The sequence below is a fragment of the Streptomyces sp. YKOK-I1 genome, from assembly GCF_054660435.1.
In genome coordinates, this window is record NZ_BAAGDR010000001.1 from 4,698,458 (window position 1) to 4,755,079 (window position 56,622).

The 56,622-nt window shown below is 73.0% G+C and carries 48 protein-coding genes (2 of these 48 only partly in view); 15 read left to right on the forward strand and 33 right to left on the reverse strand.

Annotation, left to right across the window (positions count from 1 at the left end; translation table 11 throughout):
- Positions 1-482 carry the 5' end (the start) of an MFS transporter gene (locus ACYQ8Q_RS20555; protein ID WP_460066862.1) on the reverse strand. 826 nt of this gene lie to the left of the window's left edge, so 482 of the gene's 1,308 nt are visible here — the first part of the coding sequence; its start codon is at positions 480-482; its stop codon lies beyond the left edge, outside the window.
- A gap of 71 nt (positions 483-553) precedes the next feature.
- Here ACYQ8Q_RS20555 and ACYQ8Q_RS20560 point away from each other — a divergent pair, with 71 nt between their 5' ends.
- A complete protein-coding gene (locus tag ACYQ8Q_RS20560; RefSeq protein WP_460066863.1) occupies positions 554-1,585 on the forward strand; it encodes a GlxA family transcriptional regulator in 1,032 nt (343 codons plus the stop codon).
- Here ACYQ8Q_RS20560 and ACYQ8Q_RS20565 read toward each other — a convergent pair.
- Positions 1,472-2,755 (reverse strand): MFS transporter, encoded by a 1,284-nt coding sequence (locus tag ACYQ8Q_RS20565; protein WP_460066865.1) that lies wholly within the window; start codon positions 2,753-2,755, stop codon positions 1,472-1,474. The two genes, ACYQ8Q_RS20560 and ACYQ8Q_RS20565, sit on opposite strands and share 114 nt — an antisense overlap.
- Positions 2,756-2,930: 175 nt before the next feature.
- Between ACYQ8Q_RS20565 and ACYQ8Q_RS20570 the strand changes: the two genes are divergently transcribed.
- Both ACYQ8Q_RS20570 and ACYQ8Q_RS20575 read left to right on the forward strand, forming a co-directional pair.
- Complete coding sequence (locus tag ACYQ8Q_RS20570) at positions 2,931-4,883, forward strand: sensor histidine kinase (protein WP_460066868.1); 1,953 nt, start codon at positions 2,931-2,933, stop codon at positions 4,881-4,883.
- Positions 4,884-4,965: 82 nt separating this feature from the next.
- Positions 4,966-5,235, forward strand: coding sequence for a hypothetical protein (locus tag ACYQ8Q_RS20575; RefSeq protein ID WP_460066869.1), 270 nt, complete (start codon positions 4,966-4,968; stop codon positions 5,233-5,235).
- Between the two features lie 18 nt (positions 5,236-5,253).
- Here the strand turns inward: ACYQ8Q_RS20575 and ACYQ8Q_RS20580 are convergent, their stop codons facing one another.
- From ACYQ8Q_RS20580 to ACYQ8Q_RS20590, 3 genes are all read right to left on the reverse strand, one after another.
- On the reverse strand, positions 5,254-6,303 hold the full coding sequence (locus tag ACYQ8Q_RS20580; RefSeq protein WP_460066871.1) for a Zn-dependent alcohol dehydrogenase: 1,050 nt from the start codon (positions 6,301-6,303) through the stop codon (positions 5,254-5,256).
- Entirely contained in the window at positions 6,303-7,451 is a 1,149-nt protein-coding gene (locus tag ACYQ8Q_RS20585; RefSeq protein WP_460066874.1) for an acyl-CoA dehydrogenase family protein, read from the reverse strand. The genes ACYQ8Q_RS20580 and ACYQ8Q_RS20585 overlap by 1 nt, the downstream gene beginning before the upstream one ends.
- 122 nt (positions 7,452-7,573) lie before the next feature.
- Positions 7,574-8,488, reverse strand: a complete 915-nt coding sequence (locus ACYQ8Q_RS20590) for an SDR family oxidoreductase (protein ID WP_460066876.1) — start codon at positions 8,486-8,488, stop codon at positions 7,574-7,576.
- A 120-nt stretch (positions 8,489-8,608) separates the two neighbouring features.
- On the opposite strand from ACYQ8Q_RS20590, the gene ACYQ8Q_RS20595 reads away from it, so the two are divergent.
- A complete protein-coding gene (locus ACYQ8Q_RS20595) occupies positions 8,609-9,535 on the forward strand; it encodes a cyclase family protein (protein ID WP_460066878.1) in 927 nt (308 codons plus the stop codon).
- Positions 9,536-10,052: 517 nt separating this feature from the next.
- Here ACYQ8Q_RS20595 and ACYQ8Q_RS20600 read toward each other — a convergent pair.
- From ACYQ8Q_RS20600 to ACYQ8Q_RS20615, 4 genes are all read right to left on the reverse strand, one after another.
- Entirely contained in the window at positions 10,053-10,625 is a 573-nt protein-coding gene (locus tag ACYQ8Q_RS20600; RefSeq protein WP_460066880.1) for an ATP-binding protein, read from the reverse strand.
- Positions 10,626-11,175: 550 nt separating this feature from the next.
- Entirely contained in the window at positions 11,176-12,129 is a 954-nt protein-coding gene (locus ACYQ8Q_RS20605; protein ID WP_460066883.1) for an acyl-CoA dehydrogenase family protein, read from the reverse strand.
- A gap of 9 nt (positions 12,130-12,138) precedes the next feature.
- Entirely contained in the window at positions 12,139-13,269 is a 1,131-nt protein-coding gene (locus ACYQ8Q_RS20610; RefSeq protein ID WP_460066885.1) for an acyl-CoA dehydrogenase family protein, read from the reverse strand.
- Positions 13,269-14,465 carry an amidohydrolase family protein gene (locus ACYQ8Q_RS20615; RefSeq protein ID WP_460066887.1) on the reverse strand — a complete coding sequence of 399 codons (1,197 nt, stop codon included), beginning with the start codon at positions 14,463-14,465 and terminating at the stop codon, positions 13,269-13,271. Before ACYQ8Q_RS20615 ends, ACYQ8Q_RS20610 begins: the two co-directional genes overlap by 1 nt.
- Before the next feature lie 87 nt (positions 14,466-14,552).
- Here ACYQ8Q_RS20615 and ACYQ8Q_RS20620 point away from each other — a divergent pair, with 87 nt between their 5' ends.
- Positions 14,553-16,073, forward strand: coding sequence for a class I adenylate-forming enzyme family protein (locus tag ACYQ8Q_RS20620; protein ID WP_460066890.1), 1,521 nt, complete (start codon positions 14,553-14,555; stop codon positions 16,071-16,073).
- On the opposite strand, the gene ACYQ8Q_RS20625 is transcribed toward ACYQ8Q_RS20620, so the two are convergent.
- Positions 16,057-16,569, reverse strand: a complete 513-nt coding sequence (locus tag ACYQ8Q_RS20625) for an EF-hand domain-containing protein (RefSeq protein ID WP_460066891.1) — start codon at positions 16,567-16,569, stop codon at positions 16,057-16,059. The two genes, ACYQ8Q_RS20620 and ACYQ8Q_RS20625, sit on opposite strands and share 17 nt — an antisense overlap.
- Positions 16,570-16,715: 146 nt before the next feature.
- Positions 16,716-17,099, reverse strand: a complete 384-nt coding sequence (locus tag ACYQ8Q_RS20630) for an STAS domain-containing protein (protein WP_358985617.1) — start codon at positions 17,097-17,099, stop codon at positions 16,716-16,718.
- A gap of 330 nt (positions 17,100-17,429) precedes the next feature.
- Between ACYQ8Q_RS20630 and ACYQ8Q_RS20635 the strand changes: the two genes are divergently transcribed.
- Together ACYQ8Q_RS20635 and ACYQ8Q_RS20640 are read left to right on the forward strand one after the other, a co-directional pair.
- A complete protein-coding gene (locus tag ACYQ8Q_RS20635; RefSeq protein WP_460066894.1) occupies positions 17,430-18,011 on the forward strand; it encodes a sigma-70 family RNA polymerase sigma factor in 582 nt (193 codons plus the stop codon).
- Entirely contained in the window at positions 18,008-19,387 is a 1,380-nt protein-coding gene (locus tag ACYQ8Q_RS20640) for a maleylpyruvate isomerase N-terminal domain-containing protein (protein ID WP_460066896.1), read from the forward strand. Before ACYQ8Q_RS20635 ends, ACYQ8Q_RS20640 begins: the two co-directional genes overlap by 4 nt.
- 103 nt (positions 19,388-19,490) lie before the next feature.
- Here ACYQ8Q_RS20640 and purU read toward each other — a convergent pair whose 3' ends face one another.
- Positions 19,491-20,375: a formyltetrahydrofolate deformylase gene (gene purU / locus ACYQ8Q_RS20645; RefSeq protein WP_460066898.1), complete on the reverse strand. Its 885-nt coding sequence runs from the start codon at positions 20,373-20,375 to the stop codon at positions 19,491-19,493.
- 47 nt (positions 20,376-20,422) lie between these two features.
- Positions 20,423-20,923 carry an SCO4402 family protein gene (locus tag ACYQ8Q_RS20650; protein ID WP_460066899.1) on the reverse strand — a complete coding sequence of 167 codons (501 nt, stop codon included), beginning with the start codon at positions 20,921-20,923 and terminating at the stop codon, positions 20,423-20,425.
- Between the two features lie 118 nt (positions 20,924-21,041).
- On the opposite strand from ACYQ8Q_RS20650, the gene ACYQ8Q_RS20655 reads away from it, so the two are divergent.
- Positions 21,042-22,418 (forward strand): ABC transporter substrate-binding protein, encoded by a 1,377-nt coding sequence (locus ACYQ8Q_RS20655; RefSeq protein ID WP_460066901.1) that lies wholly within the window; start codon positions 21,042-21,044, stop codon positions 22,416-22,418.
- A 45-nt stretch (positions 22,419-22,463) separates the two neighbouring features.
- Here ACYQ8Q_RS20655 and ACYQ8Q_RS20660 read toward each other — a convergent pair whose 3' ends face one another.
- Both ACYQ8Q_RS20660 and ACYQ8Q_RS20665 read right to left on the reverse strand, forming a co-directional pair.
- A complete protein-coding gene (locus ACYQ8Q_RS20660; RefSeq protein ID WP_460066904.1) occupies positions 22,464-24,212 on the reverse strand; it encodes a hypothetical protein in 1,749 nt (582 codons plus the stop codon).
- Between the two features lie 201 nt (positions 24,213-24,413).
- The gene (locus ACYQ8Q_RS20665; protein ID WP_460066906.1) at positions 24,414-25,799 is read right to left on the reverse strand and encodes a transcriptional regulator; all 1,386 of its coding nucleotides are present in this window, start codon (positions 25,797-25,799) and stop codon (positions 24,414-24,416) included.
- A 266-nt stretch (positions 25,800-26,065) separates the two neighbouring features.
- Between ACYQ8Q_RS20665 and ACYQ8Q_RS20670 the strand changes: the two genes are divergently transcribed.
- From ACYQ8Q_RS20670 to ACYQ8Q_RS20680, 3 genes are all read left to right on the forward strand, one after another.
- Positions 26,066-26,728, forward strand: a complete 663-nt coding sequence (locus tag ACYQ8Q_RS20670) for a bifunctional DNA primase/polymerase (protein WP_460066908.1) — start codon at positions 26,066-26,068, stop codon at positions 26,726-26,728.
- A gap of 123 nt (positions 26,729-26,851) precedes the next feature.
- On the forward strand, positions 26,852-27,625 hold the full coding sequence (locus ACYQ8Q_RS20675; protein ID WP_460066909.1) for an ABC transporter ATP-binding protein: 774 nt from the start codon (positions 26,852-26,854) through the stop codon (positions 27,623-27,625).
- Entirely contained in the window at positions 27,622-29,211 is a 1,590-nt protein-coding gene (locus ACYQ8Q_RS20680) for a transporter (RefSeq protein WP_460066910.1), read from the forward strand. Before ACYQ8Q_RS20675 ends, ACYQ8Q_RS20680 begins: the two co-directional genes overlap by 4 nt.
- Positions 29,212-29,236: 25 nt before the next feature.
- Here the strand turns inward: ACYQ8Q_RS20680 and ACYQ8Q_RS20685 are convergent, their stop codons facing one another.
- Positions 29,237-30,199 (reverse strand): alpha/beta fold hydrolase, encoded by a 963-nt coding sequence (locus ACYQ8Q_RS20685; protein ID WP_460066911.1) that lies wholly within the window; start codon positions 30,197-30,199, stop codon positions 29,237-29,239.
- A gap of 509 nt (positions 30,200-30,708) precedes the next feature.
- The gene (locus ACYQ8Q_RS20690) at positions 30,709-31,401 is read right to left on the reverse strand and encodes a metal-dependent transcriptional regulator (protein WP_355877414.1); all 693 of its coding nucleotides are present in this window, start codon (positions 31,399-31,401) and stop codon (positions 30,709-30,711) included.
- A gap of 225 nt (positions 31,402-31,626) precedes the next feature.
- Between ACYQ8Q_RS20690 and ACYQ8Q_RS20695 the strand changes: the two genes are divergently transcribed.
- On the forward strand, positions 31,627-32,403 hold the full coding sequence (locus tag ACYQ8Q_RS20695; protein ID WP_460066914.1) for an SIS domain-containing protein: 777 nt from the start codon (positions 31,627-31,629) through the stop codon (positions 32,401-32,403).
- Positions 32,404-32,450: 47 nt separating this feature from the next.
- Here ACYQ8Q_RS20695 and ACYQ8Q_RS20700 read toward each other — a convergent pair whose 3' ends face one another.
- Both ACYQ8Q_RS20700 and ACYQ8Q_RS20705 read right to left on the reverse strand, forming a co-directional pair.
- Positions 32,451-33,893, reverse strand: a complete 1,443-nt coding sequence (locus tag ACYQ8Q_RS20700) for a PAS domain-containing protein (RefSeq protein ID WP_460066916.1) — start codon at positions 33,891-33,893, stop codon at positions 32,451-32,453.
- A gap of 114 nt (positions 33,894-34,007) precedes the next feature.
- Complete coding sequence (locus ACYQ8Q_RS20705; protein ID WP_460066917.1) at positions 34,008-34,457, reverse strand: GNAT family N-acetyltransferase; 450 nt, start codon at positions 34,455-34,457, stop codon at positions 34,008-34,010.
- A gap of 567 nt (positions 34,458-35,024) precedes the next feature.
- On the opposite strand from ACYQ8Q_RS20705, the gene ACYQ8Q_RS20710 reads away from it, so the two are divergent.
- Positions 35,025-36,053: an isopenicillin N synthase family dioxygenase gene (locus ACYQ8Q_RS20710; protein ID WP_460066918.1), complete on the forward strand. Its 1,029-nt coding sequence runs from the start codon at positions 35,025-35,027 to the stop codon at positions 36,051-36,053.
- A gap of 37 nt (positions 36,054-36,090) precedes the next feature.
- Here the strand turns inward: ACYQ8Q_RS20710 and ACYQ8Q_RS20715 are convergent, their stop codons facing one another.
- Positions 36,091-37,191: a citrate synthase 2 gene (locus ACYQ8Q_RS20715; RefSeq protein ID WP_460066919.1), complete on the reverse strand. Its 1,101-nt coding sequence runs from the start codon at positions 37,189-37,191 to the stop codon at positions 36,091-36,093.
- A 172-nt stretch (positions 37,192-37,363) separates the two neighbouring features.
- Here ACYQ8Q_RS20715 and pdxH point away from each other — a divergent pair, with 172 nt between their 5' ends.
- Entirely contained in the window at positions 37,364-38,044 is a 681-nt protein-coding gene (gene pdxH, locus ACYQ8Q_RS20720) for a pyridoxamine 5'-phosphate oxidase (RefSeq protein ID WP_460066921.1), read from the forward strand.
- Between the two features lie 31 nt (positions 38,045-38,075).
- On the opposite strand, the gene ACYQ8Q_RS20725 is transcribed toward pdxH, so the two are convergent.
- The 13 genes from ACYQ8Q_RS20725 to ACYQ8Q_RS20785 all read right to left on the reverse strand — a co-directional run bounded on the left by ACYQ8Q_RS20725 (position 38,076) and on the right by ACYQ8Q_RS20785 (position 55,413).
- A complete protein-coding gene (locus ACYQ8Q_RS20725; RefSeq protein WP_460066923.1) occupies positions 38,076-38,636 on the reverse strand; it encodes a hypothetical protein in 561 nt (186 codons plus the stop codon).
- Positions 38,636-39,277: a TetR/AcrR family transcriptional regulator gene (locus ACYQ8Q_RS20730; RefSeq protein WP_460066925.1), complete on the reverse strand. Its 642-nt coding sequence runs from the start codon at positions 39,275-39,277 to the stop codon at positions 38,636-38,638. Before ACYQ8Q_RS20730 ends, ACYQ8Q_RS20725 begins: the two co-directional genes overlap by 1 nt.
- Positions 39,265-39,999, reverse strand: a complete 735-nt coding sequence (locus ACYQ8Q_RS20735) for an enoyl-CoA hydratase family protein (RefSeq protein ID WP_460066926.1) — start codon at positions 39,997-39,999, stop codon at positions 39,265-39,267. The genes ACYQ8Q_RS20730 and ACYQ8Q_RS20735 overlap by 13 nt, the downstream gene beginning before the upstream one ends.
- On the reverse strand, positions 39,996-41,564 hold the full coding sequence (locus tag ACYQ8Q_RS20740) for a 4-coumarate--CoA ligase family protein (RefSeq protein ID WP_460066928.1): 1,569 nt from the start codon (positions 41,562-41,564) through the stop codon (positions 39,996-39,998). The genes ACYQ8Q_RS20735 and ACYQ8Q_RS20740 overlap by 4 nt, the downstream gene beginning before the upstream one ends.
- Positions 41,565-41,594: 30 nt before the next feature.
- Complete coding sequence (locus tag ACYQ8Q_RS20745) at positions 41,595-42,749, reverse strand: acyl-CoA dehydrogenase family protein (RefSeq protein ID WP_460066930.1); 1,155 nt, start codon at positions 42,747-42,749, stop codon at positions 41,595-41,597.
- Positions 42,750-42,804: 55 nt separating this feature from the next.
- Positions 42,805-44,691: an acetyl/propionyl/methylcrotonyl-CoA carboxylase subunit alpha gene (locus ACYQ8Q_RS20750; protein WP_460066932.1), complete on the reverse strand. Its 1,887-nt coding sequence runs from the start codon at positions 44,689-44,691 to the stop codon at positions 42,805-42,807.
- A gap of 5 nt (positions 44,692-44,696) precedes the next feature.
- Entirely contained in the window at positions 44,697-46,295 is a 1,599-nt protein-coding gene (locus ACYQ8Q_RS20755; protein ID WP_460066935.1) for an acyl-CoA carboxylase subunit beta, read from the reverse strand.
- Positions 46,296-46,512: 217 nt separating this feature from the next.
- Positions 46,513-48,207, reverse strand: coding sequence for an acyclic terpene utilization AtuA family protein (locus ACYQ8Q_RS20760; RefSeq protein WP_460066937.1), 1,695 nt, complete (start codon positions 48,205-48,207; stop codon positions 46,513-46,515).
- Complete coding sequence (locus tag ACYQ8Q_RS20765; protein ID WP_460066938.1) at positions 48,204-48,998, reverse strand: TIGR03084 family metal-binding protein; 795 nt, start codon at positions 48,996-48,998, stop codon at positions 48,204-48,206. Before ACYQ8Q_RS20765 ends, ACYQ8Q_RS20760 begins: the two co-directional genes overlap by 4 nt.
- 79 nt (positions 48,999-49,077) lie before the next feature.
- On the reverse strand, positions 49,078-50,034 hold the full coding sequence (locus ACYQ8Q_RS20770; protein WP_460066940.1) for an EamA family transporter: 957 nt from the start codon (positions 50,032-50,034) through the stop codon (positions 49,078-49,080).
- An 82-nt stretch (positions 50,035-50,116) separates the two neighbouring features.
- Positions 50,117-52,105, reverse strand: coding sequence for an ABC transporter ATP-binding protein (locus tag ACYQ8Q_RS20775; RefSeq protein WP_460066941.1), 1,989 nt, complete (start codon positions 52,103-52,105; stop codon positions 50,117-50,119).
- 102 nt (positions 52,106-52,207) lie between these two features.
- Positions 52,208-52,333: a hypothetical protein gene (locus tag ACYQ8Q_RS20780; protein WP_397803794.1), complete on the reverse strand. Its 126-nt coding sequence runs from the start codon at positions 52,331-52,333 to the stop codon at positions 52,208-52,210.
- A 173-nt stretch (positions 52,334-52,506) separates the two neighbouring features.
- Positions 52,507-55,413 (reverse strand): FAD-linked oxidase C-terminal domain-containing protein, encoded by a 2,907-nt coding sequence (locus ACYQ8Q_RS20785; protein WP_460066942.1) that lies wholly within the window; start codon positions 55,411-55,413, stop codon positions 52,507-52,509.
- 94 nt (positions 55,414-55,507) lie between these two features.
- Here ACYQ8Q_RS20785 and serC point away from each other — a divergent pair, with 94 nt between their 5' ends.
- Positions 55,508-56,622, forward strand: the 5' portion of a protein-coding gene (gene serC / locus ACYQ8Q_RS20790; RefSeq protein WP_460066943.1) for a phosphoserine transaminase. The gene runs 4 nt beyond the window's last position; only the first 1,115 of its 1,119 coding nucleotides appear in the window; its start codon is at positions 55,508-55,510; its stop codon lies beyond the right edge, outside the window.

The window sequence follows — 56,622 nt, forward strand, 5'->3', positions numbered from 1 at the left end:
GAGGCGGCGGTGAGGATGCCGCTGACCAGGCCGCGGCGCTCGGTGAACCAGCGGTTGGTGACCGTCGCGGCGAAGGCCAGCGCCATCGAGCCGGAGCCCAGGCCGACCAGCAGACCCCAGCACAGCAGCAGCTGCCAGGCCGCCGTCATCCACACCGTGAGGCCGGAGCCGAGCGCGATCACGGTCAGCGCGACGGCCACCACCCGGCGGATGCCGAAGCGGTCCATCAGCGCGGCGGCGAACGGCGCGGTGAGCCCGTAGAGGGCGAGGTTGATCGAGACCGCCGCGCCGATCGTGCCGCGCGACCAGCCGAACTCCTGGTGCAGCGGGTCGATGAGCAGACCGGGCAGCGAGCGGAAGGCGGCCGCGCCGATGATCGTGACGAAGGTGACGGCGGCGACGAACCAGGCGCGGTGGACACGGAAACGGACGGGCGGCTTCTGTTCCTGTATGGCTGCGGGAGCCTCGCTTGTCTGGGTCACGGCATAAAGGATCCGTTTTTCTCCCGCCCTCAACGAGTGGCCCGAGGGACAGCATTGGCTAGGATCGGGCCATGAGTGCTCGGACTCCCCATCGTGTCGTCGTCCTCGCCCTGGACGGCCTGCTCCCCTTCGAGCTGGGCATTCCGCACCGCATCTTCGGCCGCCCCAGGGACGCCGAGGGGCGTCGCCTGTACGAGGTCGTGACCTGCTCGATCCGGCCGCCGGGCCCGGTCCTGACCGACGCCGACTTCGCGATCATGGTGGAGCACGGGCCGGAGACCCTCGCCACCGCCGACACCGTCGTCGTCCCCGCCTCCTACGAGCTCGGCCCGGTCTTCGAGGAGGGCGTCCTCACCGACGAACTCGCCGCCGCCCTCGCCCACATCCGCCCCGGCACCCGCCTCGCGTCCATCTGCACGGGCGTCTACGTCCTCGCCGCCGCCGGCTACCTCGACGGCCGCCCCGCGACCACGCACTGGGCCGACGCCGAGCACCTCCAGCAGCTCTTTCCGCACATCGACGTCGACCCGGACGTCCTCTTCGTCGACGACGGCGACGTCCTCACCTCCGCCGGGGTCGCCGCCGGCATCGACCTGTGCCTGCACATGGTCCGCCGCGACCACGGCACCGCGGTCGCCAACGACGTCGCCCGCCGCACCGTCGTACCCCCGCACCGCGACGGCGGTCAGGCGCAGTACATCGAGCGGCCCGTGCCCGATCCGCGGCAGGCCGGCACCACCACCGCGCGCGCCTGGGCGCTCGGGCGGCTGCACGAGCCGATCCAGCTGCGGGACATGGCCGCGCAGGAGTCCCTGTCCGTACGGACGTTCACCCGCCGCTTCCGCGAGGAGACCGGCGTCAGCCCGGGCCAGTGGCTCACCCGGCAGCGCGTCGAACGGGCCCGGCAGCTGCTGGAGTCCAGCGACCGGTCCGTCGACCAGGTCGCCCGGGACTCCGGGTTCGGCACCGCCCAGTCGATGCGGCAGCACCTACAGGCCGCCCTCGGGGTCACCCCCACCGCGTACCGTCGCACCTTCCGCACCGGCGGCCGGCCGGGCGTCGGCGAGCGCGAGCGGCACGGCGGTGTCGGCGCCCCGAGCTGAACGGGCGGCGTGCCGGGCCTCGCCCCACCAGCCGATCCCGGTCAGCGCCAGCGTCAGCGCCACCCCGGCCAGCACCGCCGTGGACGGCGCCGCCACCCGCAGCAGCGCGCCAGCCAGCGATCCCGTCGCCGCGTACCCCGCCCCCGCCGCCGCGTACATGACGGAGTAGCCCGCGGCCAGCGCGCCCGGCGGGAGCGCCTCGCGCAGCGACAGATTGCGGGTCAGCATGGCGCCCGACTGGAGCATGCCGCCCAGGGTCAGCGCCACCGCGATCCCCGCCGCGTGCGGGATCAGCGCGGCGGCCGTCACACACACCGAGGTGCCGGCCATCAGGAGCACACTGCGCTCGCGCAGCGGCCCCGGCCAGGTGCGCAGCCCGTAGACGAACGCGCCGAGCCCGCCGCCCACGGCCATCCCGGTCAGCAGCGGCCCCGACCAGCCGACGGCGACGCCCCGCTGTTCGAGCAGGGCCGGCAGGACCAGTTCGGACAGACCGAGCAGGGTCAGGCTGGCCGCGCCCGTCACGTACACCGGCCAGGCGCCCGCCAGGACACGCGGCAGCGACGCCCCGGGGCGGTCCGCGCCGGTGCCGCCGTCCGTGCCCCAGGCGCCGGGCAACAGCACCAGGCAACCGACCGAGGAGGCCATCAGCGCGGCGGCGAGGAGCAGCGGGACGCGCGGCGCGACGCCGAGCGCCAGTCCCGCGACGGCGGCCGGGGAGGCCGCCCACACACCGGCCGTCAGGACCGACTCGGCGGACAGCGCCTGCGCCGCCGCCCGCTCCGGGACCAGTTCGGTGAGCAGGGTGCGCAGACCGCCGGTGGTGGCGCCGGGCGCGGCACCGGCCAGGAACGCGAACCCGCCGAGTACGACCGGATGCGCGCCCGGCAGGACACCGAGCCCGGCGAAGCCGACGGCCCCGAACCCGAGGCCGACGGCCAGATGGGCGCGGGCCCGGTCGTGGCGCAGCCGCATCCCGAGGACGGGGGCGCCCAGGATCTCGCCGAGGACGTAGGCCGCCGCGAGGATCGCCCCCAGGGAGTATCCGCCGGGGCGCTCACGCACCAGGAACACCAGCGCGAGCGGCGCCATCGCGACCGGCATCCGCGCGCCGACGGCCGTACAGGCCCAGGCCAGAACCTGCCGGGAGGCGAGATCGCGGTAGCTCATGCCACGACGGTAGGACGTGCGCCCGACAACGTCCCAAGGGTTTTCGGCCGGTCGCGGAGGCCGCCGGTCGCGGAGGCCGCCGACCGAGGGCCCGGCCCCGGCCCGGCCTCAGGTGGGCATGTCAAGATGCTGGGATACCGGGGTGGTTGCCCGGACTGGGAGCGCGAGCAGAGGCATGCCTGAGACAGAGACGGTCCGCCGGTGGCTGCTCCCCGCGCTGCTGGCGGCGGCCCAGCTGGCCTGGCTGGCGATCGCGGGGCCCTGGCGCGACGGCGATCCGCGCGGAGCGGTCGCGGCCGGGGCCGTCGCGTGCGCTCTCGCGGTGGAGACGGCGGCCCTCGGGCGGCGCCGGCAGGCCCCGGTGAGCGCCCTGGCCTGGTCGGTCGGCGCCATGGCGGTCGGGCTGGCCGCCTGGCAGGACGGCTACTTCGCGCTGGGCGCCCCCGTGTCCCTGTACTCGGTCGCGGTGCGCTGCCCCCTTCCCGTGACGCTGCGGGCCGTCGCCGCGGTCGTCGGCGCCGAATGGCTCCTGTCGTTCGCGCGGGCGGGCTTCCGTACGGTGCCGCTGGCGGAATGGGCGGTCGCGGCCCTGGTGTACGTGCTCTGCGCGGGCCTGGGCGAGGCGCGCCGCCAGTGGCGTGCGAGACGTCTGACCGCGGCCCGTCGGCTGGCGGGGGCCGAGGAGGACAGGCGGCACGCCGCCGAGAACGAACGCCAGCGCCTCGCGCGCGAGTTGCACGATGTGAGCGCACACCATCTGACCTCGGTGGTCGTGACCGTGGACACGGCGATCCGGCTCGGCGGAACCCGGCCGGAGCTGACCGCCGAGGCCCTGGAGTTCGCGGAACGCACCGGCCTGGAGACACAGGCCTCGCTCCAGCGGCTGGTGGGACTGATGCGGGACCCGGAACCGCGCGAGGCCGTGTCGCTGACCGGCCCCATCCAGCAACTGGTCGCGGGGTTCGGCCGGTTGGGCCGCCCCATCGCCACGGAGCTTCCCCCCGACCTGACCGGCCCGGTCGGCGAGGCCGTCCACGGGATCGTGCGCGAAGCCCTCACCAACGCCGTCCGGTACGCCCCCGGCGCCGCCGTCCGCGTGCTGGTACGGCGGGACGCGGGGCGGTTGCTGCTGTCGGTGACCAACGGTCCCTCGGAAGCGCGGGCATCCCGCGCGGCCGGCATCACGGGGTCGGGTCTCGGCATCAAGGGCATGGGGCAGCGCGCGGCCGCGGTCGGCGGTGAGCTGGACGCCGGTCCGACGGCCGAGGGCGGCTGGCGGGTCGAGGCGGTGCTGCCCGACCCGGGCGGGGCGCAGACGGCACAGGGGTGGCGGCGGGACGTCCTGCGGGAGCAGTTGCTGGCCGACCCCGCGCTCGCGTTCACCGCCGCGCTGCTGCCCCTCTTCTTCGTCCTGGTCGGGGCCGAGGACTGGAGCCGGTCGGCCCGGCACGCGGCCGTCCCCGCGATCGCGCTGGTCGCCGTCCTGTTCGCCCTCCACGGCCTTCCCCTGGTGTGGCGACGGCACGCGCCCCGGGCCGCGCTCACGGGCGTCCTGGTGACGTCCCTGCTCTGGCCCGTGGCCACCGCGCTGGCCCCGCTGGCGGCGCTGTCCCCGTACTTCGCCGGGGGCCTGCTCGCCGAGTGCCTCGCGGTGAACGCCCTGGGCGCCTACAGCCATCGCGGCGCCCGCACCTGGCCGTGGGTCCTGGTGACGGGGACCGTGAGCACGAGTGCGCTGCTCGCCACGGCGGCCGCCGACGGCGAGGTGCCGGCCGGCGGGCTCTCCTGGCTCACCGGCGCGGTCCTGGTGGTGCCGTTGAGCCTGGTGGCCTGCGCGGGCTTCGCCCTCGTCTGGAGCAGCGGGCTGCTGGTCCGCCGACGCCGGCTGCGCGTGCTCGCCCGGGACGACTTCGCGCTCGCCCGTTCCGCGTGGCAGGCGGACCGGTCCGCCGGAGCGGAACGGGAGCTGCTGGCCGCACGGTTGAGCGATGCCGTACTGCACCGCACGGCGCGGCTCGTGGAACTGGCCCGCGCGAGGCGGCCGGACGAGGTCGCGGCCGAGGCCCGCTCGACGCTCGCCGCCATGCGCGAACTGCTGCACGGCCTCGACCGGCCGCCGCACGGCTGAGGCTCGTCTCTACCCAGAGATGCAGACGGGTTCGTCCGCCGAGACGATGGGAACGCCTCCGCCCGCCGGAACACTGGAAGCCATGTATCTCACCTTGGTCACCGTGCTCTGCGTCGTCGTGGCCCTCGCCGGCATCGTGGTGTCCGTCATGCACGAACCGCCGACCTGGGCCGTGGTCATCGGCGTCGTCGCCGGGTTCGCCCTGAGTACCATCCTGTTGCGGACGGCGGCGTTCGCCGACATCGCGCAGTCCTCGGTCGGCTCCTGGAGCGTGCGCCTGGCCGCCTTCGCGGCGGTCGAGGCGCTGCTGACCCTGGCCGCCGTCCAACGCGGCCGGACCGCGCAGAGCTGACGTCGGCCGGATCGCGCGCTAGAAGGTGAGCACCCCCCGCGCCACCCGTCCCGCCTCCGCGTCCGCCGCCGCCTTCTCGAAGTCCTCCACCGGGTAGGTCTGGGTGATGAGTTCGTCGAGGAGCAGCCGGCCCTCGCGGTACAGACCGGCGTACAGGGCGATGTCCCGCTGGGGGCGGGAGGCGCCGTAGCGGCAGCCCAGGATGGACTTGTCGAGGAAGAGGGAGGAGACCAGGAAGGACGCCTCCGCGGTGGCCGGCGGCACCCCCAGCAGGACCGCCTGTCCGTGCCGGTCCAGCAGGTCGACGGCGGCCCGGATCAGCTCCACCCGTCCCACGCACTCGAAGACATGGTCCGCGCCGGTCGGCAGCACATCCCGCACGGCCTGGGTGGACGTCAGGAAGTCGGTCGCCCCGAACCGCCGGGCCACCGCCTCCTTGGCCGGGTTGGAGTCGACCGCGACGATCCGCAGCGCACCCGCGATCCGCGCGCCCTGGAGCACGTTGAGCCCGATCCCGCCCGTGCCGATGACGACGACGCTCTCGCCGTACCCCACCCGCGCGCGGTTGAGCACGGCGCCCACGCCGGTCAGCACCCCGCACCCGATCAGGGCGGCGGCCGGCAGCGGGATGTCCTCGGGGATGCGCACCGCCTGGACGGCCTTCACGACCGTCCGCTCGGCGAAGGCGGAGTTGGAGGCGAACTGGTACACCGCCCGCCCCGCGCGCGTGAACGGCTTCTGGGGCCGCCCGATCGCCTGCCGGCACATCGTCGGCCGCCCCCGGTCGCACTCGGCACAGGTCCCGCAGCTGGCGAGGGTGGACAGGGCCACGTGGTCGCCGGGGGCGACATGGGTGACCCCGGCCCCCACGGCCTCCACCACCCCCGCCCCCTCGTGCCCGAGCACCACCGGCGCCGGGAAGGGGATCGTCCCGTCGATCACCGACAGGTCGCTGTGGCACAGCCCGGCCGCCGAGATCGCCACGAGCACCTCGCCGGGCCCCGGATCGCGTACGTCGAGGTCGTCGACGACCTCAGCCCGCTTCCCGTCGAACAGCACACCTCGCATCAGACGACCCCCTTGCGCTCTCTGGGCAGGCCGAGCACGCGCTCGGCGATGATCGTGCGCTGGATCTGGTCCGAGCCGCCGTAGATCGTGTCGGCCCGGGAGAACAGGAACAGGTGCTGCGCGTCGTCGAGTGCGTACGGCGCCGCGGGCGTCCAGTCCGACGGGCCCGCGCTCGCCGACGCGCCCCGCACCCCCACCGCGGCCTCCCCGAGCCGCTGATGCCAGCCCGCCCACAGCAGCTTGGCGACACTGGGCGCCCCCGGCCCGCCCGAACCGCCCAGCGTCCGCAGCGCGTTCCACCGCATGGTCCGCAGCTCGGCCCAGAGCCGCACCAGCCGCTCGCGTACGACGGGATCGTCGGCGGCGCCCGTCTCCACCGCGGTGCGGACCACGCGTCCCAGTTCCTCGGCGAACCCGATCTGCTGGGCGAGCGTCGACACCCCGCGCTCGAAACCGAGGAGGCTCATCGCGACCCGCCAGCCCTGGCCCGCGCCCCCCACGACATGCTCCGCGCGCGCCCCGTCGAAGAAGACCTCGTTGAACTCGCTGGTGCCGGTGAGCTGCCGGATGGGCCGCACCTCGATCCGGCCGGGCTGGTCCATGGGCACCAGGAGGAAGGACAGCCCGTGGTGACGGGTCGAGCCGGGGTCGGTGCGGGCGAGGACGAAACACCAGTCGGCCTCGTGCGCGAGGGAGGTCCAGATCTTCTGCCCGGTGACGCGGTACGTCCGGCCGCCCTCGTCGGCCTCCGCCCGCGTCCGCACCCCGGCGAGGTCGGACCCGGCACCCGGCTCGCTGTACCCCTGGCACCAGAGCTCGACACCGGCGGCGACGGGCGGCAGGAACCGGGCCTTCTGCTCCGGGGTGCCATGGGCGATCAGGGTGGGCGCGAGCAGGTTCTCCCCGATGTGCCCGGACCGGGGCGGGGCCCCCGAGCGCGCGTACTCCTCGGCCCAGGCGACCTGCCGGGTCAGACCGGCGGTCCGGTTGCCGTACCCGCCCTCGGCCCAGCCGAGCCCGATCCACCCGGCGGCACCGAGCGTGCGCTCCCAGGTGCGGCGGTCGGTGGCGTGCGGGGCGTGTGCGTCGAGCCAGGCCCGAGCTTCGGCACGGAACTCGTCGTCGGCCGGATCAAACCCGAAATCCACGTCCACCTCCTTGAGTCAGGGCCACCGCACCCACCCAGGGGCGCGGGGCGCTGTCGACATGCGGCTCCGCCGCGGAGCGCGACAAGCCACCAGGCACCCGCGCCCGCCGACGAGCCCTCAGCTCACCCATTCGGCCGCGCCCCCTCCGCCGCAGCCCGCCGCATCTCCTCCAACCGCTCCAGCATCGGCATCGGATCCACGCCCACCGACCCCGGCAGCACCTCCGCGATACGCGAGGGCGTCCAGGAACCGCCCTCCGCATACACAGCCCGCATCTCCCGAGGCTGTGCCCACACAGCGATCTTCGCACCGGCGACCGTGTAGACCTGCCCGGTTATCCCCAGCTCCCGCGAGCGGTCCGACAAAAGGAAAATCACCATCGCGGCGACGTCCTCCGGCTCCCCGATCTCCGCGAGCTCCATCGGCACCCCGGCCGACATCCGCGTCCGCGCGACCGGCGCGACCGCGTTGGCGGTCACCCCGTACTTGTGCAGGCCGAGCGCCGCGCTGCGCACCAGCGAGATGATCCCGCCCTTGGCCGCGCTGTAGTTGGCCTGCGAGACGGACCCTTGGTGGTTGCCGCTGGTGAAGCCGATGAGCGCGCCGGACCCCTGCCGGCGCATGACCGCGGAGGCCGCCCGGAAGACGGTGAAGGTGCCCTTGAGGTGGGTGGCGACGACCGGGTCCCACTCCTCCTCGGACATGTTGAACAGCATCCGCTCCCGCAGGATCCCCGCGACGCAGACGACCCCGTCGAGCCGCCCGTAGGTCTCCAGGGCCGTGTCCACGACCCGCTGCCCGCCCGCCATCGTGGAGATGTCGTCGGCGACCGCGACGGCCCGGCCGCCCGCCGCCTCGATCTCCTTGACGACGGTCTCGGCGACCTCGCTCGTGGGCGACGCGCCGTCCACGCCCACCCCGTAGTCGTTGACGACGACCCGGGCGCCCTCGGCCGCCGCCGCGAGCGCGACCGCCCGTCCGATGCCCCGTCCCGCCCCTGTGACGGCGACGACCTTGCCGGCCAAGAAGTTCCCCACGCCCGGCCCCTTCCCGCGTTTTCCGACGGACGGTTAGATGCTTGCGAAGACCGTATCTGACGGACCGTTAGATTTTATGTCCCGTCGGACGGGCGAGGACAAGCCCCGGGGAGGCACCGGATGGCACTGCCGGAGGAGTTCCACGACATCGCCAAGCGCGTCAACAACTGGGGGCGCTGGGGAGCCGCCGACGAGATCGGCACGCTCAACCTGATCACCGACGAGGTGGTGCGCGGCGCGGCCGCCGAGATCCGCTCGGGGCGCCGGGTGCCGCTGGCGCTCCCCCTGCGCGAGGACGGGGTGCAGACCGGGATGATCCCGGGGCGGGTCAACCCGATGCACACCATGGTGCAGATCAACCAGGAGATCTTCGGTCCCGGCACGGTCGCGTGCAGCGACGACGCGGTGACGATGGGACTCCAGGCGGCCACGCACTGGGACGCGCTGACCCATGTCTCGCACTCGGGGAAGATCTACAACGGCCGTCCGGCGTCCGGCATCACCGCGCACGCGGGCGCCGAGTTCAGCGGGATCGACAAGGCGCGGCACATCGTCTCGCGCGGGGTGCTCCTGGACGTGGCCCGCGCGCGGGGCGTGGACCGGCTGGCGGGCGGGCACGCGGTGACACCGGAGGACCTGGAGGCGGCGGAGGAACTGGCGGGTACGCGGGTGCGTGCCGGCGACATCGTGCTCGTGCGGACCGGGCAGGTGCAGCTCTATCTGGCGGGCGACAGGCACGCGTACGCGTTCCCGTCGCCGGGGCTGTCGGTGCGTACGCCGGAGTGGTTCCACGCGCGCGATGTGGCGGCCGTCGCCAACGACACCATGACGTTCGAGATCTTCCCGCCGGAGATCGAGGACCTGTGGCTGCCGGTGCACGCGCTCGACCTGGTGGAGATGGGGATGCTCCAGGGGCAGAACTGGAATCTCGAAGAGTTGTCCACAGCCTGTGGACAAGAGGGCCGGTACGCGTTCCTGCTGTCGGCGATGCCGGAGCCGTTCGTCGGCGGCACGGGGACTCCGGTGGCACCCGTGGCGGTCCTCTGAGCCCCGGGGCCGGCCCCTTCGGCGCACGTCCGATGGCGGCGCGCCGCTGCCCGCCCCGAGCACGGCACCGCGCGCCGCCATCCGACTCGGCGTACCCTCCCCGGCTCCCCCTCCGACCCTGAGGGACTCGACGCCGAATCACGACCCACACTCGGCAAGGGCCCGTGTCATCGAGGCCCTCGTCGTCCCCTCGCGGTGAATCGCTGACCACAAGCGTGATCAAACGGACACGCCGCGTCAACACCTCGACGGAGATTTGTTACTTACGCCCCATTTGCAATGGGCGCGCACGGAAGCACATCCGGGCGCACCGGGGCCGCGCCGGCTCAGGACAACAGGGCTTTCTGCACCCGTGCACCGCAGGCCGCCGCCCTCTCGCGGCCATGCGCCCGTCGACCGACCCACCGGACCGCACGCCCCCGCCACGGCACTGCCGCACGGCCGGGACCGCACCATCGCGCCACCGCCGCGGCACCGCGCCATCGCGCCACCGCGGCGCCACCCACCGCCGCGGCACTCACACGGCCTCGAACGCACGCCCCTCGTATGCGGGTTCCGGGCGGACCGGCGGCTTCGGGTACACGGGCGGCTTCGGGTACACCGGCTCCGGGTAGGCGGCGATCGGCCGACCACCCGTCAGGGCCCCGCGCTCACCCCTGCTCTCGCCGCCCACCGCGCCCTCGGCGGGCCGCTCGCAGCGGTCCATCTCGCACCAGATGCGCTTGCCGCCGCCCTCCACGCTCCAGCCCCAGCGGTCCGCGAGACAGTCGACGAGGGCCAGGCCCCGGCCGCCGGTGGCGTCGTCGCCCACACAACGGGGCACGGGGGCACGGTCGCTGGTGTCCACGACCTCCAGCCGGACGGTGGCCGCCCCGTCCACGACGCCCGCTCCGCCGCCCGGCAACGACAGCCGCACCACGGCCGGACGGCCCGTGTGCACCACGGCGTTGGTGACGAGTTCGGAGACGAGCAGGACCAACGTCTCGGCGAGCGGTTCGTCGTCCCCTATGCCGCACCCAGCCAGGCGCGAACGGGCCCACCTCCGGGCGCGCCCCACTTCTGCGGGGTCGGGCCGGATCTCCAGTTGCACTTGAAGCACCTGCACCGCTCACACCATCCGAACCGGCGGACACATGGCCGTGCGCCACGCGAGCCACGCGAGTCGCGCGGGCACCATGACGACGGGGGCCACGATCGTAGCCATTTTCTGCATGGCCAGAACAACAGCCAGAGGCAGCGTGACGGAACGTGAATCCCTTACGAGACAGCTTGGTTGACGTACAGTCACCTCAACAAGCGCTTCGGGCATATTCCAGCGCGAAGGAGTACCCGTGCGGCATACTGTGCGACGCCCGCGCCAGGGAGTCGAACAGGCGGGGGCCCGAAGCCCGTCCGCCCTGCGAGCAGCGGCACGCACCGCCGGTTTCGGCGCCGCCCCAGGGGCACCACCGGCATGGCTCATGCTCGGAACCACTCGCATCCCACAGAAGGTACCGGAGGGTCCGGCCGACTCCGGGCCGTGACGGGTCACGCATCGGACACAACCCGGTATCGACGCTCCGTGAACCCCGTATGCCACAATCCGCGACACCCGTACGGCAGTCCGAGCCCCGCGCAGGCCGTCGGCGCAGGCAGCGGCGCTAGCGGCCCGCTCCGGTCAGCAGTTCGCGCGCGAGCAGCTCCTCACTCTCCGTACCACCCCCCGCACGCCGGGTGCGCACCCAGGCGCGTTTCAGCAGCAGGTGCACGTCCGCCTCCCAGGTGAACCCCATGCCGCCGTACACCTGGAGACAGTCCCGCGCGCCGCGTACGGCGGCCTCGTCGGCGAGGAGCCGGGCGGCCGCGACATCGGCGGGATCGGCGGTGACGGCGGCCGCGTAGACCGCCGCACGGGCCACCTCGACCCGCACCAGCAGGTCCGCGCAGAGGTGTTTGACGGCCTGGAAGGCGCCGATCGGCTGCCCGAACTGCTCTCGGGCCCGCGCGTGTTGCACGGCCAGCTCGCACGCGCGCGTGGCGGTGCCGAGCTGCTCGGCGGCGGTGAGGAGGACGGCCGCGACATCGGGGTGATCGGCCGCCGTTCGCCGCCCCTCCCTCGGCACCCGGTGCAGAGGAGTCAGCGGATCCACCGACCGCAACGCCACGGCCCCCGGGACGTCCCCGTCCGCTCCGGCCGCCCCGGTCAACCCGGTCGACCCGGCCGCCACCTCGTCCACCCCGTCCACCACGTCCGCCTCGGCCAGCCACTCCACCAGCCCGCCGGCGTCCACGGCCGTCACGACGGTCTCCCCCTCGGCCGCTCCGGGCACCCGGCCCGCCGCGAGGTGGGTGGCGACCAGGGGGCCCGGCAGGAGCGCGCGGCCCGCCTCCTCGAAGGCCAACACCGCCTCGGGCAGCCCGAGTCCGACCCCGCCCCGCGTCTCGGGCAGCCGGAGCGCGAAGAACCCGGCCGCGCCCAGCTCCCGCCACAGCGCCCGGTCGAGCGCGGGCCGCTCCACGGCCGCCCGCAGCGCCTCCCGGTCGAAGCGCCGGGCGAGCAGGTCCCGTACCCCTTGTCTCAACGCCCGCTGGTCGTCCGTCAGTCGGAAGCGCACGGAGAAGTCTCACCGCCCTTTCGGCAGCCCGAGGATCCGTTCGGCCACGATGGTGCGCTGGATCTGCGAGGTGCCGGCCGCGATGGTGTACGACAGCGAGGAGAGCCGGTCGAGCACCCAGGGCCGGTCGAGATCGAGGGCCGCGTCGCCGAGGACGTCGGCCGCGGCGTCGTACAGCTCCTGACGGGCGTGCGAGTACCTCAGTTTGAAGACCGAACCCCCGACGCCGGGCACCCCGCCCGCCGAGGCCTCGCTCACGTTCCACTGCGTCAGCCGCCACAGCGCCCGGAACTCCGCCTCCAGGAGGGCGAGCCTGCGCCGCAGCACGGGGTCGTCCCAGCGGCCGTTCGCACGCGCCTCACGGGCCAGTTCGCCGAGCACGCGCCGGCAGGCGACCACCTCGCCGACGAACGCCGTGCCGCGCTCGAAGGACAGCGTCACCATGGTGACCCGCCAGCCGTCGTTCTCGTCGCCGACCCGGTGGGTGACGGGCACCCGCACCTCGTCGAGGAACACCTCGGCGAACTCGGCGGACCCGGCGAGCGTCCGCAGCGGCCGTACGGTGATCCCGGGGGCGTCCATGGGCATCGCCAGCCAGGTGATGCCCCGGTGCTTCGGCGCCGTGGGATCCGTGCGCACCAGCAGTTCGCACCAGTCGGCGACCTCGGCGTGCGAGGTCCAGATCTTGGACCCGCTCACCACGTAGTCGTCGCCGTCGCGCCACGCGCGCGTGCGCAGCGCCGCGAGGTCGGAGCCGGCGTCCGGTTCGCTGAAGCCCTGGCACCAGACCTCCTCGCCGCGCAGGATCGGCTCCAGCCAGCGCGCGCGCTGGGCGTCCGTGCCCTCGGCGGCGATCGTGGGCCCCGCGTGCAGCAGTCCGACGAAGTTGGCCCCCACGTAGGGCGCTCCGGCCCGCTCCGTCTCCTCCAGGAAGATCAGCCGGGTGGTCGGGTCGGCGTCCCAGTGCACGTGCGCGTACCCGGCGTCGTACAGCGTCCGCTGCCAGCCGAGGTCGTAGCGGCGCCGGCCGGGCCAGTCGTCCGGGGACGGCTTCGGCCCGAGCGCGGGCAGCGCCTTGCCGAGCCACTCCCGCAGCCGGGCGCGGAAGTCCTCCTCCTCGGCCGTGTACGACAGGTCCATTACTTGTCGAGGTCCAGGTCCAGCATGCGGATCGCGTTGCCCCGCATCAGCTTGTAGACCGTCTCGTCGTCGAGGCCCTTGACGTGGTCGAGGGCGACCTCCTTGGTGTGCGGGAAGGTGGAGTCGACGTGCGGGTAGTCGGTCTCGAAGGTGGCGTTGTCGCGGCCGACCACGTCCAGGGAGGCCACCCCGTGCTTGTCGCGGAAGAAGCAGCAGTACATCTGCCGGTAGTAGTACGTGGACGGCGGCTCGGGGATCAGGTCCCTGACACCGCCCCAGGCCCGGTGCTCCTCCCAGACGTCGTCGGCGCGCTCCAGTGCGTACGGGATCCAGCCCATCTGGCCCTCGGAGTAGGCCAGTTTCAGCGCCGGGAACTTCACCAGGACCCCGCTGAACAGGTAGTCCATCATCGAGGCCATGGCGTTGTTGAAGGACAGCGAGGCCTGGACGGCGGGGGGTGCGTCGGGGGAGGCGGCCGGCATCTGCGAGGACGAGCCGATGTGCATGTTGACGACCGTCCCGGTCTCCTCGCACACGGCGAAGAACGGGTCCCAGTAGCCGGAGTGGATGGACGGCAGCCCCAGATGGGTGGGGATCTCGGAGAAGGTGACCGCGCGCACCCCGCGGGCGGCGTTGCGCCGGATCTCCGCCACGGCGAGGTCGATGTCCCACAGGGGGATCAGGCAGAGCGGGATGAGACGGCCGCCGCTGTCGCCGCACCACTCCTCGACCATCCAGTCGTTGTAGGCCCGCACGCACGCGTGCGCGACCTCCTTGTCGTGCGCCTCGGCGAAGGTCTGGCCGCAGAAGCGCGGGAAGGACGGGAAGCACAGGGACGCCTCGACGTGGTTGAGGTCCATGTCCTCCAGGCGGGCCTTCGGGTCCCAGCAGCCGCGCCGCATCTCCTCGCGGGTGATGCCCTCCAGGGTCATCTCGTCCCGGTCGAAGCCGACGGCGGCGATGTTGCGCTTGTACGGGAACTTCAGGTCCTCGTAGATCCACCAGTCGGTGGGCTGGCCGTCCGGGTCCATGGTGATCTGGTACTTCCCCGCGACGTAGGCCAGCTCGCCGATCCCGGCCGTGAGCGGCTGCGGCCCGCGGTCGCGGTACTTCTGCGGCAGCCAGGTCGCGAAGAGGTGCGCGGGTTCGATCACATGGTCGTCGACGCTGATGATGCGGGGCAGTTCGGTGGCCATGGGTTCCCCTCCGCCGGACGGTACTTATCTGATGACCCGTCAGATAGCATGGCACCTGACGAGTCGTCAGCCAAGCTGGGGGCAGACATGAACGCCATCGCGCACTCCCTGAGTTCCTCCCGCACCCTCTGGGACCTGGCCGCCCGCCGCGCCGAGCTCACCCCCGACCGGCCCGTCCTCCTCCAGGAGGACCGCACGCTGACCTTCGGCGAGCTGCACGCGCGCGCCGAACGGACCGCGGCCGGGCTGTACGGCATGGGCGTGCGCCCGGGGACGGTCGTCGCCTGGCAGCTGCCCACCCGCATCGAGACGGCCGTGCTGTCCTTCGCGCTGGCCCGCCTGGGGGCCGTGCAGAGCCCCGTCATCCCGTTCTACCGGGACCGCGAGGTCGGCTTCGCGCTCAGGGAGTCACGGGCGGAGTTCTTCGCCGTACCGGGCGTCTGGCGCGGTTTCGACCACGGCGAGATGGCGCTGCGGCTCGGCGCGAAGGGCGTGTTCGACGCCTACGACGACCTGCCCGAGGGCGACCCGGCCGTGCTGCCCCCGCCGCCCTCCGAGGGCACCTCCGTCCGCTGGATCTACTGGACCTCCGGCACGACCTCCGACCCCAAGGGCGTCCTGCACACCGACCGTTCGCTCCTCGCGGGCGGCTCCTGCCTCGCCCACGCGCTGGAGCTGACCGCCGACGACGTGGGCTCGATGGCCTTCCCGTACGCGCACATCGCGGGGCCCGACTACACCGTCATGCTGCTGCTGTACGGCTTCCCGGCGGTGATGTTCGAGCAGTTCGCGCTGCCGGACGCGCTCGCCGAGTACCGCCGGCACGGGGTGACCGTGGCGGGCGGGTCGACGGCGTTCTACTCGATGTTCCTGGCCGAGCAGCGCAAGCAGCCGGGCGTCCCGGTGATCCCCTCGCTGCGGCTGCTCGCCGGGGGCGGGGCGCCGAAGCCGCCCGAGGTGTACCACGCGGTCGTCCGGGAGATGGGCGTGCAGCTCACCCACGGCTACGGCATGACCGAGGTCCCGATGATCACCATGGGGGCGCCGGGCGACACCGTGGAGAACCTCGCGACGACCGAGGGACGGCCGCCGGAGGGGATGGAGATACGGATCGCCGAGGGCGGGGAGGTGCGACTGCGCGGGGAGGCCGTGTGCCGCGGCTATCTGGACCCGGCGCAGACGGCGGAGGCCTTCGACGAGGACGGGTTCCTGCGCACCGGGGATCTCGGGCGGCTGACCGGGAGCGGGCATCTGGTGCTCACCGGGCGGCTGAAGGACGTCATCATCCGCAAGGGGGAGAACATCTCCGCCAAGGAGATCGAGGATCTGCTGGCCGCCCGCGCGGACGTCGGGGACGTGGCGGTGATCGGGCTGCCGGACGCCGAGCGCGGGGAGCGGGTGTGCGCGGTGGTGGAGCGGGCGGCGGGGGCCGCGGACCCGACGCTGGAGGCGCTGACGTCGTATCTGCGCGCGGCGGGACTGTCCGTGCACAAGCTGCCGGAGCAGCTGGAGCTGGTGGACGCCCTGCCGCGCAACGACACGCTCCGCAAGGTCCTGAAGTACAAGCTGCGCGAGCGCTACTCGGAGAGCGCTACTCGGAGACGGTGAAGTAGCGGGCCACCGCGGGGACGATGTCCTGTTCGCCGACCTTGTCGTCGCTGTCGGCGTCGAGGGCAGCGGCGACCGTGCGGGCGAGGTCCTCACGGACGCCCAGGACGCGCAGCACGCGCGCGGTGTCCTCGACCGTGGCCAGGCCGTCGCCGTCGGCGTCCGCGAGGTCCAGGACGGCGTGCAGGAAGGGGCGGGCGATCTCGGCGAAGCGGCCGGGGTTGTCGTGCAGCCGCTTGACCGCGCCGCCGACGAACTCGTCCCGGGTGATGCGCTGGTCGCCGTCGCGGTCGGCGATGCCCGCCATGCCCTGCCAGAAGGCCTCCGCGCCCGCGTACAGCGCCTGGCCCTTGTCGGAGCGGGCCGCCGTGCCGAACTCGGCCAGCAGCGCCTTGGCGGCCGCGCCGAAGTCCTCGCGGTCGATGTAGCCGTTGCCGTCCTGGTCGAACGTGGCGAACCGGTCGGCGATCCTGCGTTCGTACTCGCTGCTGACCATGCTGTCCTCCGGCCGCCTGGCGTCCTGGTGCGGGAAACCTTCCGGCAGGGAGCGTACGACGCCGCCGGCCCCGTGGGAGCCGATGGGCGGTCTCTGTACCCGGACCGGGGGGATTTCGGGACCACCTTGTCGCACAGCTGTGCGGCTCACGCCGTCAGCGGTGCGGAGCCGTCCTCGGCCACGGCCTCCGCGAGGTCGCCGTAGACGTCGAAGAGACGCCGGACGCCGAGCGCGCCCAGGACGCGGTTGACGTGGGAGTCCTCCGCGGCCCCGCGCGCGGGCAGGATCAGCCGCAGCCGGCCCCGGCAGGAGCGGATGAGCCTGCGGGCCGCGATGAGCACGCCGACGCCGCTGGAGTCGCAGAAGTAGACCTCGGAGAGGTCCAGGACGAGACGGTGGCGGCCCTCGGCCACCTCGTCGTGCACCCGCTGCCGCAGCACCGGTGACGTCACCAGGTCCAGCTCGCCCGACACATGGAGCACGGCCCACCCGCCCTGCTCGCCGCCGGTCACCTTGAAGGCCACCACCACGCCTTTCCCTCGCCGTAAACGGAAGCCGTCCCTACGCTTCCTTGCAGCGCGGCTGCCCAGCGGCGTTGCCCCGAAACACGTGGCGAAAAACGGGTACCGGACGGTAGAGGCTTGATTCCGTCATATTCAGTCCTGTTCGATCGGAAGCAGAACACACTTGATCCGGAATGGTCGCGATGAGTCTGGGTAGGCGCGGCCCCATACCATCGCCCGGCTGATCAGGGGCGCACATTGAAACAAAGGGGCGTGCGTTGTCCTACGTGCCGACTACATTCGAGGTGACGGTGGACGCAGGCTGGGCCAGGACACGGGCACAGGTGAGGGGGCCGCATGGCGAAGAAGGACGCACCGCCCCGCTGGGACCGCAAGATGCAGCAGCGACTCGCGCGCGGTGAGGCGGCCGCCCTCGGTGAGCTCTACGACCGCTTCGCTTCACTCGTGCACGGCCTCGCCCATCGTGTGCTCGGAGACGAACACGCGGCCGACCACGTCACCCGCGAGGTCTTCGTCCACGTCTGGCAGCACCCCGACGCCTACGACCCCCAGCAGGGCCCCCTGCGCACCTGGATCGCCACGCTGACCCACCGGCTCGCCGTCCAGCGGCTGCGCGCCACCGAGACCGCCGCGCTGGCCCAGGGCGGCCCCGGCACCGCCGAGGACCTGGAGCACAGGGTGCGGCACGCCGCGGTCGCCGCCCGCGCCGACTACATCGTCCAGGCCATGCCCGCCCCGCTGCGCGCCGCCCTGGAACTGGCCTACTTCCAGCGCCGTGACTACCGCCAGACCGCCGCCGACCTCGGCGTCACCGAGGACGAGGCCCGCCGTCGGCTCCGCCTCGGCCTGCAACTGCTCTCCACCGCCCACGACACACCTGCCTCCGGGGCCCCGCCCGAATACGGGGGTGCGGCGTGAGCGACGCGGAAGGATTCGAGGGCCACGACGGCGAGAGCGAGGACGACAAGGACAGCACGGACGGCAGCGAGGGCTACGACGGCTCCATGGACGACCACACCGCGAACAGCGGCGACCCGAGCGGGGACCGGGGCGGCCAGAGCGACGGCACCCGCCGGGCGCCCCGCATCCCGTTCCCCCGCGCCTCCGTCGAGGACACCGGACTGCCGCTGCCCGCGCTGGAGGCGCTCGCCGTCGCGGAGGCGCCGCGGCTGGAGCACCGCGTGCTGAAGGCCCTGCTGGGCGCCTGGGCGCTGGCGGCCTGCTCGGCCGAGGAGACGGCGGCCGTCGAGGACCACCTCGGCGACTGCGGCGCCTGCGCGGACGAGGCCCGGCGGCTGCGCGAGGCGGTCGGTCTGCTCCAGCGCCCGGAGAGCCTCGACCTCGACCCGGGCCTGCGCACCCGCGTCCTGGAGGCCTGCCTCGACCGCCGCCCGCCGCGCATCCCGGTACCGCCGTGGGCGACCTCGTACGACGCCGAGACCGCGCGACTGGACGCGCTGCTCCAGGACTTCGGCGACGCCGAGTGGCACGCGCCCGTGCGGCTGCGCTGGTTCCGCGGCGACGGCGAGACCACGCGGCGCACCACCGTCGCCGGGGTCATCGCCCATCTCCTCGCCGTGGACGGCCTGGTCGCGGTGGCGCTCGGCCTGGAGGACCCGCTCGGCCCCAGGGACGACGACAAGGAGACCGACGCCGTCCGCGGCCCCGCCGAGCGCACCGAGGCGTTCTGGGCAGCCTCGCACTTCCCGCCCACCCGCTCGGTGCGCGGCCCCTGGCGTGAGCAGAGCCACGCGCTCGTGCGGACGGTGTCGTTCACCGGCAGCGGTCCGGGCACCCTGCCGATCTCGTACGGCGGCTTCGAGCTGCCCCTGCGGGACGCGATGCTGGACCGGGCGTTCGAGTGCTGGGTGCACGCCGAGGACATCGCGGAGGCGGTCGACTATCCGTACGCGCCGCCCGCGCCCCGCCATCTGCACGGCATGATCGACCTCGCGGCACGGATGCTGCCGACGGCGCTCGCCGCGCGCCGGCGCGCGGGGCTGGCCGCGCCCGCGCCGAGCGCCCGGCACCTGGTGAGCGCCGGCAGCCCCGGTCGCAGTCTGCGGCTGGAGATCGAGGGCGACGGCGGGGGCGAGTGGCTGATCCCCCTGGACTCACCCGGAGCGGTGGGCTCCGCCGCGCACGAGGTGGCGCACGTGGCGCTGGACGACGTGGAGTTCTGCCGGCTGGCGGCGGGCCACGTTCCTCCGGAGGAGGCGGCGGCGGGGCAGCTGGGGGACCGGGAGGCGATCAGGGATGTTCTCTTCGCCGCGGCGAGTTTGAGCCGGATGTAGGGGCTGGTTGCGGTGCGGGTGCGTGGGGGTTGTTCGCGCGGGGAACTGCGCGACCAGCCACACACCACCCGCACCCGCCGACGAGACAGAACCCCCCGAGCCCTTAGGCGAAAACCACCGTCCGGTGCCCGTTGAGCAGAATCCTCCGCTCCGCGTGCCACTTCACGGCCCGCGCCAGCGCCTGGCACTCCACGTCACGGCCCACCGCGACCAGCTGGTCGGGGGTCGCGTCGTGCCCCACCCGCTCGACCTCCTGCTCGATGATCGGCCCCTCGTCGAGATCGGCGGTGACATAGTGCGCCGTCGCCCCGATCAGCTTCACGCCCCGCGTGTGCGCCTGGTGGTACGGCTTCGCGCCCTTGAAGCTCGGCAGGAAGGAGTGGTGGATGTTGATGATCCGGCCGCTGAGCTGCTTGCACAGGTCGTCCGAGAGCACCTGCATGTAGCGGGCCAGCACCACCAGCTCCACGTTCTGCTCGCGCACGATCTCGAGCAGCTTCGCCTCGGCCTCCGCCTTCGTCTCCTTCGTCACCGGGATGTGGTGGAAGGGGATGTCGTACGAGCCCACCAGCTCGGTGAATTCGGTGTGGTTGGACACCACCGCCGCGATCTCCACCGGCAGCGCGCCGATCCGGGCGCGGAACAGCAGGTCGTTCAGGCAGTGGCCGAACTTGCTGACCAGCAGGACGATGCGCATCTTCTCGTCGGCCCGGTTGATCTGCCAGTCCATGTGGAAGGAGTCACCGATCGCCGCGAAGCTCGCGCGCAGCTTGTCCACGGTCTGCGGCGCGTCGGCCGAGAAGTGGACCCGCATGAAGAACAGTCCCGTGTCGTGGTCGCCGAACTGCTGGCTGTCCTCGATGTTGCAGCCGGTCATGAACAGGTAGCTCGACACGGCGTGCACGATGCCCTGCTTGTCCGGGCAGGAGAGGGTGAGGACGTACTGGTCGGCGGGGGTCGCCGCGGCTCGGGCGGACTGCTCACTCATGCAGCACAGGGTCTCACGTCCGCCTCTGCACGGCGGAGGCCGTCCCGCTACGCGGACCTCGTCATGATCCGCAGCACTTCCAGCGTGCGCGGCGGCGCGTCCGGGTCCTCGCCGTCGGCGACCGACAGGCGGATGTGCGCGTCCCGCGCCGCCTGCACCGCCTCGGGCCAGCCGGGGTGGGAGACATAGGTGGAGACGGGCGCGTCCGGGCCGACCTGGTGCATGATCCGCAGAACGCGCAGCACGGCGGTGTCGACGAGCGCCGCCTCCTGCGAGTCGCGGAAGATGGTGCCGACGTACTTCTCGGCGGACCAGTTGTCGAGCCAGGTGTCCTCGACCAGACGGTAGACGGCGTCGGTGACGTCGCCGTATCCGTCCGCACCGGCCAGCCAGACGTTCTGCTGGAACACCGGGTCGGAGAGCATGTGCAGCGCGGAGCGCACATTGCTGCGCCAGCGCCACCACGGCATGTCGTTGAGTGGCATGCCGCCCATGGTGGAGGAGCGACGGCCGCGACGGGAAGAGTTCTCCGAACCTTGCACGGTCATCGATCGTACGTTTTCCCGTCCCCGGGGCCTCACGGACCCCTGTAATTCACTCTCGCGTCACCTCTCGTTGACCGTGGGTCACTCCGAGGTTAGCGATGTGACGGAATCGTGCGTGTTCATGACCGGCAGGCGACGCACCTTCCCGCGAAGTACCTTCCTCCCCAGGTTTCTCCGCAGTACCGGAAACGGCAGACCGGCCGCCCTCGCGGCGGGCGCACTGGCCGCCGTCGCGTCGCTGACCGCCGGATGCGGGGTCGTCCCCGGAGTCACGGGGGGTTCCGGGGACGACCCGATCGTCGTGATGACCTGGGCGCCCGTGGGGACGGCCGCCACGAACAAGCCCGGCATGCCCGCCTTCGCCCGCGCCTACGCCCGCTGGATCAACTCCAAGGGCGGCATCGACGGCCACAAGCTCACCGTCCTGACCTGCAACGACCACAACGACGCGGTGTCCGCGGCGGCCTGCGCCCGGCGCGCGGTCAAGGAGAAGGCGGTCGCCGTCGTCGGCTCCTACAGCCAGCACTCCGACGCGTTCTTCCCGCATCTGGAGGGCGCCGGCATCCCCTACATAGGCGGCTACGGCGTCACGACCTCCGAGTTCACCAGCCCGCTGTCCTATCCCGTCAACGGCGGCCAGCCCGCGCTCCTCGCCGGTCTCGGCAAGGTGCTGGCCGGCTCCTGCTCGGGGCCCGTCGCGCTCGTCCGGCCCGACACCATCGCGGGCGACGCCCTGTCACCGATGCTCGACGCCGGTCTGAAGGCGGGCGGGCACGACAAGGCCGAGGACCAGCGGGCGGCGGAGGACGCCACCGAGTACTCCTCGCAGGCCGAGAAGGCCCTGCGGGCGGCCACCGGCGGCACGGCGTCCGCGGGCACGGCGTCCGCGGGCACGGCGTCCGCGGGCACGGCGTCCGGCGGCAAGGGCTGTGTGGTGCCCGCGCTGGGCGACCGCAACGGCACCTTCATGGACTCCTTCCGCCGCAGCCGCGCCGACTATCCCGCGGTGAACACCGGAAGCGTGCTGGGCAGCGTCGACCAGACCGTCATCGACGCCAGCGGCGGCGGCTCCGGCCCGTACGAGGGGGCGTACGTCACCGGCTGGTACCCGGTGGAGAGCGACAAGCGGTGGGCCGGGATGAAGAAGGTGATCAGCGAGTCCGCCTTCTCCGACACCAGCATCGACCCCTCCGACACCGGGGTGCAGACCACCTGGATCGCCTACAACGTGCTGCGGCAGGCCGTGGAGTCGCTGGGCGACGACGAGGTGAGCGCCGACTCCGTCCGCGGCGCCCTGAACAGCGGCCGGAAGTTCACCACCGGCGGACTCACCCCCGCCCTGCGCTGGAAGTTCACCAGCCGGCTCGCCGCCGTCGGGTTCCCCCGGCTGTCCAACGCCGAGGTGACCGTGCAGCAGGTGCGCGAGGGGCTGCTGGTGGCCGCGCAGAAGGGCTTCGTCGACGTCACCGACACCATGGAGGGCGCGGACGTCGGCTGAGGCCCGCCCGGCTCGGAGCCGGCTCGGAGCCGGGTCGGAGCCGGGTCAGAGCTGGGTGGGCTGGCGCTGCGTCAGACCGTACTGCTGGGCGATCGCGTTCCACAGCCGCGCGGCCTGGTTCTTCTGGGCGCTCGCGGTGCCGCTCTCCCGGTTGCCCTGCTGGGTGGCGTTCGTGGTGCGGGCCCCGCCCTTCTTGCAGGCCTTGCGCTTGTTGCCGGCGACCTCGTCGGCCCAGTCCGCGTAGTGGTTGTCGGCGGCCGCCGAGGCCTGCCAGGCCTTGGTGAGGGCGCCGGTCAGCGCGGCGTGGTCGGCCAGCCGGCCGACGTCGAGCGCGGCCAGCTTGGTGACCAGCTCGTCGCGCTGGCCCGCGGCGGCCCGCAGGTCCGAGGCGGCTTGGTCGAGGTTGTTGCACGCCTTCACGTTCGCCACCGCGGCGATCACACTGGCCCGGCTGCTGCCGCTGTCCGCGAGCAGCTTGTCCAGGGCACTCGCCTGCTGCTCGGCCGCGTCGTCGGAGGAGGCCGACGGCTCGCCCGCGGAGGCCGACGCGACGACGGGCTTGCTGCCGTCGCCCTTGTCGTCGTCGCCGCCTCCGCCGCCGAGCAGCGCGCCCGCGCCGATGCCGACGACGGCGATCGCGACACCGACCGCCGCGAACAGCGGCAGGCGCGAGCCGGTCCGGCCGCCGCGGCCCCGCTCGTCACCGTGGTCGTCGGGCCGTACGGGCGGCACATAGGTGGGCTGGGGGGCGCGCGCCGCGGGCCCCGCGCCGTAGCCCTGCGTGCCGCCGCCGTAGCCGGGGGTCTCCGGGCCGGTGATGCGCGGCAGCTGCTGGGTGGCCCCGGCGGGGGCGCCGGCCCCCGGGCCGCCCGGTCCGTCGCGGAAGAGGTTCTCGAACCCGGCGGGCGGCTGCGCGCCCCCGCCCGCCGCCGGATAGCCCTGGGCGGGCACCGGCGGTATGTACTGCGTGGCCTCGGCGTCGGAGTGCGCGGCGCCCGGCATCGGACCCGCACCGTGCCCGCCGGTGCCCAGGTAGTGCGTCGACTCGCCGGAGCTCTCGGGCGGCAGCGCGCCCGGCCGGACCGGCGGGATGTACTGCGTCGCGCCCTCGTCGCCGCCCGGGACCGGCGGCAGCACCTGGGTACGGCCGTCGTCGACCAGGCCCGGCCCCGCCGGGACCGGCGGAATGTACTGGGTGGCTCCCTCGGCGCCGTCGGCGAACGACGGCATCGGCACCCCCGGCCCGCCCTGGGGGTACGTCGGCGGCGCGGCCGACACCTGCGGGGCCTGGCCGTAGACCGACGGGGCCTGCTGGTTCTGGTCGTAGACCGACGAGGCCTGCTGGTTCTGGTCGTAGCCGGCCGGGCCCTGCGGGTTCCGGTCGTACGACGGCTGCGGCGCCGCCGACGCGTTCTGGCCGTACGTCTGCCCCGGCGCGCCCTCGGGCGGGAGCGGGCCCGCGCCCCACGCGTCGGGCTGCGCGGGGCCCCACTGCTGGGGCTGCTGGTCCGCGGGCAGCGGCCAGCCCTGCTCCGGCTGCCCGGCCGGCGCCTGCTGCTCCGGCCCCCAGGGCTGTCCCCAGGTCTGACCGCCGGCCGGCGGCTGCGCGGGCGGCTGCTGCCCGTACGGCTGAGCCCCGTACGGACCGGGCTGCCCGCCCGGATGGTGGCCCGGCTGCGGTCCGCCGGCGTCCGTCAGCCCCGGGATGAGGGGCTCACCACCGTCGGAGGGCAGCACGATGCCTTCGCGCGCGGGCCGCGCCGAGGGCTCCTCGCCCTGTCCACTCTGCGTCACCGGGACTCCTACGAACGGGGGACTGTCGGAATCGTCGGCTCACGCTACCGGGTCCCCGGAACCCCGTGCCACGCAGCTCAGGACGTGATCTGCCTCCCAGTGACGTCCGTAACAGATCCGGAGCGCCGTGCGCCGCGTCCGTCGCATCCGGTACGGGACCCGTCCGTTTCCCGCACGTTCACGCAACGGCGCCCCGTCCGTTCACGCCGCGGCCTGGAGCTCCAGCCGGGCCCCGAACTCCCTCACCACCGGCTCCTCCCGGTACGGCTCCAGCCGCTGCTGGAGGTCCTCCAGATACTCCGCGCCCCGGTTGGAACGCAGGGTCTCCAGGAGTTCCACCGCCTTCAGACCGGTGCTGCACGCCTGCTCGACCTCGCGTTGCTGCACCTGCGCGGTGGCGAGGAGGACGTACCCGATGGCCCGGCGGCGGGCCCGGGTCTCCGGATGCCCGGCCAGCGACTGCTCGGCGCACCGCGCCGCCGCCTCCGCCTGCCCGAGGTCGCGGTGGCAGTGCGCCAACTCGTCGGCCAGATAGGCCTCGTCGAAGTGCGCGATCCAGGCCGGGTCGTCGCCCGCGTTCGGCTCGGCCGCCTCCAGCGCCGACACCGCCCGCCCCGAGGCGAGCTGGGCCGAGCGGATGTCGCCCAGCAGCGCGTGCCCCCGGGCCTCCGCCGCGTGGAACATCGACTCCGCGCGCGGAGTGACCCGCCCGCGTGCCCCCTCCTGGGCCGCGCGCGCCAACTGGGCGATCTCACGCGGGTTTCCGAGCTGGGCGGCGAGATGGCTCATGGACGCGGCGAGGACGTACCCGCCGTAGCCGCGGTCGCCCGCCGCCTGCGCGAGCCGCAGGGACTGGATGTAGTACCGCTGGGCCAGGCCCGGTTGGCCGGTGTCGACGGCCATGTACCCGGCGAGTTCCGTCAACCGGGCCACCGCGGCGAAGAGTTCCCGGCCCACCGCCTCCCGGTAGGAGCCGGCCAGCAGCCCCGAGACGACGCTGTTGAGGTAGTGCACGACCACCGGGCGGACATGCCCGCTGCCGTACTGGTGGTCCAGGTCGACCAGGGCCTGGGTCATCGCCTTCACGGCCGCCACGTCGGACAGGCCCACCCGCGGTCCCGCCGACCGCGCCACCTGGGCGTCGGGCGACGAGATCAGCCAGTCGCGGCTGGGCTCGACCAGCGCCGAGGCGGCGACGGACGAACCGGAGAGGAAGTCGCGTCGGCCCACGTCGCTGCGCCACAGCTCGCAGACCTGCTCGATGGCCCCCAGCACCGTCGGCGAGAACTGGAGACCCACGCCCGAGGCGAGGTTCTTGCCGTTGGCCATGCCGATCTCGTCGATCGTGACCGTACGGCCGAGCTTCCTGCCCAGGGCCTCGGCGATGATCACCGGGGCGCGCCCCCGCGGCTGCTGTCCGCGCAGCCAGCGGGCCACCGACGTCTTGTCGTAGCGCAGGTCGAGACCGTGCTCGGCGCCGCACATGTTGACCCGGCGGGCGAGCCCGGCGTTCGAGCACCCCGCCTCCTGGATGAGCGCCTGCAGCCGTTCGTTCGGCTGCCGCGCGACGAGAGGCCTTGCGGCCATTGCACTACCCCCTGTGGAGTTCCGCACCGAGAAGTTCCGGCCGAGAAGATCAATGCCCCATGGAAACAGCGAAAATGCGAGGCATATGCTGATTGCACGAGAATTGCCGGGATATCGGCGGAAGTCCGCCCCCGTCGATGCCTACCCGCTCCCGCGCCCGTTCCTTCCACGCGCCCCCCGGGATGCACCCATGCGCCCCGGACGCAAAATCGGTGCTCCTCCCCCGCGCACAGTGGCGTGCGTAACCCCTGGTGACCGCTAGAGTTGTGCTCATCGTGGAAGAGACCATCGCGGGCGCCGACGCCACTCAAATCCCGAAGCAGCGCGGGGAATCGCTGCTCGAGACCGCTGTTCGCTATGCCGAGGAACGTCATTGGGACGTCTTCCCCGGCACCTGGCTGGAAGCCGTCGACGGTGTGCAGCGCTGCTCCTGCGGCGACACGGCGTGCGCGGCGCCGGGGGCGCATCCCTCGCGACCCGACTGGGTGACGCAGGCGACGGGCAGTGCGACCGTCGCGCGCCGGATGTGGCAGAGGGAGCCGACCGCCTCGATCCTGCTCCCCACCGGGCGGACGTTCGACGCGATCTCCGTGCCGGAGACGGCCGGGTTCCTCGCGCTGGCGCGGATGGAGCGGATGGAACTGACGCTGGGGCCGGTGACGTTGACGCCGGACCGCCGGATGCAGTTCTTCGTGCTGCCGGGGGCGTCGGCGAAGGTGCCGGACCTGGTGCGCAAGCTGGGCTGGTCCCTGGGGTCGCTCGATCTGGTGACGTTGGGCGAGGGCACGTACGTGGCCGCGCCGCCTACGCGGTTCGGGTCCCGGGGGGCCGTGCAGTGGGCCTGCCGGCCGACTGCCGCGAATCGGTGGCTGCCGGATGCGGAGGAGTTGATCTCTCCGCTGGCTTATGCGTGCGGTAGGGATCGGTAGCCGCTCAGCGCCGTTCTCGGGTGCGGGTGCGTGGTGGGTGCTCGCGCCCCCGCGGCGGAGCCGCATATCAGGTACAGCCCCGCGCCCCCGAAAAAGCAACTCACCTGACCGTAGGGTTCGTCCATGACGTCTGCCGTGCGCGTTCGTGGGCTGTGGAAGCGGTTCGGGCAGCAGGTTGCGGTTGCCGGTATCGATCTCGATCTGCCCGCCGGGAAGTTCATCGGGCTCGTCGGGCCCAACGGGGCCGGGAAGACGACCACGCTCTCCATGGTGACCGGGCTGTTGCGGCCCGATCAGGGGTCCGTCGAGGTGGGCGGGTACGACGTGTGGCGGGATCCCGTGGCGGTGAAGGCGCGGATCGGGGTGCTGCCGGAGGGGCTGCGGCTGTTCGAGCGGTTGTCGGGGCGCGAACTGCTCGGGTACAGCGGACGCCTGCGCGGGCTGCCCGGGGCCGAAGTCGACCGCCGGGCCACGCAGTTGCTCGACGTCCTCGACCTCGCGGGGGCCCAGCACAAACTGGTCGTCGACTACTCGACGGGGATGCGCAAGAAAATCGGGCTCGCGACGGCGCTGCTGCACAATCCCGAGGTGCTCTTCCTCGACGAGCCGTTCGAGGGCGTCGACCCGGTGTCCGCCCAGACCATCCGCGGAGTGCTGGAGCGGTACACCGCGTCCGGGGCCACCGTCGTCTTCTCCTCGCATGTGATGGAACTCGTCGAATCCCTGTGCGACTGGGTGGCGGTGATGGCGGCGGGGCGGATCCGGGCGCACGGGACGCTGGAGGAGGTCCGCGGGGCGGCTCCCTCGTTGCAGCGGGCGTTCCTGGAACTGGTCGGCGCCGAGGGGCGGCACGGCGGGGCGGATCTCGACTGGCTGGGCGGCGGGGCCGCCCGATGACCGCGCTGACCTCCACCGTCGTACGGCTGAAGCTGTCGCTGCTGCGCAATGGGCTGCGGCAGTCCGGTGGGCGGCGGGCCGCGTACGTGGTGTCCGCCGTGATGGCGGTGGTGTTCGCGGTGCTGCAGCTGCTCGGGCTGATCGCGCTGCGGGGACATGCGCACGCCGATGCGCTCGTGGTGCTGCTGGTGGGGGTGCTGGGGCTGGGGTGGGCGGTGATGCCGCTGTTCTTTCCCGGCGGGGACGAGACGCTGGATCCGACGCGGCTGGTGATGCTGCCGCTGCGGCCCCGGCCGCTGGTCCGGGCGCTGCTGGCGGCCTCGCTGGTGGGGATCGGGCCGCTGTTCACGCTGCTGGTGCTGGTGGGGTCGGTGGTCGCGGTGGCGCACGGGGCGGCGGCGTACGTCGTCTCGGTCGTCGCCGTCGTGCTGGGGCTGCTGGTGTGCGTGGCGCTCGCGCGGGCCGTCGCCGCCGCCAATGTGCGGCTGCTGACCAGTCGGCGGGGGCGGGATCTGGCGGTGCTGAGCGGGCTGGTGATCGCGGTGGGCGCGCAGGCCGTCAACTTCGCGGCGCAACGGCTGGGCACGGCCGGGCTCGGGCAGCTCGATCCCGCGGCGGAGGTGGTGCGGTGGCTGCCGCCGGCCTCGGCGGTGGGCGCGGTGGACTCGGTGAGCGAGGGCGCGTACGGCCTCGCGGCGGGGCAGCTCGCGGTCGGTGCGGGGGTGCTGGCGGGGCTCGTGGCGGTGTGGGCGCGGAGTCTGGACCGGCTGATGACCGCGCCGGACGGTTCGACGCTGGGGGCCGCCGACGCGGACGCGCGGGACCGGCGCGGCGGCGCCGGGTGGGCGCGGTGGCTGCCGGGCGGCCGCACCGGGACCGTCATGGAGCGCAGTCTGCGCTATGTGTGGCGGGACCCGAAGACGAAGGCGGCCTGGGTGACCTCGCTCGCGATCGGGCTGATCGTGCCCGTGTTCAACGCGGTGCAGGGCACCGGCTCGATCTACTTCGCCTGTTTCGCCGCCGGGATGCTCGGCATCCAGATGTACAACCAGTTCGGGCAGGACACCTCGGCGTTCTGGATGGTCGCGCTGACGATTTCCTCGCCCCGGGACGCCTACGTCGAACTCCGCGCGCGTGCCCTCGCGCTGCTGGTGATCACCCTGCCGTACGCGACGCTGGTGACCGTGGTGACGACGGCGCTCCTCGGGGACTGGCCGAGGCTGCCCGAGGTACTGGGGCTGTCGCTGGCTCTGCTGGGCGCGATGCTGACGACCGGCGCCTGGACGTCGGCCCGCTTCCCCTACTCGATCCCGCAGGAGGGCTACAAGAACGTGGCCCCCGGGCAGACCGGGCTGGCCTGGATCTCCATCTTCGGCGGGATGGTCGCGGCCGCCCTGCTGTGCGCCCCCGTCATCGCGGGGACGATCTGGCTGAACGTCACCGTGGACGGTGAGCTGTGGAGCTGGGTGCTGCTGCCGGCCGGCGCGGTGTACGGGACGGCGATCACCCTGCTGGGCCTGCGGCTGGCGGCCCCCCGGGTGGCGGCCCGCCTGCCGGAGATCCTGACGGCGGTGAGCAAGGGCTGAGCACGCCGGGCCGGTCCGGGGGCGCCTAGGGCGCGAGCACGCCGTCCAGGAACGGTTCGATCGCCGTCCGCCAGGCCTCGGGCTGGTCGTAGTGGACGAGGTGGCCGGCGTCGGCGACCTCCGCGTACTCGCCGTGCGGGAGGACCCGGACCATCTCCTGGGCCTCGGCCCGGCCCAGCTCGCCGTCGAGGCCGCGCACCACGAGCGCGGGGCACTGCACCTGGGTCAGCTCCTCCCAGTGGGCGTCGTAGACCCAGGTCTCGCGGGACTTCAGCATCTGCTCGGGGGCGAAGACGGGGCGCCAGCCGTCGGGGGACTCCTGCATCACCTCGGCGTAGAACTCGCCGCGGGAGGGGTTGGGGCGCTCCACCCAGGGGTCGTCCTCGCCGAACCACTTGCGGACGTCGGCGAGGGTGGCGAAGGGCAGGGGCCAGGACTTGAACCAGTCGGCCCACTCGCGCTGCGAGGCCGAGCCGAGCGCGGAGGCCCGCATGTCGCAGAGGATCACGGCGCGCACCAGGTCGGGGCGTTTCGCGGCGAGCTGCCAGGCGGTCAGCGCCCCCATGGCGTGGCCGATGAGGACGGCCGGGGTGAGGCCGAGCTGCTCCAGGGCGGCCTCCGCGTCCTCGACGTACGCCTCGCGGGTGAAGGCGGCCTCGGGGGGCTTCTCGCTCTGGCCGTGACCGCGCTGGTCGAGGGCGACCGCGCGGTGCCGCTCGGAGAGCCAGCGGGCGGTGGACGCCCAGTGCGAGGCGCGGCCCATCAGCCCGTGCAGTAACAGGACCCCGGAGGTGCGCTCGGGATCGGCACCGGGCGCGGGCGCGGTGCCGGGCGCCGTGCCGTTGCGGGCGTCCCGTCCGCGGGTCGACTGGGCCGGGATCACGGCGTCCGTCCCGCTCCTGGGCTGATCGGCCTTGGGAGGGTCGCCGAACTCCCAGGCCGCCAGCCGTACGCCGCCCGCCCCGGTCACGTCGATGCGTCGCGCCATGGATCCTGGCACCCCCCTAGCCGTCGTACCGCTGTGCTGCCGATGCCGTAGTGCTGCCTTCGCTCTGCCCTCGATCACCTGCAGGCTATCGAATGCCCTTTCGAGAAATGCACTCTCCGCGACCAACACCCCTCGTTCGAGTGACCTCCCTCAAGGAATGATCGCCGCCACCGGGGGGAGATCTTCAGCGGGAGGCGGACCGCTCGGGGAAAACGGTCCGAGGGGAACGACCCTGAGAGCTCGGGGCTCCGGGTCGAAACAGGGGAGGACAGGCCCCGGTGCCGAACGGCACCGGGGCCCTCCACTGCTCTGCGGCACATCATCCCCGCCCCCTCAGGTCATATGCCTCACGCGACAGCGTGGCACGCGAACGGTCCGCGCGCTGCCATTCGACACAGGGAATCTGCGATTCGACAACATCGCCAGGGTGTATCAACTACCCCAGGGGCACCAGGAGTTGAACATCGCTCAGCATTTCACCAGGCGCCGGGCGACCGCCGGACGTCCGCTCAGCGCTTGGCCACGAACACATGGGACGCGACGTCCGACTCCAGCTCGGCCGCCTCGCCACCACTGCCGACCAGCACCCCGCCCGCCGACTCCGTCACGCTCACCACCGAACCGGGCTGCACACCCGCCCGGCGCAGGGTGTACATCAGCTGCGCGTCCGTCTGGATCGGCTCACCGATACGCCGTACGACGACCGTCTTGCCCTCCGCACCCGGGTCGAGGTCGGCCAGCGAGACCATGCCCTCGTCCAGGAACGGGTCGGCGCCGTCCTTCTCCCCCAGCTCCTCCAGACCCGGGATCGGATTGCCGTACGGCGACTCGGTGGGGTGCCGCAGAAGCTCCAGCACCCGCCGCTCCACGGCCTCGCTCATCACATGCTCCCAGCGGCACGCCTCGGCATGGACCTGCTCCCACTCCAGGCCGATCACGTCGACGAGCAGACACTCGGCGAGCCGGTGCTTGCGCATCACGCGCGTGGCCAGCCGGCGCCCCTCGTCCGTCAACTCCAGATGCCGGTCGCTCGCCACGGAGACCAGACCGTCGCGCTCCATCCGCGCCACCGTCTGGCTCACCGTGGGCCCGCTCTGGTCGAGGCGCTCGGCGATCCGGGCACGCATGGGGACCACACCCTCCTCCTCCAGCTCGAGGATGGTGCGGAGATACATCTCCGTGGTGTCGATCAGTCCGGACATTCGTGTGCCCCTCGATGAGATCTGCCGAAGGCTCGACGGCTCTCCGGCGCGTGCGCTGGCCCTGGCACCAATTCTGCCGGATACCACTGACAACCGTGCCTCGCCGGTGAAACCGGACGGTTACGCCGAGCCCCCCGGACCGCCGTCGGCCGTATTGACACGGCACTGGTCCAGACCGCACGGTGATCCGCGACACGGACCCCGACGGCGAAGGAGCCCCCTCGGATGAGCGACCGCAGCGACGACCGCAGCGACCACGAGCTCGCCGCCCGCTTCCTCGACGCCGCGATCGGACTGCTGGAGCGGGTCCGCGACGAGGAGGCCGACGCCGTACGGGCCGCCGGCACGCTCCTCGCCGACACCGTCGCCGCCGGCGGCCGGCTCTTCGCCTTCGGCGCCGGCCACTCCTCCCTCCCCGCCCAGGACCTCGTCTACCGCGCGGGCGGCCTCGCCCTGGTGAACCTGCTCGCCGTCCCCGGGGTCGTCGGCGTCGACGTCGTGCCCGCCACCCTCGGTTCCGCCCTGGAACGCGTCGACGGCCTCGCGAGCGCCGTCCTCGACACCTCCCCCCTGCGGGCCGGCGACGCCCTCGTGATCATCTCGCTCTCCGGCCGCAACGCCCTGCCCGTCGAGATGGCCGTCAAGGCCCGCGCCCTGGGCGTGAAGGTCATCGGCGTGACCTCGGTGGCGTACGTCTCCGAGACCACCCCCCGCAACCCGACCGGCACCTTCCTCAAGGACCACTGCGACGTCGTACTCGACTCGAAGATCGCCGTCGGCGACGCCGTCCTCACCCTGGACAGCGTCCCGGCCCCCTTCGCCCCCGCCTCCACCGTCGTCACCTCGGCCCTCCTCCAGGCCGTCCTGGCCACCGCGGCCGGCTCCCTCGCCGACCGCGGCATCGAACCCCCGCTGCTGCGCTCCGGCAACGTCGACGGCGGGCACGACTGGAACCGGCGCGTCATGGACGAGTACGGCGACCGGATCTTCTACCAACGCTGAACCCACCCGCGGGGCGACAGCAGCGGCGCCCCCGGCCGCCCCGGAGGTCAGACGCCCGTGCCGCGCCCCGCCGGGTCCGTCAGGTCCACCAGGTCCGCCAGATCCAGCGCCGCCGCGATGCGCACCGCGACATCCTCGGCGTACGTCGCGTCGGAACGCTCGAACGGCGTCCGGCCCGCGCCCCGCAGAAACGTCACCACCCCCAGCGTGCGGCCCCGGCTGCGCAGCACCGCGCACAACGCGTGCACCGTGTCCTGCGGCCACCGCCGCGCCCGCGCCCACTCCCGCGCCTCCTCCCCCGCCGCGCTCCCCGCGCCCGCCCGCACCGCACCGGCCCGCGCTACGCACTGCAACGCCGGATGCCCCTCCGGATACCGCACCGGCAGCCCGGCGTAACCGGTCAGCGCACTCGGGCCCGGACCGCCCGACGGCGTGGCCGCGACCCGGACCAGCCGCAGCGGCACCGTCACCGACTCCGCCGCCGCACCACCCGCGACCCGGTCGATCAGCGCATGGTCGGCGAACCCCGCGAGCGCGAAGTCGAGATGGACCGTGGCCGCCTCCGCCGGATCCTCGCACTCGGCCGCCGCCCGCGCGGCCCGGTGCAACTGGTTCGTACGGAACCGCAGCAGCGACGCCTCCTGCTCCCCCTGCTTGGCCTCCGTGACGTCCTGGAACAACCAGCCCACACCGAGCGGCACCGGCTCCTCCGCCAGCGGCGAGGCCAGCCGCAGGAACCCGCTCCGCCAGCAGCGCCGCCGCTCCCCCTCCGGGGTGCGCACCCCCACCCACACCTCCGCCGGAGCGGGCGGGGCGCCCTCCGCCAGGACATGCGTCAGCGCGTTCTCCAGTTCCTCCACGCCCTGGGTCAGCAGCTCGCCCAGCGGACGGCCCAGCACCGCCGTACGCCCCGTGCCGAGCGCGCGGGCCGCATGCGCGTTGACCACGGCGGGCCGCAGATCCGCGTCCACCAGGACCACACCCCAGGAGGCGTCGTCGAACAGCGCCTCGCTGAGCGCGATGGACCGCTCCAGATCGATCTGCGCATGCACCTCGCTGAAGGCGCAGTACAGCCCGGCCGGCTTGCCGTCCGGGCCGGGCACGGCGGCCGACTGGGTGCGCACGAGCACCCGGCCCCCGTCCTTCGTCAGCAGCGCGAACTCGTGCACCTGGCGGCCCGACGCGTGCATCGCCGACATCAGCCGCGTCTCGACCTCCTCGGCGTCCGCCTCGCGCACCGCCCACCCGGCGAAGCCCTGCCGGCCCACCGCCTCCGCCGCGCTCCAGCCGAGGATGCGCTCCGCCTCGCGGTTCCAGTGGGTGACGACACCGTCGGCGTCGAAGGCGCACAAGGCCGCGTCCATGCCGTCGAGGAGCGCGGCGAGAAGATCCGCGCCGTCCGGGCCGACGGGGCCGCCCGGGTTCTCCGACCGCTCGGGCTCGTCCGGCCCCAGTTCGTCGGTGGTCCCCTTACGCCGGGAAGCACTCACCTGGACCCCCTGCAGGTTCGCTCACTTGCCCTCATTCAACTCGAACGTGACGCAGCCCACATATGGTTCCCGCAAGATTGCAGGGGAATCGTTGCGCCGCCGCCGTCGCCACCGTCACACCGGAACGGGCATCAGCCTCAGGTCGACCCATTCCGCCGTCCCGCCGTCCAGCACATAGCGCTCGACCTCGGTGAAGCCACGCGCGCGTGCGAAGCGCAGACCGTCCTCGTTGACGGCCAGCACACACGTCTCGACCGCACCGGCGCCCAGCGCCCGCGCCTGCCCGAGAACATGATCGTAGAGCTCCGCCCCATACCCCCGCCGACGGAACTCGGGCAGCACACGCGCGATGACGGTCACCGCCCCGTCCCCCGCCGGCGGCCGCACCGTGGAACAGCCGACCAGCACCTCGCCGACGTACGCGTTCTCCAGCCGGTTGCGCCCCGCCCGCTCCCGCACGTCGGCCGACGACAGCGCGGCCGGCGGCACGATCACGTTGTGGACGTACCGCCACTGCTCCAGCGCGGCCTCACCGTCGACCGCCTCGACCCGAAGATCACTCACCCCACCAGCGAACCGCGCCCCCACGCGAACGTCAATGCGCGGAGAAAAAGACTTGAGCGGCCCGGCACGGGTTCCTAAGGTGGCGAGCATCGCAGAAAGGAGGTGACCGGTAGATGCATGACAACCGGACGCGCGAGGTGGCTGCGGGCTAGCGGCCCGCCACCACACCCTGTGCGGTGCCGGACCAGCGTGTGCGAGACGCACGCGGCCGGCCAATCCAAAGCAGTCACCCGACCCGCGAGTCGCCGGTACGTCCGGCCGGCCCCTTCCTCCGGAAGGACCAGGCTCGCGGGTCGTCTGCGTTTGCCGTCTGCCTTTGTCGTCTGCCTTTGTCGTCTGCGTTTTCGGGGGCTACCCGGGCTTTTCGGGAAATTTTCGCAGGCAGTACGCTGGGGAACATGCTTTCGCTCGTTCGACGCCGCCACGTGGACTTCGTCCGCGTCACGAGCATGGGCTGTCGGCGCTCCGCCTGACCCAGCCCCCTTCTGCTTCTCTCCCTTTCCGGCAGCTGGGCTCCGCCCCACCCTCGGCGGCCGCCCGCGCCCCGTACACCCGCGGACGCATTCCATGACGCACATCGCGACGGCACCGTCGTACGACCAGCTCCCCCTCATCGATCTGTCGGCCGCCGACCGCGGCCCCCAGGCGCGTGCGCTGCTCCATGCGCAGTTGCACAGCGCCGCCCACGACGTGGGCTTCTTCCAGCTCGTCGGGCACGGCGTGAGCAGCGAGGAGACCGAGCGGCTGGTGGGGGCCATGCGGGCCTTCTTCCGGCTGCCCGAGGCCGAGCGGCTCGCCCTCGACAACGTGAACTCGCCGCACTTCCGCGGGTACACGCGCACCGGCGACGAGCGGACCGGCGGCCGGCAGGACTGGCGGGACCAGCTGGACATCGGGTCGGAGCGGCCGGCCCGGGTGCCGGGGCCCGGCGAGCCCTCGTACTGGTGGCTCCAGGGGCCCAACCAGTGGCCGGGCGGGCTGCCCGAGCTGCGGGAGGCCGCGCTGGCGTGGATCGACCGGCTCAGCGGTGTCGCCGAGCGGCTGCTGCGGGAGCTGCTCGCGTCGATCGGGGCCGAGCCCGGGTTCTACGACCCCGTCTTCGGGGAGCACGCGCATCCGCATCTGAAGCTGGTGCGGTATCCGGGGAGCTCGGGGGACGGGGCCGCGCAGGGCGTGGGGGCGCACAAGGACTACGGGTTCCTGACGCTGCTGCTCCAGGACCAGGTCGGCGGGCTCCAGGTGCAGCGGGAGGACGGGCTGTTCCATGACGTGCCGCCGGTGGAGGGGGCGTTCGTCGTGAATCTCGGGGAGCTGCTGGAGGTGGCGACCAACGGGTATCTCGTCGCCACCAACCATCGGGTCGTCTCGCCGCCGGGGGCCGTGGAGCGGTTCTCCGTGCCCTTCTTCTACAACCCCCGGCTGGACGCCCGGGTGGAGCCGCTGGTCTTCCCGTACGCGGCCGCCGCGCCCGGGGTGACGGACGATCCGGGGAACCCGCTGTTCGCGGAGTACGGGTTCAACGAGCTGAAGGGCAAGCTGCGGGCGCATCCGCTGGTGGCGGAGCGGCATCACGCGGAGCTGCTCAGCCCCGCGTGACGCGCGCCGCGTCCGGCCCGGTGCGGCCCGGTGCGGCTCAGTGCGCGATGTCCCCGTAGCCCTCGATCTCCTGGGGGCCGCGGGTGCCGGGGCCGATGTAGCGGGCGGAGGGGCGGACCAGGCGGCCGGTGCGCTTCTGTTCGAGGATGTGGGCCGACCAGCCGGCGGTGCGGGCGCAGGTGAACATCGAGGTGAACATGTGCGCGGGCACCTCGGCGAAGTCGAGGACGATCGCCGCCCAGAACTCGACGTTCGTCGCCAGGACCCGGTCGGGGCGGCGGGCGTGGAGTTCGGCGAGGGCGGCTTTCTCGAGGGCCTCGGCGACCTCGAAGCGGGGGGCGCCGAGTTCGCGGGCGGTGCGGCGCAGGACGCGGGCGCGGGGGTCCTCGGCGCGGTAGACGCGGTGGCCGAAACCCATGAGGCGTTCGCCCTGGTCGAGGGCGCGCTTGACGTAGGCCTCGGCGTCGCCAGTGCGTTCGATCTCCTCGATCATGCCGAGGACGCGGGAGGGGGCGCCGCCGTGGAGGGGGCCGGACATGGCGCCCACGGCTCCGGAGAGGGCCGCGGCCACGTCGGCGCCGGTGGAGGCGATGACGCGGGCGGTGAAGGTGGAGGCGTTCATGCCGTGCTCGGCGGCGCTCGTCCAGTAGGCGTCGACGGCCTTGACGTGCTTGGGGTCGGGTTCGCCGCGCCAGCGGATCATGAAGCGTTCGACGACGGAGTGGGCCTTGTCGATCTCGCTCTGCGGGACCATGGGGCGGCCCTGGCCGCGGGCGGACTGGGCGACGTAGGACAGGGCCATGACGGCGGCGCGGGCGAGGTCCTCGCGGGCGTGCTCGGCATCGATGTCGAGCAGTGGTTTGAGGCCCCAGACCGGGGCGAGCATGGCGAGGGCGGACTGGACGTCGACGCGGATGTCGCCGGAGTGCACGGGGATGGGGAAGGGCTCGGCGGGCGGCAGGCCGGGGTTGAAGGCGCCGTCGACGAGGAGGCCCCAGACGTTGCCGAAGGAGACGTGGCCGACCAGGTCCTCGATGTCGACGCCCCGGTATCGCAGGGCGCCGCCCTCCTTGTCCGGTTCGGCGATCTCCGTCTCGAACGCGACGACTCCTTCGAGTCCGGGTACGAAGTCGGACATCAGGCGGCTCCTCGTGAGGTGTGCGGCGGGTTGTGGCGCCGGTGGGTCCACTGCGCCGGTACGGCACTCGTCGTGGCATCTGCACCATATCCCCGGGTGTCACCTTTGGGGAGTGGTGCGGCACTCAGTGCCACCCGGTCCGTAAAGGTGTTCCATACGGCAGGATGGCCACGTGACCGATCACGACTCCGTCTACGCAGGGCCCGTTCCCGATCCCGCCGCCATGCGCAAGCAGTACCGGGCTGAGGGGCTCCACGAGGCGGAGCTGGCCGCGACGCCGGTGGAGCAGTTCGCGCGCTGGTTCAAGGACGCGGCCGTGGAGGCACACCTGTTCGAGCCGAACGCCATGATCGTGTCCACGGCGGACGCGGAGGGGCGGCCCGGCTCCCGGACGGTACTGCTGAAGCAGTTCGACGAACAGGGGTTCGTCTTCTATACGAACTACGAGTCCCACAAGGGTCGTGATCTCGCCGCGAACCCGTATGTGTCGTTGCTCTTCCCGTGGCATCCGATGGCACGGCAGGTCATCGTGCGGGGGGTGGCCCGGCGGACGGGGCGGGACGAGACCGCGGCCTACTTCCGGAGCCGGCCGCACGGTTCGCAGCTCGGGGCCTGGGCGAGCGGTCAGTCGTCGGTGATCGCCGGCCGGGCCGAGCTGGACGCGTCCTACGCCGAGCTGCTGGCGCGGTATCCGGAGGGTGAGCAGGTGCCGGTGCCGCCGCACTGGGGCGGGTTCCGGGTGGTGCCGGAGTCGGTGGAGTTCTGGCAGGGCCGGGAGAACCGGCTGCACGACCGGCTGCGGTACGTGGCCCGGGCGGACGGCGGCTGGTCGGTGGAGCGGCTCGCTCCCTGAGGAGGCGTCTTCCTCACCGGGACGTCGGGCGTCAGAGTTTTCCCCAGAGGTACGCCGTGCGGTGGCCGTCCAGCAGGGCGGTGAGGTGGGTCCGGAACTCCTCGCCGAGGTCGGGCCAGTTCCAGAACCTCAGGCCGAGGTGGCCGAAGGCCAAGGGGGCGTTGTCCCAGGTCCACTCGGATATCGGGGCGGACGCGGTGCAGAGCGGGCAGACGAGGTCGGCGGTGCCGGTCTCGCTCCAGGCCGCGACGGCCGTGCCGACGCGGGTCCAGCCGTCGGTGTCCAGGGGGGTGTGGGCGTGGCACCGCGGGCAGACCGCATGTTCGGGGGCGTCGGCGCCGCTGTGGAAGACACCGCGGCCGACGTGCACGGCGAGTCCGTCGGAGGGGTCCTGGTCCGGATCCGCCTCGGCGGCGCGGTGCCAGTGGGGGCCGGGCGGGTGTGCGCCCAGCAGGGAGGCCGTGCGTTCGTCCTCGCGGTCGGCGAGGACGATGCCGTCGGCGACGAGCCGTTCGACCAGCCGTTCCGCCAGCCGGGGCGCGTCCTTCTCGCGCACGTCCAGGTCCACGATCACCTGGAAGTGGTCACCCATCAGTCCCGCCCTCCCCCGAGCAGCCCGTCCAGCAGCACCGCCCACTGTGCCACCACGCGCTCGCGGCGGCCGGTGTCGTCGGTGAGGAGGTTGGCGAGACCTAGGCCGCGGGCCATGTCCAGAAGGCCCTGGACGGTCTCGCGGACGCCGGGGACGGACTCGTCGGCGCCGAGGAGTTCGAGGGCGACGCGGTGGGTCTCGCGGCCGACGCGGCCCTCCAGTTCGGTGACGCGGGGGCCGAGCTGTTCCTCGTTGGAGGCGGCGACCCAGAGGTGGAGGGCGGCGCGGAAGAGGGGACCGGTGTAGACGTCGACGAGGGCGGTCAGGACCGCGCGGCGGTCGGCGCCGCCGTCGGGGAACAGGGCGCGCAGTGCCAGGCAGCGTTCCTCGGCGACGTACTCGACGGCCGCGGTGAACAGGTCTTCGCGGGTGGGGAAGTGGTGCTGGGCGGCGCCGCGGGAGACGCCCGCGCGTTCGGCGACGACGGAGACCGTGGAGCCGGCCCAGCCGTGCTCGGCGAGGCAGGCGACGGCGGCTTCGAGGAGTCGCTGCCGGGTGGCCCGGCTGCGGTCCTGCTTGGGGACCCGGTCGCCGGAGGGGCGGTCGCCGGACGGCCGGTCGGCCGCGGTCACAGCACCCATGCGGGATCCCGTCGTTCGAGGAAGGCCGTCATGCCCTCGCGGGCGGGCGCGGAGGAGAACAGCCGGGCCGAGAGCGCGGTGAGGTGGGTCGCGTCCCGGTCGAATGTCTCCAGCACCCTAGCCGTGAGCAGCCGTTTCGTCTCGGCGAGGGCCTGGGGGGCGGATCTGCGCAGTCCGTCGAGGACGGGGGCGAGGACGGCGTCGACGTCGTCCCCGGTGGCGGTGAGCAGGCCGATGCGGGCGGCCTCGGGGGCGTCGAAGCGCTCGCCGGTCAGGTAGTAGCGGGTGAGGGCGCGGGGGTCGGTGCGGGGCAGCAGGGGGAGGGAGATGACGGCGGGTGCGACGCCGATGCGTACCTCGGTGAAGGCGAAGGTGGCCGGGGTGGCGGCGGCGGTGATGTCGCAGGCGGCGAGCAGGCCGAGGCCGCCGGCCCGGACATGGCCGGTGACCCGGGCGACGACGGGCCGGGGCAGCTCGACGATCTGCCGGAGGAGGGCCACGAACGCGTCGGGGGCGGGCGGGTCGCGCAGGTCGGCTCCGGCGCTGAAGGTGGTGCCGGTGTGGGTGAGGACGACGGCGCGGACGTCGGCGGCCCCGGCGCAGTCGGTGAGCGCGGCGGTGAGTTCGCCGACGAGGGCGGCGGAGAGGGCGTTGCGGGTGGCGGGGGCGTCGAGGGTGAGGGTCTCGATGCCGCGGGCGCGGGTGCGGGCGACGAGGGTCACGGTGTCTCCCTGAGCTGCCTGCGCAGGATCTTTCCGGAGACCGCGCGCGGGACGGCGTCGATGAAGGTGACGTGGCGGACGCGTTTGTAGGGGGCGACGCGTTCGGCGACGTACATCGCGATCTCTCCCTCGGAGAGGTCGGGGGCGCTGGGCTGGCGGACGACGAAGGCGTGCGGGACCTCGTTGCCCTCGTCGTTGTAGACGCCGATGACGGCGGCGTCGGCGACGGCGGGGTGGGTGAGGAGGAGGGCTTCGAGTTCGGCGGGGGCGACCTGGAAGCCCTTGTACTTGATGAGTTCCTTGACGCGGTCGACGACGAAGAGCCAGCCGTCCTCGTCGACGCGGCCGATGTCACCGGTGTGCAGCCAGCCGTCGGGGTCGATCATCGCGGCGGTGGCGTCGGGGCGGCCGAGGTAGCCCTTCATGACCTGGGGGCCGCGGATGAGGATCTCGCCGTCCTCGCCGGGGCCGAGGTCCTGGGCGGGGTCGTCGAGGGAGACGATCCGCATCTCGGTGCCGGCGATGAGTCTGCCGACGGTTCCGGCGGGGGCCTCGCGCATGGCGTCGAGGGGGACGACATGGGTGCCGGGGGACAGTTCCGTCATGCCGTAGGCCTGGCCGACGGGCGGCAGGCCGAGGCGGTCGGAGCAGGCGGCGGCGAGGTCGGCGTCCAGGGGTGCGGCGGCGCTGATGACGTACTGGAGGGACGACAGGTCGTACCGGGCGACCGCGGGGTGTTTGGCCAGCGCGAGGACGATCGGCGGGGCGACGTACAGGCCGGTGATGCGGTGGGTCTGGATGGCGGCGAGGAAGGTCTCCAGGTCGAAGCGGGGCAGGACGACGACCGTGGCGCCCTGCCGGAGGGGGGCGTTCATCAGGGCGGTGAGGCCGTAGATGTGGAAGAAGGGCAGGACGGCGAGGATGCGGTCGCCGGGGCCGGCGGTGATCAGCGGTTCGAGCTGGGCGAGGTTGGTGGCGATCTGCCGGTGGGTGAGCATGACGCCCTTGGGGGTGCCGGTGGTGCCGGAGGAGTACGGCAGGGCGGCCACGTCCTCGACGGGGTCGATGTCGACCTGAGGCTCGGGGGCGGCGGAGGCCAGCATGTCGATCAGGGAGCGGTGTCCGGGCGCGCTGTCGCAGACGAAGATCTCCTGGACGCCGCCGGCGAGTTCGGCGGCGCGCCGGGCGGTCTCCAGGAACGGTGAGACGGTGACGATCCAGCGGGCCCGCGAGTCGCCGAGCTGTTTGGCGAACTCCTCGGCGGTGGCCAGCGGATGCACGGTGGTGACGGAGGCGCCCGCGCGGGTGGCGGCGTAGAAGGCGAGGGGGAAGGCGACGGTGTTGGGGCTGTGCAGGGCCAGCACGTCGCCCTTGCGGACCCCGGCCTCGGCGAGGGCGGCGGCGACACGCCGGTGGAACCGGTCCACCTGCTCGTAGGTGAGGGTGGTGCCGTCCGTGCCGTCGATCAGCGCGGGCTGCTCTGCGAAGGCGGCGGCGCGGCCCAGGACGGCGTCGTGGATGGGGAGGTCTACGGGCGGGACGTCTGCGTACGCGCTGCGGAACACGGTTCCTCCATGACGGTTCAGCCAGACGGTTCAGTACGACTTGGGCAGGCCCAGGGTCTGGTGGGAGACGTAGTTGAGAATCATCTCCCGGCTCACCGGGGCGATACGAGCCACGCGGGAGGCCGTGATCAGCCGGGCGAGGCCGAACTCGGTGGTGAGGCCGTTGCCGCCGAGGGTCTGCACCGCCTGGTCCACGGCCCGCACACAGGCCTCCCCGGCCGCGTACTTGGCCATGTTGGCGGCCTCGCCCGCGCCGACGTCGTCACCGGCGTCGTAGAGGTGGGCGGCCTTCTGCATCATCAGGCGGGCCAGTTCGAGCTCGATGTGCGCCTGGGCGAGGGGGTGGGCGATGGCCTGGTGGGCGCCGATGGGGGTCTTCCAGACCGTGCGGTCGCGGGCGTACTCGACGGCCTTGGCGAGGGCGTGGCGGCCCATGCCGATCGCGAAGGCGGCCGTCATGATCCGCTCCGGGTTGAGGCCGGCGAAGAGCTGGAGGAGACCGGCGTCCTCTCCCCCACTGCCGAAAGCGTGGGAGGGGCCCCCACCGACGAGGGCGTCGGCGGGGAGCCGGACGTCGTCCAGGACCAGCTCGAACTGCTTCTCCACACTGTGCAGTTCCATGTCGATCCTGCGGCGGGTGAAGCCGGGGGCGTCGCGCGGGACGATGAACAGGCAGGGCTTGAGGTTGCCGGTGCGGGCGTCCTCCGTGCGGCCGACGATCAGGGTGGCGTCGGCGATGTCGACGCCGGAGACGAAGACCTTGCGGCCGGTGAGCAGCCAGTCGGCGCCGTCGCGGCGGGCGGTGGTGGTGATGCGGTGGCTGTTGGAACCGGCGTCGGGTTCGGTGATGCCGAAGGCCATGAGGCGGGTGCCGTCCGCGAGGGCGGGGAGCCACTCCTGCTTCTGGGCGTCGGTGCCGAAGCGGGCGATCACCGTGCCGCAGATCGCCGGGGAGACGATCATCATGAGGAGGGGGTTGCCGGCGGCGCCCATCTCTTCGAGGACGAGGGAGAGTTCGGTGATGCCGCCGCCGCCTCCTCCGTAGGTCTCGGGGAGGTTGACGCCGATGTAGCCGAGTTTCGCCGCCGCCTGCCAGAGATCGCCGGTGTCGGTGTGGGCCTTGGCGAAGGAGGCGACCGCGGCGCGGAGTGCCTTGTGCTCGTCGGATTCGATCAGGGTCGTCACTGTGGCTCCTTTGGCTTCGGGTCGTATGTGGCCGGTCGCGCAGTTCCCCGCGCCCCTAGGTGTCTTGCACTACCGCCAGCAGAGTGCCGACCTGGACCTGCTGTCCTTCCGTCACCTGCACCGCCGTCACCGTCCCCGTCGCCGGGGCCGAAATGACGTGCTGCATCTTCATCGCTTCGAGCCACACCAGCGGTTCGCCCGCCTCGACACTCGATCCGGTGATGAGGGTGGGCGCCAGTTTGACGACCGTGCCCGGCATCGGGGCCAGGAGGGAGCCGGGGGCGTGCTGGGTCCGCGGGGCGGGGAAGCGTGGGAGGGCCGTCAAGGTCTCCCCGTTGACGTGGACCTGGTCGCCGTAGCGGGCGATCTCGTAGCGGCGTCGTACACCGTCGGTCTCCAGGACGACCAGGGCCGGGTCGGCGTGCACGACCTGGACGCCGTCCGCCGTGAGGCCGGACCGGCCGTGTGCGTACGCGACCTCGGTCTCCTCGCCGCCCGCCGCGTACCGCTTCGTCTGCGGCTGGGACGGCAGGTTGCGCCAGCCGCCGAGGCGCGAGCCCGTGCAGGCCTCCGCGAGGGCTGCGGCGAGGGGGGCGTGGGGGTCCGCCGCCGGTGTGGTCAGGTCGGGCAGGTGGCGGTCGTAGAAACCCGTCGTCATCCGGGCCGCCGTGAACTCCTCGTGCCGCAGGGAGCGGATCAGGAGGTCGCGGTTGGTGGGCGGGCCGTGGAGGACGGTGCGTTCCAGGGCGCCCGCCAGCTTGCGGATCGCCTCCGCGCGCGTGGGCCCGTGGGCGACGATCTTCGCGAGCATCGGGTCGTAGTGGACGCCGATCTCGTCGCCGTCGGTGCAGCCGGTGTCCAGGCGGACGGTGGCCGGGACGGTCAAACGGTGCAGGGTGCCGGTCTGCGGGGTCCAGTCGGTCGCGGGGTCCTCGGCGTAGAGGCGGGCCTCGACCGCGTGGCCCCGCGCGCGGGGCGGTTCGGGGGCGAGGGCGGCGCCTTCCGCGACACGGATCTGTTCGGCGACGAGGTCGAGGCCGAAGACGGCCTCCGTGACGGGGTGTTCGACCTGGAGGCGGGTGTTCATCTCCAGGAAGTGCGCGCGGCCGCCCTCGACCAGGAACTCGACCGTGCCCGCGCCGACGTAGGAGACGGCGCGGGCGGCCCGTACGGCCAGCTCCCGCAGTTCCTCCTCCAGGGCCGCGGGGAGCCCGGGCGCGGGCGCCTCCTCGATCACCTTCTGGTGGCGGCGCTGGAGGGAGCAGTCACGGGTGCCGAGCGCCCACACCGTGCCGTGGGTGTCGGCGAGGATCTGGACCTCGACGTGGCGGCCGTTCTCGACGTACGGCTCGATGAACACCTCGCCGTCGCCGAAGGCGCTCGCGGCCTCCGCGCGGGCGGTGTCCAGGGCGGCGGGCAGGTCCTCCAGGCGGCGTACGACGCGCATGCCGCGCCCGCCGCCGCCCGCCGCCGCCTTCACCAGCACCGGCAGGTCCGACTCCGCCACGTCTTCCAGGGGCGCCAGCCCCATCAGCCGCTTCGCGCGCGTCTTGGACGCCATCGCCTCGATGGCCTCCGGCGGCGGGCCGATCCAGACGAGTCCGGCGTCCTGGACGGCCCGGGCGAAGTCGGCGTTCTCGGAGAGGAAGCCGTAGCCGGGGTGCACGGCGTCCGCGCCGGCCGCGACGGCCGCCTTCACGATCAGGTCGGCGCGCAGATAGGTGTCCGCGGGGGCCGCCCCCGGCAGCCGTACGGCCGTGTCGGCCACGCGCGCGTGGAGGGCGTTCTCGTCGGCGTCCGAGTGCACGGCGACCGTCCGGATTCCCAACTCGCCGCAGGTGCGGACGACACGGCAGGCGATCTCGCCGCGATTCGCGATCAGGACAGAAGCGATCGGGGCAGAAGGGATTGGGCCAGAAGGGATCGGGCCAGAAGTAGTCATGATCCTCACATCCGGAAGACGCCGAAGCCGCCGCGCGCACCCTCGTACGGCGCCGTGTGGATGGCCGACAGGCACAGGCCGAGGACCGTGCGGGTGTCGCGCGGGTCGATGACGCCGTCGTCGTAGAGCCGCCCGGACAGGAACATCGGCAGTGACTCGGACTCGATCTGCTGCTCCACCAGGGCACGCAGGGCGGCGTCGGCGTCCTCGTCGTACGGCTGTCCCTTCGCGACGGCCGACTGGCGGGCGACGATCGACAGGACGCCGGCGAGCTGCTGCGGGCCCATGACGGCCGACTTGGCGCTGGGCCAGGCGAACAGGAAGCGGGGGTCGTAGGCGCGGCCGCACATGCCGTAGTGGCCGGCGCCGTAGGAGGCGCCCATGAGGACGGACAGGTGCGGGACGCGGCTGTTGCTCACCGCGTTGATCATCATCGCGCCGTGTTTGATGATGCCGCCCTGTTCGTACTCCTTGCCGACCATGTAGCCGGTGGTGTTGTGGAGGAAGAGGAGCGGAATGTTCCGCTGGTTGGCGAGCTGGATGAACTGGGCGGCCTTCTGGGACTCGGCGCTGAACAGGACGCCCTGGGCGTTGGCGAGGATGCCGACCGGGTAGCCGTGCAGCGCGGCCCAGCCGGTGACGAGGCTCGTGCCGTACAGGGGCTTGAACTCGTCGAAGTCGGAGCCGTCGACGATCCGGGCGATCACCTCGCGCGGGTCGAAGGGGGTCTTGAGGTCGCCCGGGACGATGCCCAGGAGTTCCTCGGGGTCGTGCCGGGGCGGCTCGGCCGGGCCCGGGTCGTCGTAGGCCTTGCGGTGGTTGAGGCGGGCGACCACGCGGCGGGCCTGGCGCAGCGCGTCGCGTTCGTCGACGGCGAAGTAGTCGGCGAGACCGGACACGCGCGCGTGCATCTCGGCGCCGCCCAGCGACTCGTCGTCGCTCTCCTCGCCGGTGGCCATCTTGACCAGCGGCGGTCCGCCGAGGAAGACCTTCGCCCGCTCCTTGACCATGATCACGTGGTCGGACATCCCGGGGATGTAGGCGCCGCCGGCCGTGGAGTTGCCGAAGACGACGGCGACGCTGGGGATGCCGGCGGCGGAGAGCCGGGTGAGGTCGCGGAAGACGGCGCCCCCGGGGATGAAGATCTCCTTCTGGGAGGGCAGGTCGGCGCCGCCGGACTCCACGAGGCTGAGGAAGGGCAGCCGGTTGGCGAGGGCGATGTCGTGGGCACGCAGGGCCTTCTTCAGCGACCAGGGGTTGCTGGCGCCGCCGCGCACGGTGGGGTCGTTGGCGGTGATCAGGCACTCGACGCCCTCGACGACCCCGATGCCGGTGACCAGGGAGGCGCCGACGGTGTAGTCGCTGCCCCAGGCGGCGAGCGGGGACAGCTCCAGGAACGGGGTGTCGGGGTCGAGGAGCAGTTCGATGCGTTCGCGGGCGAGGAGCTTGCCGCGGGCGCGGTGCCGTTCGACGTACTTCGGGCCGCCGCCCGCGAGGGCCTTGGCGTGCTCGGCGTCCAGGCCGGCCAGTTTGGCGAGCATGGCCTCGCGGTGGGCGCGGTGGTCGGGGCCGGTCGTGTCCAGCGCCGACGGCAGGACGGTCACCAAGCCTCCTTCGATCCGGTAAGCCGCCCGGCGTGCGGTGCGAGAACCAAGCTCCGTGCGCGCGCTGGTCGAGAACCAAGACAGCGCCCCCAGAGCCTTGCTCTACCAAACCGGGCTGGTTCCAACCCGGCTGGTGTTGAGGGTGTTAGACCTTGCAGGTCGTTGACCTGCGGGGCTTCCTGAGCCAGGAATCCCCGGGCTTTAGCTGGGGGAGGGTTCAAAGGAGTGCCTCCGGGATATCCAGTTGCCGGGAGCGCAGCCATTCGCCGAGCGCCTTGGCCTGCGGATCGAAGCGGTGCTGTGCGGCGACTCCGGCGCCGAGGACGCCCTCGACGGCGAAGTTCAGGGCGCGCAGGTGCGGGAGCACATGCCGGGTGACAGGCAACTCGGCCGTCTCCGGGAGGAGTTCGCGGAAGCGGTCGACGGTCAGGGTGTGGGCGAGCCAGCGCCAGGCCTCGTCGGTGCGGACCCACACCCCGACATTGGCGTCCCCGCCCTTGTCCCCGCTGCGGGCGCCGGCGAGCAGCCCGAGGGGTGCCCTGCGGACGGGTCCGGGCGGCAGGGGCGCGGGCAGTTCCGGTGACGTCACGTCGTCGAGTACGAGGGTGTCGGCGGCCGGGGGGACGGGGATCCGGCGTCCGTCGTCGAGGACTGCGGTGTGCGCGACCTCGTCCTGGGAGACGTACGCGGCCTCGAACACCCCGTAGGGGGCGCCCTTGCCGGGTGGGGCGAGGACGTGGAAGCCGGGGTAGCTCCCGAGGGCCAGTTCCACGGCGGCGCCGCTCAGGGTCCGGCCCACGACGGCCTGTTCGGGGTCGCGGACGACGAGCCGCAGCAGGGCGCTCGCGGTCTCCTCGGTGTCGGCGTCGGGGCGGTCGGTGCGGACGAGTTCCCAGCGGACGTCGGCGGCCTTCGCCGTCGCGCCGGCCAGCTGCTCGCGCACCAGGTCCGCCTTGGCCTCGACGTCGAGGCCGGTCAGGACGAAGACGACCTCGTTGCGGTAGCCGCCGAGCCGGCTGCGGCCGACCTTGAGGGTGGGCGGCGGGGCCTCGCCGCGGACGCCGTCGATGCGGACCCGGTCGGGGCCGTCCGGGGTGAGCCGTACCGTGTCGAGGCGGGCGGTGACGTCGGGTCCCGCGTACCGGGCGCCCGTCGTCTCGTACAGCAGCTGGGCGGTGACCGTGCCGACGTCGACGAGTCCGCCGGTGCCGGGGTGCTTGGTGATGACGCTGCTGCCGTCGGCGTGCAGTTCGGCGAGCGGGAAGCCGGGCCGGCGGACGTCCGCCTCCCGGAAGAAGGCGTAGTTGCCGCCGGTGGCCTGGGTCCCGCACTCCAGGACGTGCCCGGCGACGACCGCGCCCGCGAGCCGGTCGTGGTCCTGCGGCGTCCAGCCGAAGTGGGCGGCGGCGGGCCCGGTGACCAGGGCCGCGTCCGTCACCCGCCCGGTGACGACGATGTCCGCGCCCTCGCGCAGACAGGCCGCGATGCCGAAGCCGCCGAGGTAGGCGTGGGCGGTGAGGGCGCCGGGGAACCGGTCGCCGAGGTCGTCGCCCTCGACGTGCGCGACGCGTACGGGGACGCCGACCCGGTCGGCCAGGTTCCGTACGGCGTCGGCGAGTCCGGCCGGGTTGAGGCCGCCGGCGTTGGTGACGATCCGCACGCCCCGCTCCCGGGCGAGCCCGAGGGACTCCTCCAGTTGGCGCAGGAAGGTGCGGGCGTATCCGGCGGAGGGGTCCTTCAGCCGGTCGCGGCCGAGGATGAGCATGGTCAGTTCGGCGAGGTAGTCGCCGGTGAGGACGTCGAGTGCGCCGCCGGTGAGCATCTCGTGCAGGGCGTCGGCGCGGTCGCCGTAGAAGCCGGAGAAGTTGCCGATGCGCAGAGGTGGCGGGGGCGACGGCGGTGGGGGCGTCACGCGGACTCCCCTCGTGGGGCGCGCCCCTTGCCGGGCGGGCCCGCGAAGGCCTGGGCGATGTCGAGCCAGCGGTCGGCGTCCTCGCCCTCGGCGCGCAGGGCGAGGTCGGCGCGGTGGGCGCGCTGGGTGACGAGGAGGCAGAAGTCGAGGGCGGGGCCGGTGACGCGGTCGGTGGCGTCGTCGGGGCCGTATGCCCACGACTCGCCGGAGGGGGCGGTGAGTTCGACGCGGAAGTCCTCGAACGGCGGGGTCAGTCCGTGCACGCCGAAGGCGTAGTCGCGGGTGCGGACGCCGAGGCGGACGATGTGCCGCAGGCGGTCGCCCGGGGTGCGGACGGCTCCCAGGGCGTCGGCGACGTCCAGGCCGTGGGCCCAGGTCTCCATCAGCCGGGCGGTGGCCATGGAGGCGGTGGACATGGGCGGCCCGTACCAGGGGAAGCGGGCGCCCTCGGGGGCGGTGCGCAGGGCGTCGGCGAGGGCCGCGCGGCCGGTCCGCCAGTCCTGGAGGAGCCGCGCGGGCGGCTTGCGGGCGCCCTCCTCGGCGCCGTTGTCCACGAAGTCCCCGGGCTCGGTCAGGGCCGCCTCGACCTCATGGGCGAAGGCCCGCTGGTCGGTCACGGCAAGCAGCGAGGCGTGGTCGGTCCAGGCGAGGTGGGCGATCTGATGGGCGACGGTCCAGCCGGGGGCAGGGGTCGGGAGCGTCCACTGCTCCGGCTCCAACTCGGCGACGAGCAGATCGAGTTCGTCGCTTTCGGCACACAGGTCGTCGATCACGGGCGTCGGGTCGGCCATGGGGTGGAGCATGGCAGGGCCCCCAGAAACAAGCAAGCATGCTTGCATTTAATTTTGCCCGCTCCGCGACCGGGGGCCCTCAGGCCTCCGGCACCGGCGCCTTCCCCCGGCCCACCTGGGTGCGCACCGCGCCCATGCTCGCGGCGACCACCAGGGCGATCGCGGCCGTTTCGGGGAGGGTCAGGGACTGGCCGAGGACCAGGAGGCCGGCCGTGGCGGCGACGGCCGGTTCCAGGCTCATCAGGACGGCGAAGGTGGAGGCCGGCAGCCGGCGCAGGGCCAGGAGTTCCAGGGTGTACGGCAGCACGGAGGAGAGGAGGGCGACCGCCGCGCCGAGGCCGAACGTCACCGGGTCCGCGAGTTTCGCCCCGGACTCCGCGATGCCCAGCGGGAGGAAGAGCAGCGCGCCCACCGCCATCGCCAGGGCCAGGCCGTCGGCCTGCGGGAAGCGGCGGCCCGTACGGGCGCTGAACACGATGTACGCCGCCCACATCGCACCCGCCCCCAGGGCGAACGCGACACCCACCGGGTCGAGGGCGGCGAAGCCCCCGCCGCCGAGCAGGAAGACCCCGGCGAGGGCGAGCCCGGCCCAGACCAGGTTGAGGGCGCGGCGGGAGGCGAGGACGGAGAGGGCGAGCGGGCCGAGGACCTCCAGGGTCACCGCCGGGCCCAGCGGGATGCGGTCGACGGCCTGGTAGAAGAGGCCGTTCATCGCGGCCATGGTGACACCGAAGACGACGACCGTGCCCCAGTCGGTGCGGGAGTGGCCGCGCAGCCGGGGACGGCAGACGACGAGCAGGACCACCGCCGCGACCGCCAGCCGCAGCGCCACGACCCCGAGCGCACCCGCCCTCGGCATCAGCGTCACCGCCAGCGCGCCGCCGAACTGCACCGAGATGCCGCCGGCGAGGACGAGGCCGACCGGCCCGAGGGAGCCGAAGCGGCCGGGGGCGCCGTGAGCACCGGCCGGGACGGGGGTGGCGAGGGAGGCTTCCGAAGGGGCGGTCACGGGCGGTCCAAGAGCTCTTGTGTTCATCCGGTTGCACTGTCAAGTCCAGAGTAATGAACCTGGACAGGTGCGTAAACCGTTGAAGCCTCTGTCTCGCGCCGTGAGACGTTCAGATGCCGGGCCAGTGCCTCGGGTCGTACGGGTCGTACGGGTCGTAGGGGGTGTAGGGGGCGGCGTACGGGTCGTAGGGGGTGTACAGGCCGGAGGGGGCGTACGGGTCGTACGGCTCGGGCACCGGGACCGGCACCGGCACCGGCTGCTCCACGAACAGCGGCAGCCGCAGCTCGCCCGTGTCCATCAGGGCGTTGTTCTGCGAGCGGTGCAGCCGTGCGTAGGCCCCGCCCCAGGCCAGCAGCTCCTCGTGACGGCCGGTCTCCACGATCCGGCCCTGGTCGACCACGAGGATGCGGTCGGCGTCGGGGGCGAGGTTGAGATCGTGGGTGATCATGATGGTGGTGCGGCCCGCCATCAGTCGCCGCAGCGGCTTCACGATCCGCCGGGCGGCCATCGCGTCCAGGCCGGTGGTCGGCTCGTCCAGGACCAGGACCGGGGCGTCCCGCAGGATCGCGCGGGCGATCGCGAGGCGCTGGAGCTGGCCGCCGGACAGCCGGGCCGAACCGGGGTCGATCCTCGTGTCGTAGCCCTCGGGCAGCTTGACGACGAAATCGTGGGCGTCGGCCGCGCGGGCCGCCTCCTCGATGGCCGCCTCGCTCGCACCGGGCCGGCCGCAGGCGATGTTCGCCCGGACGGTGTCGTGCAGGACGAGCGTCTCCTGCGGCAGCAGGGTCAGATACTCCCGCAGCCGCGCCAGCGGGAAGTCCCGGACGGGCACGCCGTCCAGCAGGACCTCGCCGGCGTCCGGGTCGTAGAAGCGCAGGAGCAGTTTGGAGACGGTGGACTTGCCCGCGCCGCTCGGCCCGGTGACGATCACCAGCTCGCCCGGGTGCACGGAGAAGGAGAGCCCCTGAAGGGCCTGCCGGTCGGCGCCGGGATAGCGGAAGGAGACGTCCCTGACCTCGACCGTGCCGTCCGGGCGGCCGGGGGGCTCGGCCACGCGCCGGGGGTCCGTCACCGAGGGCCTCACGTCGAGGATCTCGATCAGCCGCTCGGCGCCCGCCGTCGCCGCCGTGATCGTCAGACCGAGCTGGGCGAGGCCCCGCACCGGCGGGTAGAGGTAGCCGAGGAAGGCCGCGAAGGCGAGCAGCTGGCCGAGGGTCATACGGCCGGTGGAGATCTCCCAGGCGCCGATGCCGATCACCGCGAGCACGCACACGGTCTCGATGACGGTCACCAGCTGTTCGTAGGCCTCGTTGAGCCGGGTGGAGCGCACGGAGGCGCGGAACCAGGCGTTCGCCTCCTCGCCGAGCCGGCGGCGCTCGGCGTCACGCCGGTCGTACGCCTGGGTCAGCACGATGTTGCCGAGCGACTCCTCGACGACGGAGGTGATCGCGCCGTCGGCGACCCGGCCCTCGCGCGAGACGTCCTTGATGGAGCCGGAGAAGCGGCGCGCGGCCAGCCAGAAGAGGGGGGCGAGGACGAAGGTGGCCGAGGCCAGGTCCCAGCGCAGCCAGAAGGCGGCGGCCGCGTAGAAGATCGCGGAGAAGGCGGCGGAGGCGGCGCCGACCAGGCCCGACACGACCATCGTCTCGATGGCCTCGACGTCACTCGTCAGCCGGGACAGCAGATCGCCCTGGCGGTGGCGCTGGAAGAAGTGCGGCGGCAACTGCTGGACGTGGTCGAAGACATGCTCGCGCAGCCGCATCACGAACCGCTCGGTCGCCCAGGCGGCCAGGGAGTTGCCGGCGTAGGCCACGAGCGCGCCGACCACGGCGACCCCGAGCCACTTCACGGCCGGCGCCCAGAACGCGGCGAGCGAGCCCTCGCGCAGGGCGTTGTCGGTGAGGTCGCCGAAGAGCAGGATGGCCTCGGTCTCGGCGAGTGCGGCGAGGATCGTGCACACCCAGACGACGAGCAGCCACTTCCGCAGGCCCCGGGTGAGCGGCCAGAAGCGGCGGAACGCTACACGCGCGGGAATGGTGGGGGTGTCGTCCTCATATTCTTCACCCTCTTCTTCCGGTTCTTGCCGTTCTCCCTGCAAGAATTACCCTCCTTGAAAAAGCCCCCTGATTTCCAGCTGATTTTCAAAAGGAAAGGGGCCGACGGTGCACCGTCGGCCCCTTTTCAGCATGTCGGCGTGGGCTCAGCCGTCCTGGCCGGGCACCGGCGGAACCGGCTTGAGCTTCTTCTTCGGCTTGGGCTTCGGCGGGGGCGGGAGCTGCTTCGACTTGGGCTTGGGGGGCAGCGGGGCAAGCTTCTTGAAGCTCATTCCAACTCCTTGCGGGGATTGCGCTGTGCTTTCGTCGTTTCGGGCTTTCCGCGTCCGGCTCCCGACATCGAGAAACTTACACGCTCCTCATCTCCGCAAACGGCAAAAAGAGCAAAGGTGCGCTGTGAATACCCTGGGAGAAGCTGGCAGTTGCTTGAGCAACCCGTGGTTCCTTAATCGTCGTCGAGCGCGTCCGCCAGGACTTCCGCCAGATGCCGGGCCCGCACCCCGGCCAGCTGGTCGAGCTGGGTGCGGCAGGAGTAGCCGTCGGCGAGGACGACCGTGCCGGGCGGGGACTGCCGTACGGCGGGCAGCAGTTGCTCCTCCGCGCAGGCCACCGACACCTCGAAGTGGCCTTTCTCGAAACCGAAGTTGCCCGCGAGGCCGCAACAGCCGCCGCTCAGTTCGCCGGTGAGTCCGGCGGCCTCGCGCAGCCGCCGGTCGGGGGCGTCGCCGAGCACCGCGTGCTGATGGCAGTGGGTCTGGCCGACGACCGGCCGGTCCAGCCGGGGCGGCGCCCAGCCGGGCGCGTACCGCTCCAGCGCCTCCGCGAAGGTCACCACCCGCGCCGCGAGCCGCCGTGCGCGCGGGTCGCCGGGCAGCAGCTCCGGCAGGTCCGTCCGCAGGGCGGCGGCACAGCTGGGCTCCAGGACGACGAAGGACGCCTGCGTCGAGTCGCCCTGGGTCAGGAACGGCTCCAGCAGGTCCAGGGTGCGTCGCATGACCTCCCGGGCGCGGTCCAGCTGGCCGGTCGAGACGTACGTCAGTCCGCAGCACACACGGCCGCGCCTCGCCGTGAGCGGGTTGAAGACGTACGACACCCCGTCGCCGACCGCTGCCTTCGGCCACCGGCGGGTGGGCGGGGTGAGCACGTCCAGCCCCGCCGCCTCCAGGACCCGCACGGCCGCCCGCCCCACGGACGGGGAGAGGTGCTCCGTGAAGGTGTCCGGCCACAGGAAGACCGCCTGCCGGGACCCGCCCGGTCGCCCCTCCCCAACCGCCTCCGTCCGCGCCCGCGCCACCAGAAGCCGCCCCCACCACCGGGTGAACGTCTCCCGGGCCAGTGGCGGGACCGCCCGCTCCGGCGCGATCCCCGCCGCCCGTTTCGCCGCCCACGCCAGGGGCCGCACGCGCGCGAGGGCGTTCACGAGCCGGCCCGCGCGCAGGCGGGACGCCCAGCGCAGCCACTGCGGCAGCCGGCCCAGCGCGTAGTGGGCGGCGGGGCGGCGCCGGCCCGCGTAGTGGTGGTGCAGGAACTCCGCCTTGTAGGTGGCCATGTCGACCCCGACCGGGCAGTCGGAGCGGCAGCCCTTGCAGGACAGGCACAGGTCCAGGGCGTCGCGGACCTCCGCCGACCGCCAGCCGTCGGTCACCACCTCGCCGGCGAGCATCTCGTGCAGCAGCCGGGCCCGCCCGCGCGTGGAGTGCGCCTCCTCGCCCGTCGCACGGAACGAGGGGCACATCACGGCGGACCCGGTCGCCGCCGTCGTGCGGCACTTGGCGACGCCCACACAGCGGCGTACGGCGGCCGCGAAGTCACCGCCGTCGGACGGGTAGCCGAAGACGACCGGCAGCGGTTCGCGGGGCAGCACGGCGAAGCGCAGCCCGGAGTCCAGGGGCGCGGGGCGGACCAGCATGCCGGGGTTGAGCAGGTCGTCGGGGTCCCACACGCCCTTGGCCCGTTCGAACAGGGCGACCAGCTCGGGGCCGTACATCCTCGGCAGCAGCTCGGCCCGCGCCTGCCCGTCGCCGTGCTCGCCGGACAGCGAGCCGCCATGGGCGACGACCAGGTCGGCGAGTTCCTCGGAGAAGCGGCGGAAGCGCGCGACGCCCGGCCCGGTCAGCAGATCGAAGTCGATCCGGACGTGGATGCAGCCGTCGCCGAAATGGCCGTACGGCGTCCCGCGCAGCTCGTGCGCGGCAAGCAGGGCCCGGAAGTCGCGCAGGTAGGCGCCGAGCCGGGCGGGCGGCACCGCGCAGTCCTCCCAGCCGGGCCAGGCCTCGGAGCCGTCGGGCATCCGGGTCGCCGTGCCGCTCGCGTCCTCGCGGATCCGCCACAGGGCGCGCTGGGCGGCCGGGTCGGTGACGACCAGCGCGTCGACGGTGTCCGAGGCCGCCCGCGCGATCGTCTCCGCACGCGCGCGTGCCTCGCCCTCCGACTCACCGCCGGTCTCCACGAACAGCCAGGCGCCCCCGCGGGGCAGCCCCGCCGTCGGCGGCACCAGGTCGGCCGCCATCCCCTCGACGGTCAGCGGCCGGTGGGGCAGCAGCCCGGCCGCGGCCTCGGCGGCGGCGCCCTCGTCGCCGTACCCGAGCACGGCGAGCGCACGCGCGCGTGGCGCCTCGACGAGCCGTACGACCGCCTCCGTGAGCACGCCGAGCGTGCCCTCCGAGCCGCAGAAGGAGCGGGCGACATCGGCGCCCTTCTCGGGCAGCAGCGCGTCCAGCGCGTACCCGGAGATCCGGCGGGGCAGTGCGGGGAAACCGGTCCGCAGCCGTGCCAGGTCCCCCTCCACCAGGTCCCGCAGCCCGCCGGGCGCCCCGGACCAGCCCTGCCCGAGCCGCAGCCGCCGCCCCCGCGCGGTGACGACCTCCAGCTCGCGCACACTGTCCGCGGTCGTCCCCCAGGCCACCGAGTGCGCGCCGCAGGAGTTGTTGCCGATCATCCCGCCGAGGGTGCAGCGGCTGTGCGTGGCCGGGTCGGGCCCGAAGCGCAGCCCGTGCGGGGCGGCGGCCTCCTGGAGCCGGTCGAGGACCAGTCCGGGCTGGACGACGGCGGTGCGCTCCCGTGGGTCCAGGGCGAGCACCCGGTTCATGTGCCGGGTGAAGTCCAGCACCACCCCCGTACCGGTGGCCTGCCCGGCGATCGACGTGCCCCCGCCACGCGCCACGACCGGCACCCCGTGCGCCCGGCACACCTCCAGTACGGCGGCCACGTCGTCGGCGTCCCGGGGCGCGACGACGCCCAGCGGGACCCGCCGGTAGTTGGACGCGTCCATGGTGACCAGGGCGCGGGAGGTGGCGTCGAAGCCGACGTCACCCCTGACGACCTTGCGCAGCACGGCCTCGAGCTCTGTCATGCCGTCCACTCAATCAGCCCACCTGCTGGAAAACACCGTCTCACCCGACGGACGAGGTTTCGCCGAGGTTTCCCGCACCGGCTAACCTCCCTGCGTGGCTGAGATCCAGATTCCCTCTGACATCAAGCCCGCCGACGGACGTTTCGGCGCGGGCCCCTCCAAGGTGCGGACGGAGGCGCTGGACGCCCTCGCCGCCACCGGCACCTCCCTCCTCGGCACCTCCCACCGCCAGGCTCCGGTGAAGAACCTGGTCGGCAAGGTGCGCGAGGGCATCTCCGAGCTGTTCTCCCTCCCCGAGGGCTACGAGGTCATCCTCGGCAACGGCGGCTCGACCGCGTTCTGGGACGTCGCGACCCACGGACTGATCGAGAACAAGTCGCAGCACCTCACCTTCGGCGAGTTCTCGTCGAAGTTCGCCAAGGCGGCCAAGCTCGCCCCCTGGCTGGCCGAGCCCACCGTCGTCTCCTCCGACCCGGGCACGCACCCCGAGCCTCGGGCCGAGGCGGGCGCGGACGTGTACGCCTTCACGCACAACGAGACGTCGACGGGTGTCGCGGCCCCCCTCAAGCGCGTCCAGGGCGCCGACGCGGGCGCGCTGGTCCTGGTGGACGCCACCTCCGGCGCCGGCGGCCTGCCGGTCGACATCGCCGAGACGGACGTCTACTACTTCGCCCCGCAGAAGTCCTTCGCCTCCGACGGCGGCCTGTGGATCGGCGTGTTCTCCCCGGCGGCGATCGAGCGCGCCGAGCGGATCCACGCGTCCGGCCGCCACATCCCGGAGTTCTTCTCGCTCCCCACGGCGATCGACAACTCGCGCAAGAACCAGACGTACAACACCCCGGCTCTCGCGACCCTCTTCCTGCTGAACGAGCAGCTGGAGTGGATCAACGGCCAGGGCGGTCTGGCCTTCTCCACCGGCCGCACCAAGGACTCGTCGACCCGTCTGTACACCTGGGCCGAGGAGTCGAAGCACGCGACGCCGTTCGTCACCGACCCGGCCAAGCGCTCGCAGGTCATCGGCACGATCGACTTCGCGGAAGAGATCGACGCCGCGGCGATCGCCAAGGTCCTGCGCGCCAACGGGATCGTCGACACCGAGCCCTACCGCAAGCTCGGCCGCAACCAGCTGCGCGTCGCGATGTTCCCGGCGATCGACCCGGCGGACGTCGAGGCGCTCACGCAGTGCATCGACTACGTGATCGAGAAGCT

Excerpts from the sequence above, each read along its gene's own strand:
- ACYQ8Q_RS20560 (WP_460066863.1), top strand. The coding sequence starts at position 554 with ATGAGTGCTCGGACTCCCCATCGTGTCGTCGTCCTCGCCCTGGACGGC.
- ACYQ8Q_RS20565 (WP_460066865.1), bottom strand. The coding sequence starts at position 2,755 with ATGAGCTACCGCGATCTCGCCTCCCGGCAGGTTCTGGCCTGGGCCTGT.
- ACYQ8Q_RS20570 (WP_460066868.1), top strand. The coding sequence starts at position 2,931 with ATGCCTGAGACAGAGACGGTCCGCCGGTGGCTGCTCCCCGCGCTGCTG.
- ACYQ8Q_RS20575 (WP_460066869.1), top strand. The coding sequence starts at position 4,966 with ATGTATCTCACCTTGGTCACCGTGCTCTGCGTCGTCGTGGCCCTCGCC.
- ACYQ8Q_RS20580 (WP_460066871.1), bottom strand. The coding sequence starts at position 6,303 with ATGCGAGGTGTGCTGTTCGACGGGAAGCGGGCTGAGGTCGTCGACGAC.
- ACYQ8Q_RS20595 (WP_460066878.1), top strand. The coding sequence starts at position 8,609 with ATGGCACTGCCGGAGGAGTTCCACGACATCGCCAAGCGCGTCAACAAC.
- ACYQ8Q_RS20610 (WP_460066885.1), bottom strand. The coding sequence starts at position 13,269 with ATGGACCTGTCGTACACGGCCGAGGAGGAGGACTTCCGCGCCCGGCTG.
- ACYQ8Q_RS20615 (WP_460066887.1), bottom strand. The coding sequence starts at position 14,465 with ATGGCCACCGAACTGCCCCGCATCATCAGCGTCGACGACCATGTGATC.
- ACYQ8Q_RS20620 (WP_460066890.1), top strand. The coding sequence starts at position 14,553 with ATGAACGCCATCGCGCACTCCCTGAGTTCCTCCCGCACCCTCTGGGAC.
- ACYQ8Q_RS20625 (WP_460066891.1), bottom strand. The coding sequence starts at position 16,569 with ATGGTCAGCAGCGAGTACGAACGCAGGATCGCCGACCGGTTCGCCACG.
- ACYQ8Q_RS20635 (WP_460066894.1), top strand. The coding sequence starts at position 17,430 with ATGGCGAAGAAGGACGCACCGCCCCGCTGGGACCGCAAGATGCAGCAG.
- purU (WP_460066898.1), bottom strand. The coding sequence starts at position 20,375 with ATGAGTGAGCAGTCCGCCCGAGCCGCGGCGACCCCCGCCGACCAGTAC.
- ACYQ8Q_RS20650 (WP_460066899.1), bottom strand. The coding sequence starts at position 20,923 with ATGACCGTGCAAGGTTCGGAGAACTCTTCCCGTCGCGGCCGTCGCTCC.
- ACYQ8Q_RS20655 (WP_460066901.1), top strand. The coding sequence starts at position 21,042 with ATGACCGGCAGGCGACGCACCTTCCCGCGAAGTACCTTCCTCCCCAGG.
- ACYQ8Q_RS20665 (WP_460066906.1), bottom strand. The coding sequence starts at position 25,799 with ATGGCCGCAAGGCCTCTCGTCGCGCGGCAGCCGAACGAACGGCTGCAG.
- ACYQ8Q_RS20675 (WP_460066909.1), top strand. The coding sequence starts at position 26,852 with ATGACGTCTGCCGTGCGCGTTCGTGGGCTGTGGAAGCGGTTCGGGCAG.
- ACYQ8Q_RS20680 (WP_460066910.1), top strand. The coding sequence starts at position 27,622 with ATGACCGCGCTGACCTCCACCGTCGTACGGCTGAAGCTGTCGCTGCTG.
- ACYQ8Q_RS20685 (WP_460066911.1), bottom strand. The coding sequence starts at position 30,199 with ATGGCGCGACGCATCGACGTGACCGGGGCGGGCGGCGTACGGCTGGCG.
- ACYQ8Q_RS20690 (WP_355877414.1), bottom strand. The coding sequence starts at position 31,401 with ATGTCCGGACTGATCGACACCACGGAGATGTATCTCCGCACCATCCTC.
- ACYQ8Q_RS20695 (WP_460066914.1), top strand. The coding sequence starts at position 31,627 with ATGAGCGACCGCAGCGACGACCGCAGCGACCACGAGCTCGCCGCCCGC.
- ACYQ8Q_RS20710 (WP_460066918.1), top strand. The coding sequence starts at position 35,025 with ATGACGCACATCGCGACGGCACCGTCGTACGACCAGCTCCCCCTCATC.
- ACYQ8Q_RS20715 (WP_460066919.1), bottom strand. The coding sequence starts at position 37,191 with ATGTCCGACTTCGTACCCGGACTCGAAGGAGTCGTCGCGTTCGAGACG.
- ACYQ8Q_RS20725 (WP_460066923.1), bottom strand. The coding sequence starts at position 38,636 with ATGGGTGACCACTTCCAGGTGATCGTGGACCTGGACGTGCGCGAGAAG.
- ACYQ8Q_RS20730 (WP_460066925.1), bottom strand. The coding sequence starts at position 39,277 with ATGGGTGCTGTGACCGCGGCCGACCGGCCGTCCGGCGACCGCCCCTCC.
- ACYQ8Q_RS20750 (WP_460066932.1), bottom strand. The coding sequence starts at position 44,691 with ATGACTACTTCTGGCCCGATCCCTTCTGGCCCAATCCCTTCTGCCCCG.
- ACYQ8Q_RS20765 (WP_460066938.1), bottom strand. The coding sequence starts at position 48,998 with ATGGCCGACCCGACGCCCGTGATCGACGACCTGTGTGCCGAAAGCGAC.
- ACYQ8Q_RS20770 (WP_460066940.1), bottom strand. The coding sequence starts at position 50,034 with ATGAACACAAGAGCTCTTGGACCGCCCGTGACCGCCCCTTCGGAAGCC.
- ACYQ8Q_RS20780 (WP_397803794.1), bottom strand. The coding sequence starts at position 52,333 with ATGAGCTTCAAGAAGCTTGCCCCGCTGCCCCCCAAGCCCAAGTCGAAG.
- ACYQ8Q_RS20785 (WP_460066942.1), bottom strand. The coding sequence starts at position 55,413 with ATGACAGAGCTCGAGGCCGTGCTGCGCAAGGTCGTCAGGGGTGACGTC.